Raw genomic sequence first — 57671 nt, 5'->3', positions numbered from 1 at the left:
TATTTCTAGAATATTTATTTTTCATTTTTATATTTTATTGAATTAGGGCTAATTCTGAAAAAAATCTACTTTAATTATATTTCCTTATACCAAATAAATTACTAAGAGCTATTAATTACAAAACAGTTAGAATAAGCGTACAATTTTGTCCAGCTATGGTTAATGCAAAACTTGATGTTCCTGCTGCTGATGGAGTTCCTGAAATAACATAGGTTACTGTACCAGCTCCAGTAGCAAGATTTCCATTTAGTAGTGTTGCAGTCAATCCTGTTATGCCTGTTGAAGTAACGGTTTGACCTGTAAAAGTCCCTCCATTTCCCCCAGTATATGAAAATTCGGCACTCACCGCAGAAGCTGCAGTGGAACTAGTAAGAGTTCCTGTTTTTATAACACCTGCACAATTTAAGGCCGAAATAGTTCCTGTTGTAGTATTTGGGGTAGCACAACAATTCCAGCAAGGAGTCCAAACTCCATTTTCACGACTTCGAAAACAATTCAAAGAAGTATCATAAACCAGCATTCCATCTACAGGTGTAGAGATAGTTGCCGAGCCAGCAACTCTTGTTAAAATTAGTGCTTTGTCGGCTGCTTTAAGTTCTAATAAAGAACCGGCAACTGGGGCAATAGTTCCTATTCCTACTTGGGAATAAATAGAAGTATTTACTATTAATATTAATGTACTTATTATTATTTTTTTCATTGTAAAATTCGATTACATTTTTATCAAAACTTTTTTTTTATAAATCCGATTATTTGTATAATAGGACAGATATAAATTTAGTTTTGACAATTAATAAGTTTAAAAGGACCAACATTCCTTAATATATTACCATTTGCATCTAAATTTGATCCAATTACATTAGGTATAGTAAAACCAATTGCTCTTGATATCCATGTTGTATTACTCAAGTTACCTACAGTATTATAAGTGTATAAATTACCATTAGTACCGTCCTTTACTAATATATTTTCCTGGAAGTCTCTCCATAATTTTAACACATTAAAACCCGAAGTGCCTAGAATTACTCTTGTTTGAACAAGCTGTATAACTGCATTTGAAGGATTATAGGAAATATTCACCATATCTCCTCCACTTAAAGGCACTCCATGAATTGCATAATATCCAGTTACAAAATCTTTAAATAAGTATGAACCTGTATTAAGCGGAACAGCAGTATTTCCTACAGCCGGGATTGTAGATTCGCCATTACCGAACCTATATAAGACTCCATTATCCCCTAGAACCAAAAAATTTGAAAGCATAAATGTCATAATTTTTTTAGGAGTTACGCCTGCAGGAAGGTTTATCATTTGTGGGGTTGTAATATTAGGACCATAGTAAACAAGAGCATTATCACCAAAAGTGTACACTTTATTATCTATGCCTATATAGGCAAAACAAACTGCGTTATTTCCCTGATATGCAGCAAAAGTTTCTTCCAAATTTGGATTGTATTTAGGCGCAGGAACTAATGCTGCACATGGTTTAGGTATTAAAAAATAGGGCGAGGTTGCAGTTGGAGTATGTGCAAAACTAATACCATTATAAACCGCTGTCGTTCTACCTCCCCAAGACCACCATTTTCCTGTGTGATCTACTGCATAAACAAATTCTCCAGTACAATAAATTTCTTTCCATTGATTTCCATCCGTATTAACTATTTCTCTTGGTGTACTCGCCTGAGTTCTGTTTGTAAAAGTTGTTAATACGCCAAAAGAGGGCCAAGTTGCACCATTTGCACCACCCCATGAATACATTTTACCTTCTTCGGTTATTCCAAACATTACATTTCCTGAAGAGCTACTACCTATTATTCGTTTCCATCTTGCATTGGGTAGGTGATAAAGAATATTTGCTGCTGGATATGCAGAATATATATCACCAGAGGAATAGGCATAGGTATTTGAAGCATCTCCAGAATACACATTTCCAAAACCGGTCATACTGTTTATATCTGATTGCCAACCTCCATATACATATCCATCACCGGAAATAAACATTGGATAACTAAAACTTCCTGAAGAATTATTTGAAAAACAAAAATCTCTAATATCAGCTAATGCAGCACAAGGGTTTCGCGAAGCACCATAATTTGGTGGAGTGCTAGCAGTTCCGCATGAACTTAAACATCCTGTCCAAGCTCCGTTTTGATATCCTTTAATACAATTAGATGAAATATCATAAACCATCATCCCGTTTAAAGGGGTGGTTACTGCGGCTGTAGTTGCTACTCTAGTTAACAATAAAGACTTATCTGTTGCTTTTAATTCAAGAATTGCTCCCGCAACAGGTGTATTGGTTCCAATACCAACTTGTGCTACTGACATAGCAGATAAACAAAGCACAATAATTGTAATTTTAATTTTTTTCATACTATTTAAAAAGGTTAAGACTTTAAATGAGGTTATGTTAGATGAAATATTTGGAAAACTTTAATAAGAAAATTATGCCTCTATTTCACGGGACAAAGTTATTTTAGGATATTAACAACAAGTAGCTGATAATTGACTTAAAAAACGACAAATTGACTTTAATTGTAGATAAAAATTAAAATTTTATAAAATATCCGATTAAAAGCTATTAATTATAGATAAATAGATTAGTAAATTGAAAAATCTTACAAAAAAAATATTTTTAGTAAGATTTTTTTAAGTATAATACATCCTTATTAATGAGTTATAAAAAAAATAATTTATAAATAAAATCTAACTAATTGAAAATCAATAAAAAACAAATTAGTTTATATGGTTTTTAAAAACTACCTTTGCACCCAATTTTAAAATACAATATGAATAAATTTGAACAATTAGGTCTGAATGAATCGTTACTGCTGGCGATTAAAGATCTAGGATTTGAGAATCCGTCAGAAGTGCAAGAAAAAGCGATTCCAGTCTTATTGGAAAAAAACACCGACTTAGTAGCTTTAGCACAAACCGGTACAGGAAAAACAGCAGCTTTTGGTTTTCCGCTAATTCAGAAATTAGATGCAGAGGACAGAAGCACACAAGCATTAATTTTATCCCCAACAAGGGAACTTTGCTTACAAATCACCAATGAAATTAAACAGTACTCAAAATATGTAAAAGGTTTACATACAGTAGCCGTTTATGGTGGTGCCAGCATTACAGAGCAAGCAAGAGAAATTAAACGAGGAGCACAAATTATTGTTGCAACTCCGGGAAGAATGCAAGACATGATAAATAGAGGTCTTGTAAATATTAAAAACATCAACTTTTGTATTCTAGATGAAGCAGATGAGATGTTAAACATGGGGTTTTATGAAGACATAGTTTCTATATTATCTGATACACCCGATGATAAAAGCACTTGGTTATTCTCGGCAACAATGCCAGCTGAAGTAGCTAGAATTGCTAAAAAATTCATGCATGATCCTGCAGAAGTTACTGTAGGAAGTAAGAATTCAGGTTCGGCTACGGTATCTCACGAATTTTATTGCGTGAATGCACGCGACCGTTATGAAGCATTAAAAAGATTAGCTGATGCTAATCCAGATATTTTTTCAGTAATTTTTTGTAGAACCAAAAGAGATACTCAAGCGGTTGCCGAAAAATTAATTGAAGATGGTTATAGCGCTGCAGCATTGCACGGAGATTTATCTCAAGCGCAACGTGACGGCGTAATGAAATCTTTTAGAGGTCGTCAAATTCAGATGCTTGTTGCAACCGATGTTGCGGCTCGTGGAATTGACGTTGATAATATTACTCACGTAGTAAACTACCAATTACCGGATGAAATTGAAACTTATAACCACCGTTCTGGAAGAACAGGTCGTGCAGGAAAACTGGGAACTTCAATAGTTATCATTACTAAAAGTGAGATTCGTAAAATTGCTTCAATTGAAAGAATCATCCAACAAAAATTTCAAGAAAAAACTATTCCTTCTGGAATGGAAATCTGCGAAATTCAATTGTTACACCTAGCAAATAAAATTAAGGATACAGAGGTTGATCATGAAATTGACAACTATCTTCCAGCGATTAATGAAGTTTTAGATGGATTAACTAAAGAGGAATTAATTAAAAAAATGGTTTCTGTAGAATTTAACCGTTTCATTAATTATTACAAAAAGAAACGAGATTTATCTGGTGAAAAAGGAAGTGATCGAAGCGAAAGAAGTTCTGAGCCAAGAGAAATTAGAGCTGGAGATCCAGTAAGATATTTTATTAATATTGGCGCAAGAGATGACTTTGATTGGATGCAATTGAAAGATTTCTTAAAAGAAACATTAGAATTAGGTCGTGATGATGTATTTAAAGTTGATGTTAAAGAAGGTTTTTCATTCTTTAATACCGATGGAGAACATACCGACAAAGTAATGTCTATCCTTAACGGATTTGATCTTAACGGAAGACGAATCAATGTAGAGATTTCTAAAAATGAAGGTGGCGGCGGAAGCGGAAGACGCGATCACAACGGAAGAAATTCTGGTGGTGAAAGACGCGGCGGATTTGGCGGAAGACGTGATGGAGATAGAAACAGCGGTTCAAGAAGCGGCAGCTTTGGCCCAAGAAGCGACAGAAAAGAAAGCGGATTTAGAAGTGAAAGAACATCAACTTCAAGAAGAGAGCCTGGTTCTGCTCAAAGAGAAGAAAGACCTTCAAGAAGATCTGAAGGCACATCTTCTAGACCTGCAGGTCGTTCATTTGACGAAGCAAAAACTAGAAGACCAAGAAGAAGTTAATCACTACTTTTTGCCTTTAATTATAAATCCCAAATTTCATTTCAACAAAATGAAATTTGGGATTCTTCAATTAGAATAATTTGTTTTTGTTAATTTTCTGATAATAATTATAGTAAAGAGAAAAATATTATACAGAGTTTTATACATTTAAACTTTCAAACTAATACATGAGATATTTCGTCGCTTTATTGTTTTTTTCTCTTTCAATTAATGCCTTTTCACAGCAAACAAATGCTACTAAAAAAGTCTACGGTACTATAATTAATAGTACGACTACTTTTCCGTTACCTAACGTAAATATTATCAACATCAATAAAGTAAAAGGAACTATTTCAAATGCAAGAGGAAATTTTGAAATAGATGCCGACGTAAATGACACCCTACACATTACCATGATTGGATTTCAATCATTACGAGTTAGAGTTACCAATGATTGGGTAAAAAATGGAAATGCGAAAATTGAATTAACCGAAAAGGCAATTGCGTTAGAAGAAGTTAAAGTTAGAAAATACAACTTAACAGGATACCTTGAAGTAGACACCAAGTTAATTCCAGATGAAGAAAACTTTCGATATAGTATTTCTGGTTTGCCACAAGGATACGAAGCGGGCGAATATTCGCCTAAAGCCTTTTCAAGAGTTATGAGCTCGATATTTAATCCTGCCGATATGCTCTATAATTTCTTCGGGAAAAAACCAAAAGAGCTGAAGAAACTTAAGGAAATGAAAAAGGACAATACAGTTAAAGAACTTCTTGAAACTAAATTTGATAGAGAGACCGTTGCTATTTTATTAGGAATTGATAAAAAGGATATTCCTGAAATTCTTCAACATTGTAATTATTCTGAGGCATTTATTCAAACAGCCAATGATTTACAAATATTGGATGCCATTAGCCAATGCTACGAACAATATAAAGTTCTAAAGAAATAAATATTTATTTCTAATTTTCTTTCATTTTTTAAATACTTCCAATTTGTATATTTGCAATGAAAAAAAATATACACTTCATGCAACATATTATTGATCGATTTATTAGCTATGCTATAATTGATACCGAATCGGATGCAAATTCAGCCACTACTCCTAGTACATTCAAGCAATTTGATTTAGCTAATTTATTAGTAAAAGAATTAAAAACTATCGGACTTACAGAGGTAACAATTGACGATAATGGCTATGTAATGGGAACTCTTGAAAGCAATGTAGATCATGAAGTCCCTACAATTGGATTTGTTTCACATTACGACACTTCACCAGATTTTACTGGAAAGGATGTAAAACCGCAAATCGTTCCTAATTATGATGGTAGTGATATTATATTAAATAAAGAACACAACATCGTCCTTTCCCCTAGCTATTTTAAAGATTTATTACTTTATAAAGGACAAACATTAATTACTACTAATGGATTAACGCTTCTTGGTGCCGATGATAAAGCAGGTCTTACTGAGATTGTTACTGCAATGGAATATTTAGTGCAACATCCAGAAATTAAACACGGAAAAATCAGAGTTGGGTTTACACCCGATGAAGAAATTGGTCGAGGTGCCGATATTTTTGATGTAGAGAAATTTGGAGCACAATGGGCTTACACTATGGATGGAAGTCAAATTGGCGAATTAGAATATGAAAATTTTAATGCGGCTGGGGCCAAAATTATCTTCAAAGGAAAAAGCGTTCATCCGGGTTACGCAAAAGGTAAAATGATTAATTCAATGCTAATTGCAAATGATTTTATTAATGAATTGCCTAAGAATGAAATTCCGCAAGAAACCATTGATTACGAAGGATTTTTTCATGTTACAGGCCTTTCTGGAAGCTTAGAAGAAACCAAATTAGAATTAATCATTAGAGATCATGACATGCAATTATTTGAAAAAAGAAAAGAACTAGTAAATCAAATAATTACTAAAATTAATGCAAAATATGCCGCTCAATTTGGCGAAGACATTTGTATTGCCGAAGTCAAAGACCAGTATTATAACATGCGTGAAAAGGTGGAACCAATGATGTTCATTGTAGATTTAGCCGAAAAAGCAATGCGCGAATTAGGAATTGTACCAATTATCAAACCAATTCGTGGAGGAACAGACGGATCAAGATTGTCTTATATGGGATTACCTTGCCCGAATATCTTTGCTGGCGGACATAATTTTCATGGTAAATATGAATATGTACCGGTAGAAAGTATGCAAAAAGCGGTAGATGTAATTGTGAAAATTGCCGAATTAACAGCAACAACAAATTTTTCAAAATAAAAATCCAAATTTCAATATTAAAATTGGAATTTGGATTTTATTAATAGAATGTAAAACTTATACTTTTTTATTTAAAGAGCTAGTCATTTCTAATGAAATAGCTGAACGCTCCATTTTTAATTTACCAGACATGGTTTCAACAACTACAGTAGTTTCTGCTAATTCAGAAATTTTCCCATGAAGACCACTTTTCGTGATAATCTTATCCCCTATTTTTAAACTACTTTCAAATTCTTTTTCTTTTTTAATTTTCTTTTGTTGTGGTAAAATCATAAAGAAATAAATAACCACGAACATTAAAATAAACGGTAAAAACTGACTTAATTGTCCCATAACTTTTTTTATTTTATAATTTACATTAAGCCTCTTCCGGCTTTATTGATTCTATTATTAGATTGGAAATCTTTTACTAAATTATCTAAAATTCCGTTGATAAATATACTACTTTTTGGAGTAGAATATTCTTTAGCTAACTCTAAATATTCATTAATAGTTACTTTTAATGGAATTGACGGGAATTTTAAAAATTCACAAATCGCCATTTTCAAAATGATAGTATCCAATTCAGCAATACGATCCATGTCCCAATTTGGTGTTTTATCCAGGAACTCTTTTGCTAAAGCAGATTCATTTAAAACGGTTTTTCTAAACAAATCTATTGCATAATCTTTATCCTCTTCGTCCTTATAAATAGAAGGAATAGATACGATATTTTTCTTTTCTGAAACTTGTTTAAGTTGTTTTAATATTAAGGTATTCACAACCGGAATATCATCTACCCAAGTCAATTTAAAATCTTCTAAGTAAGAATATAATTTTTCATTTGGAGCAATCAATTCAGAAAACATTTCGGCTACAAAAGTGGAATGATCTTCAAAAGTAACAGCATTTTTACCCATATACTCTTCATACAATTCACTTTGCTTAACTACTTGCAAAAGCATTAATATTGTATCGTCATTTATTTGCCAATTGTTAATTTTTCTTTTTTCAAGTGCGCTTTGTATAGCTTCATTTTCAGCCAAAGCGACTAAAATAGGATTGGTAACAAATTGTAAATTGGGATTTCTTTCTTCAGGAGTGGCCAAGTGTTTTTGCTTAGCAATTTCAATGTATTGAATTTCTTTATTTCGAATTTCAATCAAAGAAGACAACAAGATTAAATACAAATCTTCTATGTTTTCAATACTAGCTTGTAAAAATTTTTCTTGTTTTTCAAGTACATCAGATCCACTTTGATGCATAGCATAAATGGATTGCATTACTTTAATTCGGATATGTCTTCTGTTTAACACGGATAAGAACTTTTATTTGTATTTAATAAACAAAGCGAAAGATTTCTCTTTCGCTTTGCAAAAATAAAACTATTTTTAAATCAGTAGCTATAAATTAGCCTTTTCTTTTTTTCTTTGTGCAATTCTAGCTTCAGCTATTTCCATTGCAGCCTTTTGTGGTGTTAAATTATTAGTTTTTGCATAGTCAAAAATCTCTAAAGTAGTATTATAGATATTCTCTGTTCTACGCATCGCTTCTGCTTTATCATAATGAGCAATTTCTGAAAAAACATTTATAATTCCACCTGCATTAATCAAGAAATCAGGAGCATATAAAATCCCTCTTTGTTGTAATATTGGACCATGAATATTTTCATTTGCCAATTGATTGTTGGCAGCACCAGCAATAACTTTTGCTTTAATTTTATTTACTGTATCATCATTAATTGTAGCTCCAAGTGCACAAGGTGCATAAATATCCACATCGGCAGAATATAAATCGGCACCTGTATAAATAGTAGAACCATATTTTGCACTAACTTCTTGAAGTCTTGCTTCATTAATATCAGAAATTTGAACCAAGGCTCCTTCTTTTGTTAAGTATTCAACTAAAGTTTCCCCAACATGACCAATTCCTTGCACTAATATTTTTTTACCATCAAGATTATCTGAACCAAATTGATATTTTGCCGCAGCTTTCATTCCCATATACACACCATAAGCTGTAACAGGAGAAGGATTTCCAGAACCTCCACGAGATTCAGAAATTCCAGTAACATAAGGAGTTACATCTCTAACTATATCCATATCAGCAGTAACCATACCAACATCTTCTGCGGTAATATATCTACCTGACAATGAATTTACAAATTCTCCAAATTTGCGCATCAATTCAGGTGTTTTTTGAGTTTTAGCATCACCAATAATTACAGCTTTACCTCCACCTAAATCTAAACCAGTAATTGCTGATTTATAGGTCATTCCACGAGAAAGACGTAAAACATCATTTAATGCTTCCCACTCATTTGCATAATTCCACATTCTTGTACCACCTAATGCTGGACCTAAAACCGAATTATGTATACCAATTATTGCTTTTAATCCAGTATCTTTGTCGTTGCAAAAAACAATTTGTTCATGATTATCAAATGATAGTTGCCCAAATACAGGGTCCATTTTTTGAAGTTCTTTTGCAGTCGTAATTTCTGTAGTCATAAAAAATATTTGAGTTGCGACTTTATCAAAAAGTCCGAGCAAATTTAACTTATTATTCAAAATAATTCACTTATTTTAAATTAAATTAGCAAATTGTTAATAATTTTAGAACTTAATACTATTATTAAAATTGAATATTATAAATATAATTAACAATAAATATCAATTTATCGCATCATTTTAGAGTGAAATAATGAAAGAATTACAATATTTAAATAAATACTTTATTAAATACAAATACCGATTTCTACTTGGTATTTTTATTACTATTGTTGCCCAAATATTCTCACTTTTCACTCCAAAACTAATAAGTAGATCCTTTAAATTAATAGAAGAATACACACAAAATGCTGTTGCACTTGATGCAGTAAAAAGTCAACTACTACAAAATATAGCTCTTATTTTAGGTACCACAATCATTGCTGGAATTCTAACATTTGTAATGAGACAAACATTAATTGTTATGTCAAGACATGTTGAATTTGATTTAAAAAATGAAGTGTTTAAACACTATGAAGTTCTGGATCAAAATTTCTATAAAAGAAACCGCACCGGAGATTTAATGAATCGAATTAGTGAAGATGTAGCCAAAGTAAGAATGTATGTTGGGCCAGCCGTAATGTACACCATAAACACTTTAATTAGATTTACTGTAGTAATTATTTTCATGTATAATGTATCTCCGAAACTTACTTTATACACCCTACTCCCGCTTCCTTTTTTATCTTACATTATATATAAATTAAGCAACGAAATAAACATTAGAAGTACTACATTTCAACAATATCTTTCTAAAGTTTCAAGCTATACCCAAGAAGTATTTTCAGGTATTAGAGTAATAAAAGCGTATTCTCTAGAAAACCAAAACCAAGAAACTATTACCAATTTAGCCAACGAAAGCAAGGTCAAAAGCATGAGTTTGGCCAAAGTACAATCGTTATTTGGTCCGTTAATGGTAACTTTAATTGGAGTTAGTAACTTAGTTGTAATTTATTTTGGCGGATTAATGTACATTAATCACGATCCCGAAATACAAAATATAGGTATCATTGCCGAATTCATTTTATATGTAAACATGCTTACTTGGCCCGTTGCTTCAATTGGATGGGTTTCTTCATTAGTTCAAGAAGCAGAAGCTTCTCAAAAAAGAATAAATGAATTTTTAAAAACCCAACCCGAAATACAAAACAAGAATACAGAAAAATCAAATATCAAAGGATCTATTGCTTTTGATAAAGTAAGCTTCATCTATGAAGATACTAATATTCGTGCTTTAAACAACATTTCATTTTCAATTAACAAAGGTGAAACATTGGCAATATTGGGCAAAACAGGCTCAGGAAAATCGAGTATTATTTCCTTAATTACTAGAATGTACGACATTAATGAAGGCTCAATTACTATTGATGGAATTCCGATTGATCAAGTAAACTTATTTGATTTAAGAGAAAGCATAGGAATTGTTCCACAAGATGCATTTTTATTTTCAGACACCATAAAAAATAACATTAAATTCGGAAAGGAAAACGCAACCGATGAAGAGGTAATTACTGCTGCTAAAAAAGCAGCTGTTCATGAAAACATTATTCAATTTAATCAACAATATGAAACAGTTTTAGGCGAACGAGGAATCACACTTTCTGGTGGGCAAAAACAGCGTGTTTCAATTGCCAGAGCAATTATCAAAGATGCAGAAATTCTTTTATTAGACGATTGTCTTTCGGCCGTGGATACCGAAACCGAAGAATCAATTTTGCAAAATTTACTAGAAATATCAAATAACAAAACAACCATAATTGTTAGCCACAGAGTTTCTTCAGCAAAAAATGCAGATAAAATAATTATTTTAGAAAATGGGGAAATACACCAAGAAGGCACTCATAATCAATTAATAAACCAAGAAGGTTATTACAAAGAGTTATACTATAAACAACTTTCTGAAAAAGAAATTCTATAATTCTTGCACAATTCTTTTTTTTTTAGTTTTTTTGGATTTAGAAAACAACTAATTGACAGAACGATTATGAGAGAAAACGACATGTTAGAAAAAGACGAAATTTTTTCTAAAGTATTAAGAGCAGGTAGAAGAACTTATTTCTTTGATGTAAGAGCGACAAAAGCTGACGATTACTACATTACCATTACCGAAAGTAAAAAATTCACTGAAGAGGATGGTTCTTTTCATTTCAAAAAACACAAAATATATTTATACAAAGAAGATTTCACCGCTTTTAGAGAAATCTTAGATGAAATGACATCATTTGTATTAAACAATAAAGGGGAAGAAGTAATTTCAGAAAGACACCAAAAAGATTTCAAAAGAGAATATAATTCTGAATCAAGTGAAGAAACTACACAATCAGAAAAAAGTTTTACGGATATCGATTTTGATGATATCTAAAATAATAAAAACTAAAAAGTCCAAGTTATCTTGGACTTTTTTTTATATCTAATAGTTAAAAAGCTATTGTTTTTTAGTTGCAAATAAATTCTGAATTACCCATGCAGGACCAATAAGCAAAAACTGTAAATCATTTATAAAAGACGGTTTTTTACCTTCGATGTGATGTCCATAAAATTGACCTATCCAAGCTACTGCAAATACCCCAACTGAGACTAATAACAGATTAACAAATTGCCCAATATAAAAATTAGCAAACAAACACAAGAAGGCAAAAACTGCAATTTTTAAAGCCATTACTACCGATAATCGAATGTAAAAAAGTAATAAAAGCACAAGAACTATAGCTGCCCAATTCTCAATAAGCGGACTATTTAAACTCAAAGTATTCGAAATAATCGCACTAGGAATACACATCAACAATCCTAAAATAGAAAAGAAAATAGCCGGAACGCAGATATAATGTATTTTTTTGTTTACCGGATTTTGATGACTAACCGCATATTCATCAAACCATTGATCTAAGGTTCTCATCTCTTTACTCTTTAGATAAATAAGCTAAAATTTTATCCATTTCGGCATCAGATAATTGCGCTTTTTTCTGCATGTCATACAAAATAGGAATCCAAGCTTGTCTAGAAAAACTTTTTGGATCATAAAGTTTATGGCATTTGGCACAATTATTTTCATAAATACTTTTTCCATCAGGGGAATTTGCTGCCAAACTAACCGGTAAACTAGCTGTAGAAATAGCTGGCTCTTCAGGATCTCCCTTTACATTGCTTGCTTCTGTAACTTGAGGCGTTATTTTTGGAGAACAAGAATAAATTAATATTCCTATAATTGCCACAGAAATGATTCTTAATTTCATAGTTGTTTTTTTGTTTTTAAAAAGTAAATATAAAAAAATCCCGATAGAATTAACTATTGGGATTAATATTAATCTATAAACTGATTTTTATTTCACATCCATTAATTCAACATCAAAGATCAAAGTAGCATTTGGCGGAATAACTCCTCCTGCTCCTCTTTCACCGTATGCTAAATAAGAAGGAATGACAAAGCGTGCTTTATCACCAACTTGAAGTAATGCAATTCCTTCATCCCAACCTTCAATCACTTGACCTTGACCTAATCTAAATTCGATTGGTTTTTTTCTAGGGTAAGATGAATCAAATACTTTTCCGTTATCTAATGAACCTTCATAGTGAACTGAAACTGTTTTACCATTTTCTGCTTGTTTACCTGATCCTTTTTGAATCATTTTATATCTTAAACCGCTTGCTGTTTTATCAAAACCAGCGGCTAGTTTTTCCATTGATTCCTCTGCTTTCTTTTTAGCTTCTTCGATTTTTTTTAAACGAGCGCCTTCAAAAGTTCTAAACGCTTCAATTGCATTCCATTTTTCTGCTTCTGCTCCTACTCTAACTACTTCCATAGCTTCTATAAGATCACCTTGTGCAATTGCATCAACAATTTCTTGTCCATCTACTACATGTCCGAATACAGTATGTTTATTGTCTAACCAAGTTGTTGGCACATGGGTAATAAAAAACTGAGAACCGTTAGAAGCTGGCCCCGAATTAGCCATTGATAATACTCCAGGCTTATCATGCTTCAAACTTGGGTGAAATTCGTCTTCAAAGCTATATCCTGGTCCACCCGTTCCGATTCCTTGAGGACACCCCCCTTGAATCATAAAATCAGGAATTACTCTGTGAAATTTTAATCCGTCATAATAAGGTTTTCCCATAGGTCTTACAGAATTTTCAAGTTGTCCTTCAGCCAACCCTACAAAGTTTCCTACTGTTCCAGGAGTTAAATCGTGTGTTAGTTTTACTAAAATCGCACCTTTTGAAGTATTGAATTTAGCATATATTCCGTTTTCCATTGTCGTTTGTATTTATAATTGAGGTGCAAATTTATAATATTATTAAATATAAACTCTAAAATTGTACCTTTGAATTCATAGACAATTCAGTAACATGAAAGATCAATCTAACTACATTGCATTAAATAAAAACGCTTGGAACAATAAAACTGAGGTACATATTGCTTCTGATTTTTATGATATGAATGGCTTTCTTGAAGGAAAATCCACATTAAATTCTATTGAGCTTGAACTTTTAGGAGCTATTTCAAATAAAAAAATTCTGCATTTACAATGTCATTTTGGACAAGACACGATGACCTTCGCAAGGATGGGAGCTCAGGCAACGGGAATTGATTTTTCTGAAAAAGCAATTGAAAAAGCAACCGAGTTTAGTAAGCAATTAAACATAGATATCACTTTTATCTGTTGTGATATTTATGAAGCACCTAAGTATTTAAAGGATCAATTTGATATTGTTTTCACTAGTTACGGAACAATTGGATGGTTACCTGATTTGGATAAATGGGCAAAAGTAGTTTCTCAATTTTTAAAGCCCGGCGGCCAATTTATTATGGCCGATTTTCATCCTGTAGTTTGGATGTATGACAATGATTTTAAGGAAGTATTTTATAGTTACTTCAATATTGAACCAATAATAGAAGACGAATCGGGAACTTACGCCGATCGACATTCGGAAATTGAAGCCAAAACCATCACTTGGAATCATGCTATTTCAGAAACTTTAAACGCATTGATAACTAACGGAATAGAATTGAATTCTTTTAATGAATATGATTATTCTCCTTACAATTGCTTTAATAATACCGAGGAGTTTGAACCTAATAAATTCCGAATTAAAACATTCGAAAATAAAATTCCAATGGTTTATTCTATAAAAGGAACTAAAAAATAATCTCCTATCTTTGCCCAATGCGAATAGATATTATCACCCTTCTACCCGAATTAATGAAAAGTCCATTTGAGGCTTCTATCATGAAAAGAGCTATCGATAAAGGATTGGTAGAAGTACATTTTCATAATTTAAGAGATTATTCTACCAACAAACAAAAATCGGTTGACGATTATCCTTTTGGCGGAGGAGCCGGAATGGTAATGACAATCCAACCAATTGACGATTGCATTACCCATTTAAAAAGTCAGCGTAATTACGATGAGATTATATATATGTCGCCTGATGGCGAAACTTTAAATCAAAAGTTAGCAAATACCGCATCTTTGTATGAGAACATTATCATTCTTTGCGGTCATTATAAAGGAGTAGACCAACGCGTGCGCGATCATTTCATTACCAGAGAAATTTCAATTGGTGATTATGTATTAAGCGGAGGTGAAATTGGTGCCATTGTATTTTGTGATGCTATAATCAGATTAATTCCCGGTGTATTAAGTGATGAAACATCGGCTTTGACTGATAGTTTTCAAGACGGTTTACTTTCAGGACCTATATATACTCGCCCAGCCGATTATAAAGGATGGAAAGTTCCCGAAGTCTTAACAAGCGGACATTTTGCAAAAATCGACCAATGGCGCGAGGACATGGCCTACGAACATACCAAAAACCGTAGACCTGATTTATTAGAAGAGTAAATTTTAAGTTATTCCAAAATAATTTAAAATTTTTAAACTTTAAACTTTATACTTTCAACATTTTAATTATATTTGCACCCACATTTGACTAACCTCTGGCGAAAACCGTGAATGTTGCTCAGATTTCAAACCATAATTAGCATTAAAAATGGCAAATTTAGTAGATTTCGTTAATAACGAATTATCAACAAAAAAAGACTTCCCTGCGTTTGGAGCTGGTGATACAATCACAGTTTACTACGAAATTAAAGAGGGTGAAAAAACAAGAACTCAGTTTTTTAAAGGAGTTGTTATTCAAAGAAAAGGAGCAGGAATTACTGAAACTTTTACAATCCGTAAAATGTCTGGAGCAGTTGGCGTAGAGCGTATCTTCCCAGTAAACATGCCAGCTTTACAAAAAATTGAATTGAACCAAAGAGGTAAAGTTCGTAGAGCTCGTATCTACTACTTTAGAGAACTTACTGGTAAAAAAGCAAAAATTAAAGAAAGAAGAAGATAATTCTTACTTTCAATTCATAAAAAAAGCTCCAATTAATTGGGGCTTTTTTTATGCAAAAAATATACCTCAAAATTATTAATTCCATAATTATGATGCATAAAAATAGCAAATTCGTAATTCAATCGATTTCGATAGAAATCATATTCTATTTTATCTCATTTTCATATCTTTGCTATTATTGGAATTAATCAATTATAAAATAAATTACACAACGAGTCTTTCGTTAAGCATAAAACAAACTACAAAATGTCACAATCTAAAATTATTTACACCATTACCGATGAAGCCCCAATGTTGGCTACATTCTCATTATTACCTATTATTGAGTCATTTGCTGCTACAGCAAATATTGACGTCGAGAGTAGAGACATTTCCTTAGCAGGAAGAATCATAGCCAACTTTTCAGATTATTTAAAAGAAGACCAACGTCTTGGAGATGCACTAACTGAACTAGGACAATTAGCCAATACTCCTGAGGCTAACATCATAAAATTACCAAATATTTCTGCATCGGTTCCTCAACTTAAAGAAGCTATTAAAGAATTACAAGCAAAAGGATATGCCCTTCCGGATTTTCCAGAAGACGCACAATCAGAAGAAGAAAAAAATATTAAAGCTAAATATGCTAAGGTTTTAGGATCTGCAGTTAATCCCGTTTTACGCGAAGGAAACTCAGACCGAAGAGCACCAAAAGCGGTAAAAAATTATGCGAAAAAACACCCGCATTCTATGGGCGCTTGGTCTGCAGATTCAAAAACTCATGTAGCAAGCATGTCAGAAGGTGATTTTTACGGAAGTGAAACTTCAGTAACTGTTAAAGAAGTAACCGATGTAAAAATAGAATTCGTTGACAACAACGGAAATACTAACGTTTTAAAAGCAAGTACACCATTAAAAGCAGGTGAAATTATTGACAGCTCCGCTTTAAATTTGAATAAATTCAAACAATTCATCGCAAATGAAATTGAAGATGCTAAAGCTAAAGGCGTATTGTTTTCTATTCACATGAAAGCTACCATGATGAAAGTTTCAGATCCAATTATTTTTGGAGCTGCTGTGGATGTGTTTTACAAAGATGTATTTGCAAAATATGCCGATTTATTTAAAGAATTGGGCGTAGATACTAAAAATGGTTTAGGCGATGTTTATGCTAAAATTACAGGTCGTCCAGAACAATCAGAAGTTGAAGCGGCTATTGAAAAAGTATATGAGTCCAGTCCAGCATTGGCTATGGTAAATTCAGATAAAGGAATTACCAACTTACATGTTCCTTCTGATGTAATTATTGATGCTTCAATGCCCGCAATGATTAGAACTTCAGGACAAATGTGGAATAAAGAAGGAAAAGGACAAGACACAAAAACGGTCATTCCAGATCGCGCTTATGCAGGTATTTATGTAGCAACCATCGATTTTTGTAAAAAACACGGCGCTTTCGATCCAAAAACTATGGGAAGTGTTCCTAATGTTGGTTTGATGGCTCAAAAAGCTGAAGAATATGGTTCACATGATAAAACATTCCAATTAAGTGCAGCTGGTTCTGTAAAAGTTACTGACACTATCGGTACTGTTTTAATGGAACAAAAAGTTGAAGCGGGTGATATATTTAGAATGTGTCAAGTAAAAGACGCTCCTATTCAAGACTGGGTAAAATTGGCTGTTAATCGTGCTCGTTTATCAAATACTCCGGCCGTTTTTTGGTTGGATGAAAATCGTGCTCACGACAGACAACTTATCGAAAAAGTAAAAACCTATTTAAAAGACCACGATACTAATGGATTGGATATCCGAATCTTAAACCCAATTGAAGCTACTCATTTTACTTTAGAACGAATCATTAAAGGATTAGATACCATATCTGTAACGGGTAATGTGCTTCGCGATTATTTAACCGATTTATTTCCAATTTTAGAATTAGGAACATCTGCCAAAATGCTATCAATCGTTCCATTAATGAATGGTGGAGGATTGTTCGAAACTGGGGCAGGTGGATCAGCTCCAAAACACGTTGAACAATTTATTGAAGAAGGATATTTACGATGGGATTCATTGGGAGAATTCTTGGCATTGGGTGTTTCATTAGAGCATTTGGGTCAAGTATTTAACAATCAAAAAGCATTGGTTTTATCAGAAACTTTAGACACTGCTACCGAAAAATTCTTAGATACAGATAAATCTCCATCGAGAAAAGTAGGTCAAATTGATAATAGAGGATCACATTTCTATTTAACTTTATATTGGGCACAAGCTTTGGCCACTCAAAATAAAGATGCTGAATTAAAAGCAATATTTGAACCAATTTCAAAAGAATTGACTGAAAACGAAGCGAAAATTAATTCGGAGTTAATTGGCGCTCAAGGTACTCATCAAGAAATTGGGGGTTATTACAAACCAAACCAAGATTTGTTATTTAAAGCAATGCGTCCAAGCGGAACTTTTAATGCGATTTTAAGTAAATTGAAATAAAATTTCCATTCCGCTATTAATAAAAAAGACGACTATGTAGTCGTCTTTTTTATTGCTTATTTTTCATCTAATCGCTTCAAAATTTTCTCTTTGTATTCAATAGTGATTCGTGCTTTAAAACCAATTCCTAAATTCCAATATTGATTGGTAATAAACTCTTTATTGGCATCATAAAAAGCAAACTGCCCTGTATTTGGAGATAACTCACCGTAATTTAAGGCTTCGATTTCAATGATATTCATTCCTTTTTCTAAATCTAAAACAATCTCTTTAAACTTAGAATCTAAATAAACTTGAGAAACATACATTTTTCCATTCACCCATACTCGAACCAAATCGCCATCAATCGCTCCATAATCTCTTGAGTTCAAATTTACTTTTTTAGTATACACTACAAATTGCCCTAAATTCATATCCCTATTATACAATTCAGGACGAATACCATCTTCTTTAAGTTGCTCATTAAATTTCTCTGTGTAATCTTCGGCAGGAGATTTTAAAGCGTAGGACTTTGGATTTTGCTCTACTCCTACTTTCGGAATTTCTGGCAATCCTTTTAAGAATTTATCGTCTGGATTTTTTGGAAGTTGACTCTGGAGTTTTATTTCTGGAAATAATGATTTTGTTACTTTTTCAGGAACAATGGCTTTCTGAGTAAGATTCTTATCAGGTTTAGCAGATATATTCATTTTTCGCTTTGACGCTTCAAATTGTGCAGAAGCTGAAGAGGAAAAACAAATTAAAATAAATAGAAAAATACAATTTTTCATATCAAATATTAAATATGTAAATGTATTTAAAAAAAAATTACCTCCTATTAATTATTAACCAATCATTAACATTAGTTAGCAAGCTTTAATTGATTAAATTTGTAAAATTTGCAATTCAAAATAAAATACTATGCAATTACGAAATAAAGCGGTGCTTCTCCTACTTTTTCTTGTTGGAACCTTTGGATTTTCTCAAGAAAAAATAACTATAAGCGGGACCATTTCTGATAAAAAAAATAACGAAACTTTAATTGGTGTTAGCGTTGCAGTGAAAGAATTAAAAGCTTTTACGGCTACTAATGAATATGGCTTTTATTCTCTTACCCTGCCAAAAGGAGATTACGAATTAACAATTAGCTATGTAGGTTATGAAAGTATTATCGAGAAAATTTCATTGTCTAAAAAAATTCGTAAAGATTACCAAATAGCCGAAGTTGGACAAGTATTGAAGGAAGTCGTTTTTTCAGAAAAGAACAAAACCAACACCAGAAAACCTGAAATGAGCGTCAACAAATTGTCGATTGCAACCATTAAGCAAATGCCAGTTGTTTTGGGAGAAGTTGACATTATAAAGTCAATATTATTATTACCCGGTGTAACCAATGCAGGTGAAGGTCAATCGGGCTTTAATGTTCGTGGCGGAGGCGCTGATCAAAATTTAATTCTTTTAGATGAGGCTACAATTTTTAACTCTTCCCATTTATTTGGATTCTTTTCGGTTTTTAATCCGGATGCTATTAAAGATTTAAAATTATATAAAGGCGGTATTCCTGCACGTTTTGGAGGAAGAGCTTCATCAGTTTTGGATATTTATCAAAAAGATGGAAACAGCAATTCCTTTCATATGAATGGTGGAATCGGATTAATTTCTAGTAGATTACTTGCCGAAGGTCCAATTGTGAAAGACAAAGGCTCCTTCTTAATTGGAGGAAGAGCTTCTTATGCTCATCTATTTTTGAAATTATCAAACAATAAAAACTCAGCCTATTTTTACGATTTAAACACCAAATTAAATTATAAGTTTAACAAAAACAACAGCTTATTCTTGTCTGGTTATTTTGGAAGGGATGTCTTTTCTTTAAACCAAAGTTTTGTCAATACATATGGTAATTCTACTTTAAACTTACGCTGGAATCACTTGTACTCAGATAAATTATTTTCAAATTTATCCCTGATTTACAGTGATTATTACTACGGATTAAATTTAGATTTGATTGGATTTAATTGGGACTCTGGAATTCAAAACTATAATATGAAGTACGATTTCAAATATTATTTGAATGACAAAATCAAATTAAATTTTGGTGCCAATGCCATTTATTATGATTTTAATCCGGGAACTATTAGCCCATCAAGTTCTACTTCGAGTATCAATTTTAAGCAAATTGAAAAAAAATATGCTTTTGAGCCTGCAATCTATTTGGATGCAGAACAAAAAATTAGCGATAAAATAAATATAGAATACGGAGTGAGATACAGCATGTTTTCAAGATTAGGAAGCTCTACCAAAAATTTATACGCAAATGACCAAGCGGTGACTTTCGATTCGGATTTGAAAATTTATGAAAAAGCAACACCTATCGGAACTGAATTTTATGGCAGAAATAAATCCTTAGCCAACTTTGATAATTTGGAACCTCGTTTTTCTGTTGCCTATGAATTTTCTGAAAACAAATCGGTTAAAGCTAGTTACAACAGAATGGTTCAATATTTACAGTTAGTATCCAACACGGCATCTCCAACGCCATTAGATATTTGGACGCCAAGCGACAGTTACATCAAACCTCAAATTGCCGATCAAGTAGCAGTTGGTTATTTTACTAATTTTAAAAATGACGCCTATTCACTTGAGATAGAAAGCTATTACAAAAAAATCAAAAACCGAATGGATTATATTGATGGTGCCGATTTAATTGCAAACGAAGCCATCGAACAAGTAATCTTAAATGGTGAAATGCGTTCGTACGGACTAGAAATTATGCTTCGAAAAAATACTGGTAAATTTAGTGGTTGGATTGCTTACACGTTATCCCGTTCTGAACAAAGAACTCCTGGTAGAACTGCTGAAGAAACCGGAATCAATAATGGAAATTGGTACCGATCTGGATATGACAAAACCCATAATTTAGCGATTACAAGTTCATACAAATGGAGCAATAAATGGACTTTCGGGGCCAATTTTATTCTGCAATCAGGGCAACCGGTAACCTATCCTAACGGTCAATATACCTACCAAGGTGTTACCGTTCCAAGTTATGGATTACGAAATGAAAACAACTTACCGTTGTACCATCACTTAGATATTTCGGCTACACTAACTCCGAAACGCAATGAATCAAGAAAATGGAAACGCGAATGGGTATTTAGTATATACAACCTATATGCTCGAAAAAATGCAGCATCTATTAGTTTCCGTCAAAACCAAGATTCGGGACAAAATGAGGCAATCAAACTTTCTATTTTTGGAATCGTTCCTGCGGTTTCTTATAACTTTAAATTCTAATAAAATGAAAAATATCATCTACATTTTAGCCATCGTATTCTTTGCAAGTTGTGAAACCAAAGTGGATATTCCTTTAGACACTGCCAATCCTAAATTGGTAATTGATGCTAATATTTTATGGCAAAAGGGCACTTCAGGCAGCACACAAAAAATAAAACTTACCACCACTACCGATTTTTATAGTTCCACTATTCCGGTGGTTTCAGGTGCTACGGTTACGGTTACAAACAGCGCTAATACGGTTTTTGTATTTACTGAAACTCCAAATACTGGAGAATATGTTTGTACTAATTTCGAGCCTTGGATAAACGAAAATTACACATTAAACATTCAACATGCTGGTCAATTCTATACTGCAACTGAAAAACTTTTGGCAACTCCATCAATAAATTCTGTCGAGCAAAATACCGTTCAAGGTTTTGGAGGAAATGTGATACAGGTGAAATTCTTTTTTCAAGATAATGGCGCAGAGGTTAACAATTATCTAATTGGGGTTAAAAATCCCTCTGATATTGCTCCAAAATACCGAGCACAAAAGGATGAGTTTTTTAATGGAAATCAAATGTTTGGACTTTATTCTGATATAGTTTTAAAATCAGGCGATGAGCTCTTTTTTAGTTTGCAAGGAATTTCATTACGCTATCACAATTACATGAGTAAATTGATAAATATATCGGCAAGTGGCAGTGGCGGAAGTCCATTTTCAACCCCACCGGCAACACTTCGTGGAAATATTGTGAACCAAACTGACGAAAATGATTACCCCCTAGGTTATTTTCATTTGTCAGAAATTGATACAAGGAATTATATTGTAAACTAAAGATAGAAGTTGGAAGTTGGAAGATGGAAGTTGGAAGATGGAAATAAAAAACTATAAACCTTAAACTTTAAACCCAAGACCTAAGACCCTAAACCTTAAACCTAATATATGTCCTCTCACCACATAGTTCGCGACGACCAAGAGCCTGCATTAATCATTGCAAATGGGGCTTCGTGTAGTTTTGACTTATTGGGGCAACTGCTAGAATGGTCTCCTATTGTTGTGGTTTTAGATAATGCTATTGACCGTGTTTTGCAACTAGATATAAAAGTAGATGTACTTTTGGGTGATTTTGATGGTGATTTTGATCCTGAAATATACAAAGAAAAACAATATCCTTTGGAGATTGTACATACGCCAAACCAAGACAAAACCGACCTAGAAAAAGCACTTGATTACCTCATAGAAAAAGGACATAAAGCAGTAAATATTGTTTGGGCAACCGGAAAAAGAGCCGATCACACCCTTACAAATATTACCAACATCATTTCGTATCGAAATAAAATTAAAATTGTGATGCTTGACGACCATTCGAAAATATTTCTATTGCCAAATAAATTCGAAAAATGGTATACTGCCAACACGCCTATTTCGTTAATTCCTGTCGGAAAAGTAACCGGAATCACAAGTCAGAATTTGTTTTATCCTTTACAAAACGACGAGTTAAACTTAGGCTATAGATCAGGTAACAGCAACCATGTTTCACAAGATGGAATCGTTACTATAACCCATGAATCGGGTGATTTATTATTGATGGAATGCTTCGATTAAAAACAAATCTATTTTCAGGCAAACTTAGCTAACTTTGTAATTCGAAAAATTTTCCATGAAATTCCAAGTCGTATCCGATTACAAACCTACAGGCGATCAGCCACAAGCCATTGAAAAACTTTCAAAAGGGATTCTTAGTGGCGAAAAATACCAAACTTTACTCGGAGTAACCGGATCGGGAAAAACATTTACTGTTGCCAATGTGATTCAAAATGTAGAAAAACCAACTTTGGTTTTGGCTCACAATAAAACACTGGCGGCCCAATTGTATTCGGAGTTCAAGCAATTTTTTCCAAATAATTCGGTGCAGTATTTTGTATCTTATTACGATTATTACCAACCCGAAGCCTTTATTCCGGTAACGGGAACCTACATTGAGAAAGATTTATCGATTAACGAAGAACTTGAAAAACTGCGTTTAAGCACCACTTCAGCCTTGCTTTCGGGGCGCAGAGATATCATTGTAATTTCTTCGGTTTCGTGCCTTTACGGTATTGGAAATCCAGTGGAGTTTCAAAAGAACGTCATCAAAATTGACAAAAATCAAGTCATCTCTCGAACCAAATTATTACACCAATTGGTGCAAAGTTTGTATTCAAGAACCGAAGCTGATTTTGGTCCGGGAAATTTCCGAATTAAAGGCGACACGCTAGAAATATTTCCAAGTTATGGAGACGATCCGTTTCGTATTCACTTCTTTGGAGATGAGATTGAAGAAATTGAAGCCTTTGACGCACAAAGTTCGCAGGTAGTTGAAAAATATGAAAACCTAACGGTCTATCCCGCCAATATGTTTGTTACCTCGCAAGATGTGTTGCAAGCTGCCATTTGGGATATCCAACAAGATTTGGTAAAACAAGTAGATTATTTCAAAGAAATTGGCAAACACCTGGAAGCAAAACGACTGGAAGAACGCACCAATTTCGATTTAGAAATGATTCGTGAGTTGGGCTACTGCTCCGGAATTGAGAATTATTCCCGCTATTTAGACCGCCGACTTCCCGGTACGCGCCCTTTCTGTTTGTTGGATTATTTTCCAGATGATTTCTTAATGGTGGTTGATGAAAGTCACGTAACCATTTCGCAGGTGCATGCCATGTATGGTGGTGACCGAAGTCGTAAGGAAAATTTGGTAGAATATGGTTTCCGACTTCCCGCTGCTATGGACAACCGCCCGTTGAAGTTTGAGGAATTTGAAAGCCTGCAAAACCAAGTGATTTATGTATCGGCAACGCCTGCCGATTATGAATTACAAAAAACGGAAGGCGTTTATGTAGAGCAAGTAATTCGACCAACCGGATTGTTGGATCCCATTATTGAAGTGCGCCCAAGCCTGAATCAAATTGATGATTTAATAGAAGAAATTCAGCAGCGTTGTGAGTTAGACGAGCGCGTTTTGGTAACCACACTAACCAAGCGAATGGCCGAAGAATTAACAAAATACTTGACCAAAGTTTCCATTCGTTGTCGTTATATTCATAGCGATGTAGACACTTTGGAGCGTGTAGAAATCATGCAAGATTTGCGTAAAGGATTGTTTGATGTATTGATTGGCGTGAATTTACTTCGTGAGGGATTGGACTTACCCGAGGTTTCGCTGGTGGCAATTTTGGATGCCGATAAAGAAGGCTTTTTACGAAGCCATCGCTCGCTTACGCAAACAGTGGGTAGAGCCGCACGAAACATTAACGGGAAAGCCATTATGTATGGAGACAAGATTACGGCCTCAATGCAAAAAACCATTGCTGAAACCAACTACCGCCGCGAAAAGCAAATAAATTACAACACCCTAAATAACCTACAACCCAAAGCGCTAAATAAAAGTTTGGGTACTACTTTAGGAAACAACTCTGTTTCTACGCAATACTACGAAAACCAAGCCCTCAAAGCTGCCGAACCCGAAAGTTTGTACTTAACCAAACCCGAAATTGAAAAGAAAATTAGGGAAGCCCGAAAAGCCATGGAAAAAGCAGCCAAAGAACTCGACTTTATGCAAGCCGCTAAACTACGCGATGAGATTAAAGCGCTGCAAGAGAAGATTTAAAAAGTGCTTTTGATGATTTATAATATTTTTTTTTGTATATTAGGTTATTAAGCGAAGCTACTATTCGTCTATACCTCCCAAAAAGGTTAGATAGGCGAATAATTGTTTCGCATATATACTAGTTGGGCGATATTAAAACCGAGAACGCAAAAAATAATGAAGAAAATCAAGATATTATTGTTTCTAATTATAAATGTACATTTTGCTTTTTCGCAAACTGAATCAATTTCATATGAAAAGTTAAAAAATGATTTAACAATTTTTAGACAAATAAGAGAGCAAGCAAACTCAGGACTTTACAAATACAAAACTAAAATCCAAATTGACAGTATTTATAATTGGGCGGAGGCAGAAATTCAAAAACCACTCACAACAATTGGATTTTATAAAATAATTTGTCAATTAACCGATTTTGAAGGAAGTGTTCACAATAACACTCGACTTCCAAAAGAAGTAATTAAGACATTTGGAGAAACTAATGGGTACTTCCCATTTCCTGTCAAACTCATTAATGGAGATTTGCTTATCAACACTAGCAATTCTGAAATTCCACTTGCATCAAAAATTCACAAAATTAATGATATCGAAACTGCTCAAATAATTAAAAATATTGGTAAATATTACACGACTGATGGTGTAAATATTTCTGGCAAATCAATTGGAATAAATTCAGTATTTGCCAAGTATTTCAAATACGAGTATGGTATTTATGAAATTTTTAATATTGAATATTCAGAACCTAATTCAACAAAAAAAATAATTAAAAGTGTTAAAAGCATTTCAAATAAAGTACGTTACGAGCAATTTTTAAACCGCCATTCTAAAAATATGGATAGCTTAAACTATGCTGATTTTAAGAAAGAAAACAAATATAAATTTGAATTAAGAAATAAAGATGTAGCTGTTTTAACAATAAATTCATTCAATATTGGAGGAAATAAAAACGCAAGAGAACACAAAATTTATAAAAAAAATATAGAAAAATGGTTTAAAGAAATAAATGAATTGAAAGTTGGTAATTTAATTATTGATTTAAGGTATAATGGAGGCGGAACTGACCCAAATGATATTTTATTGTTCTCTTTTCTTGCTAATAAAAAATTCAAAGAAAATAAATTAGCGTTTATAAAGTCAATTAAAATACCTTTTCCTGAATACTTAATAATCGATGATGAAAATAATAAAATATCCGAAAGAGAAAAAAGAAGATTTGAAAAAGAGTTAAGTTCAGAATTTTCAAACTTTATAGACAACAAATATTACCAAAATCAAGATTACAATAAATTTATTGAACCAAACAAATATGCGTTTAAAGGAAAAATCTACCTTTTAATTAGTGAACGTGTTGCATCTGCTGGTTCGCTATTTGGAGCATTAGTTACAAGTAACACAAATGCTACCGTTATAGGTAATGAAACTATGGGTGGTTACTTTGGACATAATGGACACACACCTGTCGAATACCAATTACCAAACACAAAACTTATTACTCAATTTTCAATAGTCAATTTAGAACAAGATGTTGTAGAAAAAGAAAACCAAAAAAATGGAAGAGGAATTATACCAGATATTTATAAAACACAGACATTAGAAGAGTTTATAAAAAATGAGGACAATTTAATTGAATTTACAATGAAAACAATTTTGAAAAGAAATTAACATCGCCCAACAGCAGCTACACAAGATGCAAGGATTTAGTGGAATAGCCGTTTCGCATTGAACTTTTATCTTAAATAGAAAATATGCAGTCACGAAGCCTTGCACCTCGTGTAGCTGCGGAACGTTTAAAATCAAGCAAAAAAGGTGTTTATGGCTACTCGCCATTAGGAGTAGTAATAAGATTAATTATTCTGTTCTTTAAAAACTTCCAATAAATAATCGGGAGATAGCATTCGCGTAGATGATTTAGCCATGGCTTTAAGTACGCGTTTCATAGCAAATGGATCCAAACCCATCCCGATTCCGATTTCATGAATACGGATTTCCTCGCGTTCATGCAAAATGCCATCGCTGTGCATTAATAAAGCCAATCGGTAAAATTGTTGAATTTGTTCAAAGTCGTCTTTAATTACTTCGGTTTGGTTTTCTGTATGAAATAATTGCTGAAACTCCGTTGGATTTATTTCTAAATCTTCGGCTATTAACGATAGAAATTGGAATTCATTTTTGTGCAATTTTCCATCCACAACTGCAAATGCAATCATATCGGATAATAAACTTATTTTTTGTGCTTTGGTATTATTCAAAATGTTTATTTTTAGCTAAATTATTCATTTAAAATGAATCTAATAACTATTCAATTGAAATCTATATTTACCCTAGCTGCGCTGTTTTTGTTTTGTATTTCATTTGCTCAAGAAGCAAAGCCGAGTACAGCAAGTCAAAATGTAAGCTCTTTTACTCTTGAAGCACCGCAGCTGGATTGCAGTAAAAAGATTTGGGTATACCTGCCAGAAAATTATTCGAAGTCCACTAAAAAGTATCCGGTAATTTACATGCACGACGGGCAAAATTTAATGGATGCCAAAACATCTTATGCTGGCGAATGGAGTGTTGACGAAACCCTAGACAGCCTTCATGCGCAAGTTATCGTAATTGGGATTGAACACGGCGGTGTAAAACGCATGGAAGAATTAACACCATTCAAAAACGAAAAATACGGCGGAGGCAATGCCGATACGTATTTGAAATTCATTGTAGAAACGCTAAAGCCTTATGTAGATAATACCTTCCGAACTAAAACCAATGCAAAAAACACAGCCCTTTGGGGAAGTTCCCTTGGAGGATTGGTTTCTTTTTATGGAGCGCTAAAATATCCAGAGGTATTTGGAAAAGTAGGTTGCTTCTCCCCTTCATTTTGGTTTAACCGAAAAGAAATTTTCGAACTCATGAACACAACAAAATCCTATAAAACGAAAATTTATTTTCTTTGTGGCGATAACGAAGGCGACGCCGATATGGTGGAAGATTTAAACAAAATGGAATACCAAATCAATACCAAACGCTGCGAATGCCAAATGATGAATAAAAAAATCATTGTTAAAGGCGGAAAACACAATAAAAAATTATGGCGCGAAGGTTTCAAAAAAGCGTACCTTTGGCTTTTCTAATGGGTATAAGGTCATAGGTTTTAGGTGTTAGTATTTTACGAACCCAAAACCTAGAACCCAAAACCCAAAACCTAAAAAAAAATGAACAATAACGATATTTTCAAAAAGCTACGCGTTGCCTTGATGTTGCGTGACGACCAAATAGAAGAAATTTTAATGTTGGTTGACTTCCGAATGTCCAAAGGAGAATTGGGTAATTTTTTCAGAAGTGAAGACCATCCTAAATTTATGGAATGCGGCGACCAAGTGTTGCGTAATTTCCTAAACGGATTGGTAATTTACTTAAGAGGAACAAAAGAGAGTCCGAAAATCCCAGCGGAAGTAATTGCAAAGCACCGAATAGAGGCTAAACCAAAAGAATTTACAAAATCGGAAGGAGCTCCTAAAAAAGACTTCAAACCAAAAACCGATTTCAAGAAAAAACCAGGCTCAAATCCTAAATTTGCACCCAAAAAACAAACGAAGAAAATTGAAATTGTAGAAAAAGTGCAATACAAAAACGGTAAAAACACCAAAGGTTAAATAAAAAAAATCCCGAGCAAAACTCGGGATTTTCTATATAAATAATTTTCTTTTGATTAAGAAAGCGCTTTTTGAACTTGGTCAGCCGCTTCTTGAAATTGTACTGCAGATAAAATTGGCATTCCAGAATTGTCAATTAATTCTTTAGCAATTTCTGCATTGGTACCTTGTAAACGAACAATGATTGGCACTTTAATAGCGTCACCCATATTTTTGTAAGCATCAACAACTCCTTGAGCAACACGGTCACAACGAACAATTCCTCCAAAGATGTTAATCAAGATCGCTTTTACATTTGGATCTTTTAAGATAATTCTAAAAGCCAACTCCACACGCTTCGCATCTGCAGTTCCACCAACGTCTAAGAAATTTGCAGGCTCAAAACCAGCATATTTAATTAAATCCATTGTTGCCATTGCTAATCCAGCTCCGTTTACCATACATCCAACGGTTCCGTCAAGATCTACATAATTTAAACCTGCTTCTTTAGCTTCAACTTCAATTGGATTTTCTTCTCTAATGTCACGCATTTCCGCATATTTTGGTTGACGGTATAACGCGTTATCATCAATATTTACTTTTGCATCAACGGCAAGAATTTTATCATCTGAAGTTTTTAAAACCGGATTGATTTCAAACATAGAAGCATCCGATCCGATGTATGCATTGTATAATGAATCAACAAACTTCACCATTTCTTTAAATGCATTTCCAGAAAGACCTAAGTTAAAAGCAATTCTTCTTGCTTGAAAACCTTGCAATCCAACAGCTGGATCAATTTCTTCTGTAAAAATTAAATGTGGTGTATGTTCAGCAACTTCTTCAATATCCATTCCACCTTCAGTAGAATACATAATCATATTTCTTCCGTTGGCTCTGTTTAATAAAACCGACATATAGAATTCAGAAGTTTCACTTTCTCCAGGATAGTAAACATCTTCTGCAATTAATACCTTATGTACTTGCTTACCTTCTGGTGGAGTTTGCGGTGTGATTAATTGCATTCCGATAATTTGCTCAGAAATTTCAGTTACTTGATCTAAGTTTTTTGCCAACTTAACTCCGCCACCTTTTCCTCTTCCACCTGCGTGAATTTGTGCTTTAATTACATACCAGCTTGTGCCAGTTTCTTCAGTAAGTTGTTTAGCAGCAGCAACTGCTTCTACAGGATTATTAGCAACAATGCCGCGTTGTACGCTTACACCATATTTTGCTAATATCTCTTTCCCTTGATATTCGTGTATGTTCATAATTAAATTTTGTCTTTTTGTAAAGTGCCACAAATGTAATTAATTAGTCTCAATTGATAAAGTAAATGTATATCAATTTAGTAACTATTATATAAAATAATTTGCTTCAAATTCTATTAATAAAAAACTGATAATTACTATTTATCCAAAACCTCTAGCAATACTTTTCCTTCGGTTCCATTAGGAAAAGGAACTTTAATTTTCTGTGCTATAGTTGGAGCAATTTGTGTAATTACTTTATGGTCATGGGTTTCACCTTTTGGAATATTCCAACCATAGAAAATTAAAGGAACATGGGTATCGTAGGCGTATGGTGTTCCATGAGAAGTTCCTGTTGCACCATATTCTATGTAACCTGGCTTGTCTAATATTACTAAATTGCCGTTTTGGGTTGCATCGTAACCTTTATAAATCATGTTTAAATAAAAATCATTTCCATTAGAATTTTTGATATCCTCTTCATTATATACTTTTTTCACGTGTTCTTGTGACATTAAAAAATCAATAAAGGATTTTTCAACAATTGAATAATTTAGTGCTTTTTCTTTTATTTTATCTTTGTTTAAATACAAATTAAAATTAGAATAATTAGCAACAAAATCATCGTTGTAAGTATCTGTCGAGAATTTTTTTATGGCTTTAGAAATTTCTTTATATTCAATATTTTTTACATTTAATTTATTATTTTTTAAAAAATTGGCATTTTCAGCGCAAGCATGATCAGCGGTTAAAAAAAGTAAGTAATTGTCTTTTCCTATATTTTTATCCAAATAATTTAATAAATCAGATATTGTTTGATCTAATCTCAAATAGGTATCTTGCAATTCCATAGAACGTGGACCTAAAATATGCCCTACATAATCGGTTGAAGAGAAACTTATTGCTAAGAAATCGGTATCATCATCTTTACCTAAAGCTTCATTTTCAATTGCTTTCAATGCAAAATCTGCTAAAATATTATTACCAAAAGGAGTTGCTCTCAATATGCCTGCGTCATTTTTCTCAAATATTTTTTTTAAATCATAGGGAAAAACAGGTTTATCAACTCCATATAATTTCCCTTCATAGGGACTATCATCAGGATCACTCTCGTTGTAAGATGCTTCAGGTTTAAACAAATCCCATCCTTGATTAATATAATTTAAGTAGTTTTTTTGGTTGTTAAAATCGTTCACCCATTCTGGTAATTTATCTCCATAGAAAGTACTCGATATAAATGCTCCGGTTTTACTATACCAAAATGCCCAATTGGCAAAATGCCCAGCGGGTAAAATAGCACCTCTGTCTTTTAAACTCATACCGATTACTTTACCTTTAAAGTTAGTTCCCATTCGAAGTTCGTCGGTAATTGTAGTTGAAAGCAAATTTTTTGGAGACATTTCACCTTCAGTTTTTGATCCATTACCTAGAGTTTTAACAGTTTCATCATCGGTACAATAGCGTTCTTTACTTGTAGATCTATTATACCATTCGTTGCCAATAATTCCATTAACAGAAGGGGTTGCACCAGTGTAAATTGAAGCATGCCCAGGAGCTGTATATGTTGGCATATAATTAAAATGTGCATTGTGGTAAACATATCCTTTGTTCATTATGCGCTTGAAACCATTTTCGGTAAAATCATTTTGAAAACGGTATAAATATTCCATTCTCATTTGATCAACCACTATTCCAACTACCAATTTTGGTCGTTCTTGTGCATCGAGATTCATAACGAAAATGAAAATAAAAAAGTAAAGTAATTTTTTCATGTAATTTTTTTTTCAAAATTAAGAATTCCTTATGTTGGCAGTACTAAGTTATCGTTAAGAATTAGTTTGAAAATCCAATAGATTTAAGTTCTGTTTTAGCTACTTCAAATTCAGAGATAATATCTTTAATAATGACTTCAACCGGTTTTATATCATGTATTAGTCCAGCAATTTGACCAATTTCTAGTTCGCCTTCAACTAAATCACCTTCAAACATTCCTCGTTTTGCACGGCGTTTTCCTAATAAGTTTTCAAGATCTTCTTTTGATGGGCCTTTCAAATACAATTCTTGCACATCATTAAAGAATTTATTTTTGATTAATCGAACTGGAGCCAATTCTTTAAGCGTTAATTGGGTTTCCCCTTCTCCTGTTTCCAATACTGATTTCTTAAAATTATCGTGCGCCGAACTTTCAGTAGAAGCTACAAAACGGCTTCCCATTTGAACGCCATCGGCACCTAATACCATTGCAGCTAGCATTCCACGACCTGTGGCTATTCCGCCTGCAGCAATTAATGGAATTGATATATTTTCTTTTACCATCGGAATCAAAGTCAAAGTAGTAGTTTCTTCTCTTCCATTGTGGCCTCCCGCTTCAAATCCTTCGGCTACGACTGCATCAACTCCGGCTTCTTGTGCTTTCAAAGCAAATTTTGAACTGCTTACGACATGCACTACAGTAATTCCGTTATCCTTCAAAAATGAAGTCCATGTTTTTGGATTACCTGCAGATGTAAAAACAATTTTCACGCCTTCTTCCACAATAATATCCATAATTTCTTGAATATTAGGATACAACATAGGTACATTAACTCCAAATGGTTTGTCGGTTACTTTTTTACATTTCTGGATGTGCTCTCGCAAAACTTCGGGATACATAGAGCCAGCACCTATTAAACCTAATCCGCCGCTATTGCTTACGGCGCTAGCTAATTTATAACCACTGTTCCAAATCATTCCACCTTGAATAATTGGATATTTAATATTGAAAAGTTGCGTGATTCTGTTCATTATTCTTTGATTATTTTTCCGGATTGACTTACTATATCACTTTGTACTTTGTAATAATACACACCCGAATTTAGAGTTTCTAAACTTAATATTGAAACTGATTTAGAAATAGTTTTTTCCAACACAACCTGCCCTAATGAATTATAAAGCGTAATCTTAGCGTCATTTATATCAACAGGAAATGAAATAGTTACAAAACTAGAAGTTGGATTGGGATACAAAACAAAATTCTCTTTATTATTTTCAACCGTAACTAAATTTGCAATATTTAAAGCCAATTGAAAATCGGGAATTCCATATCCAAATAAATTATTGGGTGTTAAAAATCTATCTGCAGATTGCTTAACAAATTGTACGATTTGTGCGTTATTTGCCCAAGGAATTGCTTGCCAAAAACAGGCAATCATACCGGCCATAATTGGGCATGAAAAAGAAGTTCCGCTTGCAGTAATAATGCTACCCGCGGTACTTGACAATACCGAACTTTGTCCTTGCGCCATTACATCGGGCTTAACCCGTAAATCAAAACTTGGTCCAATAGAACTGAAAGATGCATACGATCGGTCTGCTTTTACAGCACCAATAGCCAATACATTATTTGCTTCAGCAGGAACTCCTATATGGGGATCTGCACTATTTGCAGAATTTCCGGCACTTGCAACCACCACTATTCCTTTGCTAAACGCAATATTTGCTCCTTTAGAAGCAAATGCTGTATTTCCGGTCATTTGTGAATAAGTATAACTGTAATTTGGATTGTCATAACCAAAATAACCTAAGGAGGAGGTAATAATATCCGCACCTAAACGATCGGCTTCTTCTGCAGCTTGTACCCAATAACTCTCTTCAACTGGATTTTCTGTGGCGACATCTTCAGTGATAAACAAATAATAACTTGCATCTGGAGCAGTTCCTACCAATTGATTATCAGTGAATCCACCCATGCAAGACAATGTCATGGTGCCATGATTGTGTAATACATATAAATTATTACTTTGACTAACATAGTTATAACCACCAAGAATTAAATTGTTGGTAAACAATCTTTGAAAAGGCTGAGCAGTATCTACTCCAAAAAAACCCGAATCTAAAACTGCTATAATTTTGCCAGCACCAGTATAATTTGTCTGGTGCAATAAATGGCCGTTCAGCATTTGGATTTGATTTAATGAAGTTCCATAATTAAAACTTTCCTGAACCTCCAAAGATTTATTTACAGGAGAAATAGCAGCTGAAGTAGCCATTTTATTGTTTAATGAATTATCAGCAAAGCGCACAAAATTCACAAAAGGCAAAGCAGCTAATGCTTGAATATCGGTAACGCTTCCGCGGATATGTAGGCAGTTCAGCCATTTGGATTTGGCCATTACGGTTATACCAGTTGCCGAAGATATTTGGTCAACATAAGTTACTTCGAGAGGTGCATCATTAATTACTAATGCTATTCCCTGTGCAGTTCTTCTGTCTAAAGATTTTTGAGAAAGTTCTGATAAAGGATTACTAAAAAATGCAGCTGCATTTGGCTTGTCATTAAAATAAACCCATGCATCTTCTTGAGAAAAAGACTCATAAGCAATAAACAAAGTAAGTATAAGTATCAGTTTCTTCATAGTTTTTTAATTAATAAGTCTAAATTAAGAAATTACTCCCGAACCAACTAATTCTTCGCCAACATTCCATGCTACAAATTGGCCTTGAGAAATTGCTGATTGCGGTTGATCAAACGAAACATAAAGTCCACTTTCAAATTGATGCAGTGTGGCCTTTTGCAATTCTTGTCTATATCGAATGCGGGCCATAACTTGCATTGACTGCCCATTTTCCAGTTTTAAATCGGGGCGTATCCAATGCACTTCTGAATTTTGAATTCGCAACGCTTTTTGAAACAAGCCCGGATGGGATTGCCCTTGACCAGTATATATTTCGTTGGTAATTACATTTGTTGAGATAATAAATAAGGCTTCTTTGGTTCCGCCCACATTCAAACCTTTTCGTTGTCCAATGGTAAAATAATGGGCCCCTTGGTGTTTTCCAACTACCTTTCCCATTGAGGGTAAATATGTAATTGGAGTAGATTCATATATCAATTCCTCTTCTAAATTAGTAAATGTTGGTTTTACTTGTTTGTAAATTTCACTAATTGCAGGAACTTCATAAATAGTACCTTCTTTGGGTTGTAATTGCTGTTGTAAAAACTCTGGGAGTCTTACCTTACCGATAAAACAAAGCCCTTGTGAATCTCTCTTTTCGGCGGTAATCAATTCCATTTTAGAAGCAATTTCACGCACTTGTGGCTTAGTTAATTCTCCAATTGGAAATAATGCTTTGGCTAATTGCTCTTGCGATAACTGACATAAAAAATACGATTGATCTTTGTTACCATCTTTTCCTGCAAGTAATTGATAAGTTGGGATTCCATTAACCCCAACTTCTCCTTTTCGACAATAATGTCCGGTGGCTACATAATCGGCACCCAAACTTAAAGCAATTTTCATGAAGACATCAAACTTGATTTCGCGATTGCACAAAACATCGGGATTGGGAGTTCTCCCTTTCTCGTATTCGTTAAACATGTAATCAACAATTTTCTCTTTGTATTGTTCACTTAAATCAACGGTTTGAAAAGGAATTCCTAGTTTTTCGGCAACTAAAAGTGCATCGTTGCTGTCTTCAAGCCACGGACATTCGTTGGAAATCGTAACTGAATCATCGTGCCAATTTTTCATGAAAAGGCCAATAACTTCATAACCCTGCTCCTTTAAAAGATAGGCTGCAACGCTAGAATCTACACCACCAGAAAGACCAACTACTACACGCTTCATGTTTTGAAATGCAATTAATTTAAGTTACAAATTTACATCAAATAATAAAAAAAAGTATATGCTTTAATTGTTAAAACATATACTTAAGTAAATTTTATTTATTTGCTATTTATTCTTCTTCTCGAGTAATTTCTCTTTTTACAAATTTTCGAGGTTTTTTAGTTGTCATATTTTCCTTGGTAATTTTACCATTTGTATTGAATTCCCAAATTCCCTCTTTTTTACCTTTTACAAACAAACCCTTTGCAACAATAACATTATCAGGACTTCTAAAAATAGTAAGCCCATCAAATTCACCATTTTTATAAATCGATTCTTCTAAAGCTATTCCACTTTCTGTATACTTTTTATAAGACCCCTCCTTTTTTCCGTTTTTATAATTGGCTTCTTCGGCAATTTTACCACTTGGATAAGTTACTTTTCGCAATCCATTTAATTTCCCATTTACATAATTCTCAGAAGTCATAATTACCGAAGAATCTTCATGGTAGTATTTCCATTCGCCAACATATAACTTGTTCACCAATTTACCCTCACTTACTTTATTCCCTTTTTGATTGTAAAAAATGGTGTAACAAGAATTGTCTTTTGAATTAAATTCTCGAGTTGCAATTACAGTTCCTGCTGCGGTATCGTCAAAGAATTTAAACGCATCAATCTCTTTACCATGATCAAATGTTCCTTCATAGCGAGGTCGCTTTGATTGTTCATAAATGCCTTTCCAAACACCGTGTTTTTTTCCGTTAGCATCTATTTGATTGATTTCTTGTGCGAACAATGAAACCGAAAAAAACAATAAGATAACTAAATATTTCATGGTCGTATTTTTATGTTATAATAACTTAAATTTTCTTTTTTTAGTATAAAGATAAAAGCCATCATTACTGACGGCTTTTAGATTATTTTTTCCCTTTTGCTTTTTGCTCTTCTGCCTGTTCCATTACTTCACGAAGCTTCTTTTGAAACTTACCTTCTTTAACAGGTTTTGTTTTATTTTCTTGAATTTGAGCATGGATTTTATCGCTATCAATGAAATACTTTTTGATAACTAACATGATTCCAATTGTGATTAAGTTAGACATAAAGTTATATAAACTTAATCCAGATCCATAACTATTGAAGAAAATCAACATCATAATTGGAGAAAGGTAAATCATCATTTTCATAATTTTGGTCATGTCAGGCATTCCCTCTTGTTGAGGTTGTGCCATTTGATTATCTCCCGAAGTCATCTTCATATAGAAGAAAATTGCAATTGCTGCTAATATTGGAAATAAACTTACATGGTCTCCATATAAAGGAATATTAAATGGTAATTTTAAAATTTGATCAAATGAAGACAAGTCATCTGCCCATAGGAAAGGTTTTTGTCTCAATTCAAAAGCCGAAGGGAAGAATCGGAACGAAGCCACTAAGAATGGCATTTGAATTAATGCTGGAATACATCCTGCCATTGGATTTACCCCTGCTTTTGAATACAATTTCATCGTTTCCTGTTGTTTTTTCACAGGATCTTTTATTTTTTCGCTAATTTCTGCTATTTCAGGTCGTAATACTTTCATTTTTGCTTGAGATAAAAACGATTTGAAAGTAATAGGTGACATTGCAATTTTAATCAAAATGGTAAAAATGATGATTGCCAATCCATAGGACATGAATCCTCCTAAGAATCCAAATAGCGGAATAAATATTAATCGGTTAATCCAACCAAAAATACCCCATCCTAAAGGAATCACTTTATCTAAATTCTTACCTTCATAAGACTTTAAGGTTTTGTAATCTGTTGGACCAAAATACCAATTCATTTTATAGTCTAGCTCTCCTTTACTATTATAAGCTAAAGGCACAATAGATTTAAATTCTTTGGTAAAAACAGTATCTACTTTTTCATCATTAACTAAAGAAGAGGAGTGAATTTTAGCCGTTTTAAAAGGCGTATTTGTTAGTAAAATAGTAGAGAAAAAATGTTGTTTATAAGCAATAAACGAGGTGTTTTCTGGTGTTTCTTCTTGATCACTTCCTTGTGAAACATAATCAATCTTACCTTCTTCATATTCAAAATATACTTCGGCATTTTGATTTTCGTAGTTTATACTTTTTTCGTTTCTGTAGGTTTTTAAATCCCACTCTAAATTAGTTTCTTTAGATGTATTTAAGGCAGTACTCAATCCTTGCGAACGAAGGTCGAAATCAACCATATAATCATTTGGTTTCAAAGTATAATTATACTCTAAGAAAGTAGTCGCCCCCGTTTTTAATTTCATCGATAACACTTTGTTTTCTCCAACTTGCTTAAAAGTTGGTTCAAAAAACAAGTCATTTGTATTTAAAACACGGTTGTCTTTGGTTTGTAATGCTAAATTAAAATTGGCATTATTGTTTTTAATCAACTCCACTAATTGGCCTGATCCTTTTGAAAATTTTTCGTATTTTTTTAGAATTGCCTCAGATACATAACCCCCTTTATTTGAAATAGTTAACTTAACTAAATCATTTTCTAAAACGGTGTAACCTTCTTTAGCAGTTGGAAGAGATGCCGAATAAGCAAAACTACCTAAGGCACCTTGTAATTTTTGTTTTTTTACAGTGTCATTAACAACAGTATCAACTACAACTGCTGCAACTTCTTTAGTAGCAACTTCCTTAGCTTTCTTTTGTTTGTCAACTTGTGCTTGTTTCGCTTTTTCAGCTTGTTCCTTTTGTTCTGCTTGCTGACTGTTGAACATCATCCACATCACAATAAGGAAAATTAAACCAAAGCCAATTATCGAATTCTTGTCAAATTTCTTTTCTTCCATTATTCTTTTATATTTTTTAATCAGTCGATAAATTGACCAATATGTTACCTATTTTTTATTTTTTACCATTGCAGCAACAAAGCTAACAAAAATAGGCTGCGGATTAGCAACGGTACTTTTGTACTCTGGGTGGTATTGTACTCCAATGAAAAATGGATGGTTTTTCACCTCAACAATTTCTACTAAGCCAGTATCTGGATTGATTCCAGAACTTATTAATCCTGCTTTTTCTAATTCGGATGAATACTTGTTATTGTATTCGTATCTGTGGCGGTGGCGCTCTTCAATTTGCGATTTACCGTAAATTTCTTTTGCTAAAGTCCCTTCTTTTAAATCACATTTCCATGATCCCAAACGCATCGTTCCCCCTTTATCTGTAATTGATTTTTGGTCTTCCATCAAATCAATAACTGGGTTGCTCGTATTTGAATTCATTTCAGTAGAATTGGCATCAGCTAAACCTAATACATTTCTAGAATATTCAATAACGGCCATTTGCATTCCAAGACAAATTCCGAAAAAAGGAAGATTATTTTCTCTTGCATAACGAACGGTTTCAATTTTACCTTCTATTCCTCTTTCTCCAAAACCTGGTGCAACCAGGATTCCGTCAATACCTTTTAATTTCTCAGCAACATTATCTTTATCTACAAATTCCGAATGAATACTGATCACATTCACCTTAGTTTCATTTGCAGCTCCTGCATGAATAAAAGCTTCTAATATAGATTTATATGAATCTTGCAATTCAACATATTTACCGACCAAACCAACATTGATAGTATGTTTCGGATTTTTCAATCGGTGCAAGAAATCATTCCATTGCGATAAATCAGGATTTGATTTTTCGGGTAAGTTTAATTTCTTCAAAGCTACTAAATCCAATCCTTCTTCAAGCATTAAATTAGGAACTTCATATATGGTTGAAGCATCAATAGATTGAATTACTGCTTCGCGTTTTACATTGCAAAATAAAGCCAATTTTTGACGCAATTCATCCGAAATTTCGTGCTCGGTTCTACAAACTAAAATATCGGCTTTAATTCCGCTTTCCATTAATGTTTTAACAGAATGCTGGGTTGGTTTCGTTTTTAATTCTCCGGCTGCAGCCAAATAAGGAACTAATGTAAGGTGAATTACAATTCCGTTATTATCACCTAATTCCCATACCAATTGACGCACCGATTCGATGTAAGGTAATGATTCGATATCTCCAACAGTTCCTCCAATTTCAGTAATTACAATATCAAAATCGCCTGATTTACCAAGCAATTGCATGCGTTCTTTAATCTCATTTGTGATATGAGGAACCACCTGAACCGTTTTCCCTAAAAATTCTCCACGACGCTCTTTTTCAATAACCGAAAGATAGACTCTACCAGTAGTTACATTATTAGCTTGCGAGGTTGGAACATTTAAAAAACGTTCGTAGTGCCCTAAATCAAGATCTGTTTCTGCACCATCATCGGTCACAAAACACTCTCCGTGCTCATAGGGATTTAAAGTTCCTGGGTCAACATTGATATACGGATCAAACTTTTGTATGGTAGTTCTATACCCGCGTGCTTGTAATAATTTTGCTAATGAAGCTGCTATAATTCCTTTTCCTAAAGAAGAAGTTACACCGCCTGTTACAAAAATGTACTTGGTTGGATTCATCGTTTTTTTTTTAGAACAACTACTAGTAGTTGTCCAAACTTGTTGTTGTGTTATTATGTAGTTGTTTTTTTGTAGTAAAAAACGAAGCAAAAGTAAGAAATTTATTGGATGTTTATAAAAATAATCCCATCTAAAATTCTAAAAATCGTACAATCTAGTTTATGGTTTTGGATATTTTTTTTTGATGTTCCGAACCAATTCTTCCAACCCATTTAATTTGAGTTCATAAATCAATTGCAATTGTTCGCCCAATTGACCTTTAGGAAAACCCTTATTGCTATACCAAACCACATAATACTCAGGCAAATCAATAAGGTAATACCCTTCGTATTTACCGAAAGGCATTTTAGTGTGCGCCAGTTTAATTAGAAGTTTTTGTTGGTTGTCCATTTATTTTATTACTAAAGGGCTTGGTGATAAATACACTAAAATTAACCTAATCAAACATGAAGTATTGCTCTTTTATAGTCTTCGACAGGCTCAGACTGACATAAATAAATCAAGCAGTATTTAATTATTTCCAATTAAAAACAATATCTTTCTTGATATCGGGATGCAAACTATAAAAAACTGGACAAGTCATTGCGGTTCGTTCTAAAATTGTTTTTGTTTTTTCATCAGTAGCAAGATTCATAGCGAAAGTTACCTGAATTTCAGAAATTCTTCTTGGTTCGGCAGCCATAATTTTAGTTACCTCAGCAGTTGAACCCGAAAAATCCACACCCATATCTTGGGCTTTAATTCCCATTACGGTAAACATACAAGAAGCTAATCCGTTGGCTACCGAATCTGTTGGAGAAAAGGCTTCTCCTTTTCCGTTATTGTCAGTTGGAGCATCGGTTATTATTTCAGAACCTGATTGTAAATGAATGGATGAAGTTCTTAAACCTCTCAAGTAAGTTACCTTTGATGTTGCCATTATTGCTCTTGTTTTATTGTTAAATCTTCGTCGTAATACAAGATATAAATTCCGTTATTAGCATAACCTCCCGACATTTTTTTCGCATAATCAAATTTACTTTCAATTTGCTCTGAAACAGTCGCATTGGCACTTTCTTCAAAAGTTTGTCCCTGTGACAAACGCAACATCGTATCAAAAGTCAAATCAAATCCTCGAATAGCATATTGATTTGGGAAAATTCTGTTTTTCTTTTTAAAGGCATTTGCAAATTGTTGGGATTCTAAAGTTTCATTTTCTCGAGATGCCGATGGATAGGCCATCTTCAATTTAGTTAAACGAGATAATGCAATTTCCTCAAAATCAAGCGTTTCATTGGGTTCTAAGATTACCAATTGAAGTGGATAATCTTTTAAAGCACTTTGCATGGTATTGGTAACTGTAAAAATAACGCCTGTTTTTTCTGATACCAAAACCACATAATTCATTCGGTTTTTTATAAAGTACTTTTTGATACTGTCTCCAACAAAGCCTCCTTTTTCATTAACCCCAACTAACTTAATTCCCTTTTGATATTCTTGAAGATATTGTTTGATGGCATTCTTTTTTGGATCAACCACCGCAATAATATTTCCATTTTTTGCTCGCATATAGTCAAACATGGCATTTTTCAATGCGTCATTTTGTGGCATCGATTGATATAAGTTGGCGTATGATTTTCCCTCTTCTTTGGATAATGGAGAGATAACTGGAATATTTTTGTTTTCCAAAACACTAGCGACTTTTTCAACATTTACTTGATAAAACGGACCAATAACAGCATCGGTATTTGTAAAATCAGCTCCAGAAACAATCGAAACTGCACTGGTGGTATTTTTTGTTTCTTCAGAATCGAAGATTTTCACATCAAAATTCATTCCTAACACTTTGGCAGAATCTATTGCCATCAAAGCACCCGAATAAAAATCGAGTGTCATGTTTAAGAATTTATCTTTTTTTAATCGCTCTGAAACTAACGTAACGGTGTCGTTTTGAATTTTAGAGGCATTGAAAGGCAAGAACAAAACCAATTTCTTTTTTTGCTGATTGGATATAGATTTAGTCAAATCCTTTATGGTATTCTTATTTTCTTTTGCAAACGAAAGATTTGCTGGTACTTTTAATACCATACCCTCTTTTAACCCATTAGATAAATCGGGGTTCAAACCAATTAATGAAGCTTCAGTTAGATTAAAAAGACGCGTCAAGCTATATAAAGTTTCCCCAGCTTTTACCGTATACTCTAATAAATCACTTTCTTTAACTTGCGCTTTTTCTGGGTTAATTATAGATTTTGGTGCGGCGGCTGATTTAATTTTTAAATTAAATCCAAGCGGAAGGCTCTCCTTAATTTCTGGATTTTGCAATTCTAATTCCTCCACCGAAATACCAAATCGTTTAGCTACATTATACTTTGTGTCACCAGTAACGACTGTATACTCAGTTACCTTATTTAAAGCGGGTGTTTTTGGAGTAGCAGCAGATGAAGTGGGTTGCGGTATACTCTTCGGAATCAATAAAATAGAATTCTCTTTAATTCCGTTTTGCGAATCGGGATTTAGCTTATAAATATCATAAGGGGTTACCTTGTATTTTTGCGCAATTGCAGGAACCGTTTCCCCTTTTACAACTTTATGTTTGGTGAAACCTTGTCCGAAATTTGAAAAGGAAAATAACAATACTAAAATGCAAATAACTCTTTTAATCATGTTTTTATAAATTAAATTCCAAAATCAAACACCTTACTGAATTCTGAATTATTCCCACTCAATGGTTGCTGGCGGCTTAGAGCTAATATCATAAACCACTCTATTTACCCCTTTTACTTTATTAATAATTTCGTTAGAAATTTTCATCAAGAAGTCATAAGGTAAATGTACCCAATCAGCAGTCATTCCATCCGTAGATTCTACTGCGCGAAGGGCAACGACTTTTTCATAAGTACGCTCATCACCCATTACGCCCACACTATTCACTGGAAGTAAAATTGCACCTGCTTGCCATACTTTATCGTATAAACCGTGCGACTTTAAACCTTCAATAAAAATGGCATCTACTTCTTGCAAGATACGCACTTTTTCGGGAGTGATGTCACCTAAAATTCGAATTGACAATCCAGGTCCTGGAAATGGATGGCGACCTAATAATTCGGGATCTATTCCTAAGGTTGCTCCTACTCGTCGCACCTCATCTTTAAATAACATTCGGAGTGGCTCTACAATTTTTAATTTCATAAAATCGGGTAAACCACCCACATTGTGGTGTGATTTTATAGTTGCTGAAGGTCCTTTTACCGAAACCGATTCAATTACATCGGGATAAATTGTTCCTTGAGCTAACCAAGTTACGTCTTCGATAATTTTTGATTCATCATCAAAAACTTCAATAAAAACGCGACCAATGATTTTTCTTTTTGTTTCTGGATCATCAACACCTGCCAATTCACTTAAAAAGCGATCGGAAGCATCCACTCCTTTCACATTCAAGCCCATGTCTTTGTATTGGTGCAATACATTTTCAAACTCATTCTTACGAAGCAATCCGTTGTTCACAAAAATGCAATATAAGTTTTTGCCAATGGCTTTATTTAATAAAACGGCAGCCACGGTTGAATCTACTCCACCTGAAAGACCAAGTACCACTTTATCGTCTTGAATTTTTTCTTTTAAATCTTTAACGCAATCTTCAACAAAGGCATTTGAAGTAAAATTTTGAGGCACTTCAGCAATTTTCACTAAGAAGTTTTCTAAAATTTGTTTTCCGTCTGTTGAATGGTATACCTCAGGATGAAATTGAATTGCATAAGTGGTTTCGCCTTCAATTCGGTAGGCTGCATTTTCTACGTCGTGTGTGCTTGCTAGTTTCACACCATTTGTTGGAAGGTGCTTAATTGTATCACTATGACTCATCCAAACTTGTGAATTTGGACTTACATTTTCAAAGAAAACTTCGCCTTCTTTTATGTATTCCAAATTGGCTCTTCCGTATTCTCTAATGTTGGAAGCGGCTACTTCACCACCAGAAAAATGAGCTAAATATTGCGCCCCATAACACACGGCAAGCAATGGAAATTTGCCACGAATGTGCGATAAATCTATTTTTAAAGCGTCTTCAGAACGAACCGAATACGGACTTCCACCAAGAATAATGGCTTTGTAAGAAGATAAATCTGTTGGATAATTATTGTAAGGAAAAATTTCGCAGAATATATTTAATTCGCGAACGCGTCGGGCAATCAACTGGGTGTATTGCGAACCGAAATCTAAAATAAGTACGTTGTGTTGCATGTGCAAAAGTACTAATCTTGGTTAAATTAAAAAATGTATTTCCGAAATAATTTATTATTAAATTAGCAAAAATTACAAATCAGATTATGATAACAAAAAAATATTTCTTCCTAGCACTTCTAGCATTAAACTGCACACTAGTTTTTTCTCAAGTATCGATTTGCAGTTGGAATATTATGAATTTTGGAAAATCTAAATCAGATTCTGAACTAGATTTTATTGCAAAAACAATCAATAAATATGATGTGATTGCAATTCAAGAAGTTGTGGCTGGAAAAGGCGGCGCTCAAGCCGTTGCGAGACTAGTTAACATATTAGAAAATAAAGGATTTCATTGGGATTATTCTATTAGTGACCCCACAACAAGTGCCAATCGTTCTAGCATTGAACGCTATGCTTTTATTTGGAAAACATCGAAAGTAAAAAAAATTGGTCGAAGTTGGCTTGATGCTAATTATGCAAATGAAATAGACCGTGAACCTTATTTGAGCACCTTTGACTATCAAGGAAAGCAATTCACCATAGTTACTTTTCATGCGGTTCCGAAGAAGAAAAATCCAGAAAGTGAAATAAAATATTTTAAATTATTTCCGGGGTTATACCCAAATTTGAATTTGATTTTTATGGGTGATTTTAATTGTCCGCAATCCAACGAGGTTTTTATTCCTTTAAAGAAAATAGGATATAAAAGCAGTTTAGTTAATCAAAAAACAAGCTTACGCCAAAAGTGTATTCAAAACGATTGTTTGGCTTCCGAATACGATAATATGTTTTTCAATCCAAAAAAAATGAATGCAACTCAATCGGGGATTATTACTTTCTATAGTAGTTTTAATTCAATTAAAGAGGCCCGTAAAATTTCTGATCATGTGCCTATTTGGGGAATTTTTAATTTGAAATAAAATCCAACTTTAATTTTCAACGTATATTTATTACATTTGAAATCAAATAATTCTACATGTTAAAAACAATTATTTACATAGGCCTAGGTGGCGCTGTTGGAAGTGTATTACGCTACTTAACTTCATTATTAGTTAATAAATATTGGAGTCATGCCTTTCCATTAGCGACCTTTTTAACCAATGTATTGGGATGTTTTATCATTGGAATATTTATTGGCTATCTTGAAAAAAACAATTTAGCCAATGGGAATTTAAAGTGGTTCTTAGTAACCGGATTTTGCGGTGGTTATACCACATTTTCAACTTTTGGATTTGAAAACAACTCGCTATTACAATCCAACCAATCCCTTTTAGCATTTAGTTATATAGCACTAAGTGTTTTACTTGGAATTTTTGCGGTTTGGTTCGGTCTTTTTGTTTCCAAATAACATTTTTTTAACACAAAAAAATGTAATTTCGCATCCTATGAACGAAAAAGACATTCAAGCACTTTCCGAATTATTGGCAACGCCCAAAAAAATTGCCATCATCCCCCACCGAAGTCCGGATGGAGATGCAATGGGTTCCACCCTTGGTTTGTATCATTTTTTACTGAAATTGAACCACCAACCGGTTGTGATTGCACCCAATGATTTTCCGGAATTTTTAGCTTGGCTTCCGGCTTCCGATACTGTTTTAGTTTATGAGAATGAAAGAGAAAAAGTAACTCAAATTCTGCAGGAGCAAGAAATAGTCTTTACCTTAGATTATAATGCCTTGCACCGCACCGGCGAAATGGAACAGGTATTAAACAAACTTACTGTTCCAATGGTGATGATTGACCACCACCAATTGCCCGATTCGTATGCGACGTTTACTTATTCGGATACTGCATTTGGTTCTACTTGCGAAATGATTTACAACTTCATTGGTTTTTTAAATCAAAAGCATTTAATAGATAAAACTATAGCTACCTGTTTATATACAGGAATATTAACCGATTCGGGGGGATTTCGTTTTCCAAAAACTACCGGAACTACACACCGAATTGCAGCTGAATTCATTGAATTAGGTGTTGATAATTCGGAAATTCCAATGTTATTGTTCGATAATAATTCTTACGATCGCTTACAACTTTTAGGTAGAGCCTTGCAAAACATGAAAGTTATTCCGGAATTAAAAACCGCCTACATTAAACTTTCGCAAAAAGAATTAGACGAATTTAATTATGTAAAAGGTGATACCGAAGGAATTGTTAATTATGGTTTAACCATTAAAGGAATTGTATTTGCAGCTATTTTCATTGAACACAGAGACGAAAATATTGTAAAAATATCGTTTAGATCGCAAGGTAGTTTTGATGTAAATCAATTTGCACGAAATCATTTTAACGGAGGAGGACATATTAATGCTGCAGGAGGAAAATCCCACGATTCACTAGAAAAAACAATTGAAAAATTTGAATCCATATTATCAAAAACAATCATCTAGAATGAGAAAAACAACATTTATTTCAGCACTTTTTTTAGCATTTATACTGCTTATTAGCTGCAAGCAACAACAGGCAAGAATGCCTATTTCACATTCATCAGGAGAGTTTTTAAAGGCATCTGTTGAACGTAATAAAAAACTAATTAAAGGGGAAGAGAGTAAAATTGATGCGATTATTAAAAGTAATCCGGAGATCAAATACATTGCTTCACAAAAAGGATATTGGTATTACTATGAAACAAAAAGCGACAGAGATACCATTCATCCAAAAAAAGGAGATGTGGCCTGCTTTGATTATGAAATTAAAGATTTGGATGGTAATGTTATTTATTCGCAATTGGAATTAAAACCACAGAATTATGTTGTGGACAAACAAAATATTCTAATGGGATTACGCCACGGAATTAAATTAATGAAAAAATCAGAAAAAGTTACTTTTTTATTCCCTTCACACATGGCCTATGGTTATCATGGTGATGACCGTAGAATTGGAACAAACGAACCAATTATTTGTACGGTTACTTTAAATGACATAAAAAACGAAAATAAAACAACTCAAGAATAATGAAAAGAATAGCATGTTTATTAGGTTTTATACTAACAGTTCTATTAGTAGGATGCAAGGATGACAAACACACTAATTTACCAGACGGAATATACGCAGAAATTGAAACTGCTAAAGGAACAATTTTAGTTGAATTAGAATACAAAAAAGCGCCTGTTACAGTGGCTAACTTTATTTCACTTGCTGAAGGAAACAATCCATTTGTTGCTGAAGAATATAAAGGGAAACCATTATATGACGGATTAAAATTTCATCGAGTAATTTCAAAAACCAATGGTGATGCCGAAGATTTTATGATTCAAGGTGGTGACCCATTAGGAAATGGTACTGGTGATGCTGGATGCAAATTTAAAGATGAAATCACCGATTTAAAATTTGATAAGGGTGGTTTATTGGCGATGGCAAATTCAGGTCCTGGCACTAACGGAAGTCAGTTTTTTATCACAATTAAAGATACTCCATGGTTAGATGGGAAGCATACTATTTTTGGTCGTGTGATTGAAGATGGAATGAAAACAGCAAATACTATCGTTCAAGACGATGTAATCAATTCGGTTAAAATCATCTGTAAAGGAGAAGCTGCAAAGAAATTTAATGCCGTTAAAGTTTTTAGTGATTATTATAAAGCCGAATTGGAGAATCAAAAAAAGCAGGAAGCTATTTATGCCGCTACTTATAAAAAAGTAGTGACTGAAAAACTTACTTTCTTTGCCAGAATTAAAGCTACAGCAACCAAAACAAGTACAGGGTTACAATTTGCTGTATTCCAAAAAGGATCTGGAAAAAAACCTGCTAACGGAGCTACTGTAAATGTGAACTATTCGGGATATTTAGAAAACGGAGTATTATTTGATACGAGTGATTCTAAAATTGCAGAATCATTTGGGAAATTAGACCCACAAAGAGCAGCTCAAAATGGATACATGCCACTTCCTTATCAATATGGTTCAAAAGGGGGAATGATTCCTGGATTTGAAGAAGGATTATGTAAATTAAATATTGGTGATAAAGCATTAATTTTCATCCCATCTAATTTAGGTTATGGTGAAAATGGAGCAGGAAATGTAATCCCACCAAACGCAAACCTAATTTTTGAAGTAGAATTAACCGAATAACTATAACTTAATATAAATCAATTTAAATAATTACCCATGAGAATGAAATTTAATATTGCTTTGTTATTTCTTTTAGGATTAACAATTACGAATGCACAAACCAAAAAAACTACCACGAAAGCAACCACAAAAACAACAGTTGCTCCAGCAAAACCTCAACTTACCACTTCTGGTCCAGCTGCACCTGCAATCAATACTAATGAAGGGATTTTCGCAGAACTAGAAACTGTTAAAGGTAAAATATTAATTAAATTAGAATATCAAAAAACGCCTATTACTGTAGCTAACTTTATTGCTTTATCAGAAGGAACAAACACGCAAGTAGCTGATAAATATAAAGGAAGAAAGTTTTACGATGGATTAAAATTTCATAGAGTTATTAAAGACTTCATGATTCAAGGTGGAGATCCCGACGGGAATGGTCAAGGTGGTCCAGGATATGCTTTTAAAGATGAATTTACGGATGCTACATTTGACAAAGCGGGTATTTTAGCAATGGCTAATTCTGGTCCAAAAACAAATGGATCTCAGTTTTTCATTACGCATAAAGACACACCTTGGTTAAATGGAAAACACACTATCTTTGGATATGTGGTTACAGGCCAAGATATTGTTAATGCAATCGCTCAAGATGATGTAATCAATAAAATAACCATTTCACGAAAAGGTGCTGAAGCAAATAAATTCAATGCCTCTAAAGTTTTTGCAGATTATTTTGCAGGGAAAGCGGAAGAAGAACGAATTCAAGCTGAAAAAGATGCAGCAGCTAGAGCAGTTGCAAATGAAAAAATTTCTAAAGAATTTGCAAATGGAAAAACTACTGCTAGCGGTTTAAAATATATTGTGCTACAAGAAGGTACTGGAGCAATGCCGGTTGCAACAAGTAATGTAAAAGTACATTATACCGGATCTTTCCTTGACGGTAAAGTATTTGACAGTAGCGTACAAAGAGGTCAACCAATTGATTTTGGATTAAACCAAGTAATTCCTGGTTGGACAGAAGGTGTTCAATTAATGAAAGAAGGAGCTAAATATAAATTTTTCATTCCTTATACTTTAGCTTATGGTGATCGTGGTGCTGGTGGAGTGATTCCTCCTAAAACCGATTTAATTTTTGAAGTAGAATTGATCAAAATAAACAACTAAAAAAAGCCCTCTACTGAGGGCTTTTTTTATTTAAACTTCCATTCAAATTCGTCTTTATCATTTATGATGGCTCCTATTTCAACACGAATTATTTTACCGTATTCCGATTGTAAAACCAACCAGTTGCTTTCATTAAAATGATTTTCGGTGGAATCAAAATCTTCTTGTTCCCATGACTTAAATGGTAATTCATTTTTAACTTCTGCTACTTCCCTACCCATTATTTTCTTGCCCAATAAAGTTACCTCTGGATATGAAGTAATAATGTAACCCAACCTCATGGATTCGTCTTCGTAAAAAGTTATTCGAAGTTTTTGGCTGTTATATAAATAAATAATGTTTTGATCGTCGTCTTTAAACTGCTTGTCTGGTTCTCCATATATAGCAATTACATCTTTTTGCTTCATGCCAAAAAGTAGTTGATCTACACCATTTTTAGGATTTACTATCATAATTTAAATTTTAAACAAAGTTCGTAATTTTATTATTACATTTATAAAACTAGAACTATTAATTCTAACTTAGCACTTAATATATATTTAACCATCAAATAAAACTATTTTGAATTTCACTACAACCGAATTAATTGGCTATTTAGCCTCCTTAGTATTAATGATTTCATTTTTAATGAAGAACATTATAAAACTTAGAATTATAAACTCAATTGGCGCCATTTTATTTATTGGATACGGAATTATGCTTGCAATTTCTTGGCCCATAATAATTACAAATGCCTTTATTTTATGTGTAAACACCTATTATTTAATGAAACATTACAACCAATCTTAATTTATATTGATTAAAAATTTAATTTGTTTTAAAAAAGTAATTATTTTTTTTCTTAATATTGAATTATAAATAAATTACACCGAATACTAATTAACACTAACAGTGCTTTTCGACTAATGAAAAAAAGTAAAAGAGTAGAGCTAGACAACGAACAAATAGAACGAGTTATTAGCATGGCCCAAGAGGAAAGAAAGCCTTTTGAAGTATTAAAAGCAGAATTTGGAATTACCGAAAATGAAGTAACCGAATTAATGCGAAAAAGATTATCCAAAGACAACTTTGAGCTTTGGAAAAAGAAAGTTACCGCAAGCAAACCAAAACCGAAACCAATAGTTGACGATGATTTTGACGATCTAGACGGTAAATATTATATGAAAAACAAATTTGATTAAAAAAAATTTAACTCTTGTTCAACAAGAGTTTTTTAGTTTTCTACCGACTTTTGCTTCATGCAAGAAAAACAATTCACCGAAATTCAAATAGATCGAATAATTGAAATGGCTTGGGAAGACCGAACCCCATTTGAAGCAATTACATTTCAGTTTGGCATTTCCGAACAGGAAACTATTGAAATTATGCGACGCGAAATGAAAGCGTCAAGTTTCAGAATGTGGCGCGAACGTGTACAAGGCAGAGCAACTAAGCATGCTAAATTACGAGTGAATGGCATTGACCGTTTTAAATGCAAACTTCAAAGACAAATTACCCATAATAAAATCTCCAAGCGATAAGAAATTATCGCTTTTTTTTAACACTATCTATTACTACAAAACCTTAATTTTGTTTCAAATATATAGTTATGAAAAAAATATTATGGATTTTATTACTTGTCAATTGCATTGCTTTTTCTCAAGAAGATAATATAACCAAACAAGAAGTAGAAGTAAATTCACTTATTAAAGGAACTCTTTTCTCACCTTACAAAGAAACCCCACAAACAAAATTAGTTATTCTTATTGCAGGCTCTGGCCCTACTAACCGAAGCGGGAACAGCACCGTTGGCGGAATGAATAATTCCTTAAAATTTCTAGCTGAAGGATTGGCCAAAAACGGCATTGCAGTTTACAGTTATGATAAAAGAATTTTTGCACAAATGATTGCAAAGACATTAGACGAGAAAAACTTGTCTTTTGAAGATTTTATCAAAGATGCGAAAGATGTGGTAACCTATTTTAAATCTCAAAAAAAATATTCTAAAATAATTATTGCAGGCCATAGCGAAGGCTCCCTTATTGGTATGCTTGCAGCATTTAACAATGTTGATGGGTATGTTTCTATAGCTGGAGCAGGAAGAGGTATTGATGAAGTTTTACTTGAACAATTGGGCAAGCAATCGCCAAAAATGAAAGAAGTTGCTCAAGAAGGATTGACCTCGCTTAAAGCAGGAAAAACATTTGAAAATAAAAACCCAATGTTAGCTTCTATCTTTAGAGAAAGCGTGCAGCCGTATATGATTTCGTGGATAAAATACAATCCTCAAACAGAGATTAATAAACTGGACATTCCAATTTTAATTCTAAATGGAACTAAAGACATTCAGGTTCCTCCTAGCGATGCCCAATTATTGCATGGAGCCAACCCAAAATCAGAAATAAAAATTATTGAAAACATGAATCATATTTTTAAGGAAATTTTGGTTGATGAAGATAATGCAAAATCCTACAACAGTCCAAATATTCCAGTAATGCCCGAGCTAATTTCCAGCATTACACTGTTTATTAATTCAATTTAAATTGTAACAAATACTCTTTTATAAATACTAATATTTGAAAATCAAAAAATATGAAAAAAATAATTTTAGGTGTAGCTATTGCCACTTTATTCATTAGTTACCAAGCAACAGCACAATCGAAAAAAAATCAAAAAGTTGAAGTTACAATTGACCTTAATGTAGTAAAAGAGGACAAAGTGCAAGTAACCGTTTTGGCTCCAACAATTACAGAAAAAGAAATCGTTTACAACCTTCCTAAAATTATTCCGGGAACGTATTCTGTTGATGATTATGGCAAATTCATTGACGATTTAAAAGCTTTAGATTCTAAAGGAAATGAGTTAGAAGTAAACAAACTAGATGAAGATTCTTGGCAAATTAAAAACGCTAATAAATTAAGTAAAGTTACTTATTGGGTAAACGACACCTTTGATATTGAAGGAAATGGTGGATTTGGAAAAGGCGTGTTTTCTCCTGCTGGAACTAACATCATTGAAGGGAAAAACTTCCTTATCAACAATCATGGTTTTGTAGGTTATTTTACCAATAAAAAAGATTTAAATTATACTTTAACCATCACACATCCAGAAACTCTTTTCGGAGCTACATCGCTTGTAGATTCAGATAGTAGCACAACTTCTGATGTGTTTTCTGTAGCTAGATATAATGATCTAGTCGACAATCCAATCATGTATTCGGCTCCAAACTACACTACTTTTAATGTTGAAGGAATGGAAATATTATTTAGTGTGTATTCACCTACTGGAACTCATACCGCTAAAGATTTATCTGCAGATTTAGAAAAATGTATGCGTGCTCAAAAGAAATTTTTAGGGCCAATTAACACCAACAAAAGATATACCGTTCTTCTTTATTTATCAGACATGAACGGAAAAGATGCAAAAGGATTTGGTGCGTTGGAACACAACAGTTCTACTTCGGTTGTATTTCCTGAAATGATGCCAAATGCTGCACTGGGCAAACAAATTATTGATGTTGTTTCTCATGAGTTCTTTCATATTGTAACGCCACTTGGAGTACACTCTAATGAAATTCATTATTTTGATTTTAACGATCCAAAAATGTCTCAACATTTATGGATGTATGAGGGAGTAACCGAATATTTTGCTAATCTTTTTCAAGTAAATCAAGGTCTTATTACCGAAGAAGCTTTCTACAAAAGAATGATTGGAAAAATTAAAGGTTCAAAAAGACAAAACGACACCATGCCCTTTACTGTAATGAGTGAAAATGTATTAGTGTCACCCTACAAAGACCAATACTTAAATGTATATGAAAAAGGTGCTTTAATAGGCATGTGTATAGACATTATCATTCGTGAAAAAAGCAATGGAGAACGAGGGATTTTAGATTTAATGCAAAAACTAACCAACGAATTTGGTCCATTAAGACCATTTAATGATAAAGACTTATTTGCAAAAATAACAGACTTGACCTACCCAGAAGTTGGTGCATTTTTAAACACATATGTAGCTGGACCTAATCCAATTAACTACGATGACTATTTTGCCAAAATGGGAATTGCAAAAACTAAAATAAAAAAAGCTGTAAATCCATTTATAAATAAAAAATCGGCAGGGATAACAGGTGGAAGCAACAAAGAAATAAAAGTTAAAACCAACAATGATTTGAGTCCATTTTTAACTTCATTAGGATTAAAAGGCGACGATATTATTTCTGCTATCAATGGAACCGAGTACAACTTAGATCAAATTTCAGAATTAATGACAGCAGCTCAAAAATGGAATGATGGTGATGCCATTTCAATGAAAATTAAAAGAGACGGAAAAGAAATGACACTTTCTGGTAAAGTAACATTAGCTTATGAAGAGTCAGAAGGTTATTATAATGTTGACACTTCTAAAGTAGCACTTAAAGAAGCTTGGTTAAAAAAATAATCAAAACTAATTTCCATTTAAATCCTCGTTTTATATAATAAATCGAGGATTTTTTTATTATTTTGCCGAAAATAAATAAACCATGCAAAAAACAATTATTGCCTTATTAGCACTTGTAGTTTTTTCTTCGTGTGAGGAGAAAAAAACCGATAAAAATCTTCACATAACAGGAAACATAAAAGGGTTCAAAAAAGGAACGCTTTACATTCAAAGAATTAAAGACACGACACTTGTAGCTATTGACACTATAAAAATTGATGGCGATTCTCACTTTACAAGTGATTTAAAAATTGATTCTCCCGAAATGTTGTACCTTTTTATTGATCGCGGAGTTACCAATTCGGTTGATACGAACATGCCATTCTTTGTAGAACCAGGAAATATCAATATTGAAACCTCTTTAGATTTTTTTACTGCCGATGCTAAAATTTCTGGATCTAAAAATCAAGAACTTTATGATGAATACAAAAAAGTAGTTTCGCGTTATGTAGATCAAAATTTAGATTTAATCCAAAAAAGATTTGAAGCCTATAAAAACAATAACACGGCTCAATTGGCTAAAATCAAACAAGAACAAGACGACATCTTGAGAAGAAAATATCTTTACACAACCAATTTTGCTGTAAACCACGCCGATTATGATGTGGCGCCTTATGTAGCTGTTGCTGAAATTTATGATATCAATTTAAAGTTTTTAGATACCATCGAAAAATCGATGACACCAAAAATTGCCAAATCACTTTATGGTAAGAAATTGAAAAAACTAATTAAAGTGAGAAAAGAGTTAGAGAATAAGTAAAAAAAAATCCCGTTTGATTGAACGGGATTTTTTTTATTAATGACAAGCAGGATCAATATGTTTTCTAACACGATTTGGATTTGTAGCAGTACCACTACAATCCGGAATCATATTATATAAATACAATCCGCCTGATGGATTTTTTATCTCAACTCGAGTCATAACACGGTCGCCATCATCATCAATATCAAACATATTTGGGAAACCGTCACTATCAGTATCAAAAAAAGCTACATCGGTAACTACTGCACCGGTAATATCTTTTTTCAATAAATTTCCACCTGGATTTTCTTTCCATCTGATTAACGCACTTACAGTTGGGTCTAATTTTCTTTCATCTTTAGATAATACACCATCTGCATCATGATCACGGTAACGTAGTTCATGTAATTTAAAACTAAAAATCAACGGTGAATAAGAAGGAATAGTTCCTGCAGAATTATTATAATAAGCTAAACCTGAAGGTAAAAACATTATTCCAGCACCATAGTTATTAAATGTTGTTGGATTACCACCTGTACCAGGAGTATAAGTTCCGGTTTTAAAGTTTGGAATAATATGAGACCATCCTGTAATTACCTCTTGTAATCTAAACCAAGTTGGAGTAACAGCTTGATCAAAAGGAGCGCTTTTTAATAATTTAATTCCTTTGTAAGCAATATGAATTGAATCCACTTGAGTTGGTCGCTTTTCTGTACCTTCTCTAAATTTGATAAAATAAACTTTATAATCAATACCATCTTCAACAACTGTAGTGTCTTTTAATTGAAAAGCAGTGTCAGTTCTTATTGATGAATGTCCGCTTGTAGGCAACAAAGTATCAAAGGTAACATTATAATCAGCATCAAACGTTAAGTAATGCGTGTTGATATAAGAATCAATAGCAGCAAGATCTGTAGCATATTGCGTTGCATAGTCTCGTGGTGTTTCTGGTTCTTCTGTTGAAGTACTTGTACAAGCTGCTATTCCTACACAAATTGCAAAAAAAGAAAGTATTTTAAAAATATTATTCATTATTCATCAAATTTTAAGTGCGCAAGATACAATATTGATTTATTTTTGTAAAGGTTTTAACGTTGATTTTAGATAAATTTATGAGAGTAGATAAATATTTGTGGTGTGTGCGGTATTACAAAACCAGAAATATGGTTACCGAAGCTTGCAAGAAGAACCACATTACTGTAAATGGTCAAGTGGCAAAAGCTTCTAGAGAAGTTTTCCCTACTGATAAAATCACCTTTCGAAAAGACCAAATTGTACATATCATAACAGTGTTGGATATTCCAGACAATCGAGTGGGCGCCAAACTGGTAGACATCTACCGCAAAGACGAAACTCCAGCCGAAGCCTTTGCACATTTGGAATTATTAAAATTATCCAAAGAGCATTATAGAAAAACTGGAACCGGAAGACCTACCAAAAAAGACCGTAGGGATCTAGACGATATAGAATTTAATACCGATATAGAATAGGTTATTAATATTTTAAAAAACATTAATCTGAAAAGGAACTCTTTTTTATCTTTACCAAAAATTAATTTTTATGACAGCAAATAAAATTTTATCCCAATCTGAAATTGATCACAAAATCAAGCGTATTGCTTACCAAATTTATGAAACTTTCGTAGAAGAAGAAAGCATTGTTATTGCAGGTATTGCATCTAATGGATATATTTTTGCTGAAAAAATAGCTCGCGTTTTAAAAACTATTTCACCACTAGAAGTGATTCTATGTGAAGTAAAAATGAACAAACAAAATCCAAATTCAGAAATTAGCACTTCTATTTCTAAAGAAGCCTATCAAAACAAGGGAATTGTTTTAGTAGATGATGTATTAAATTCGGGTTCTAACCTAATGTATGGTGTTAAACATTTTTTGGATGTGCCTTTAAAAAAATTTAAAACTGCTGTTTTAGTCGATCGAAATCATAAAAAATATCCAATAAAAGTCGATTTTAAAGGAATATCTTTATCTACTTCTTCATTAGAACATGTAACCGTTGTATTTGAAGAAACCGATAGTTACGCTTTATTAAACTAATAAATCGGCTATTTCAGAAGTAATTTGTGCTACACTTTTATCATCTACAACTACAGTATAGGTTGCTTGATTGTAATAATAATTCCTATCAAAAAGATGCTTGGCAATAAATTCTGGCAAATAATCCAAATTCAAATTAGCTAATAAAGGTCGAGAAGCTCTATTTTTCTTCAATCTATTTGCCAAAGTAGCAATAGACGCTTTTAAGTATACCGAAACTACTCCTTCTGCCTGCAACAACTCATGGTTATTATAGTAACAAGGAGTTCCACCGCCGGTGCTGATAATTAAATCATTGGAAGTATCCTGAATTAATCCTAAAAAAAGTTCTCTCTCTAACTTTCTGAAATACAATTCGCCATATTTATCAAAGATAGCCGGCACCGAAAGGTTGCATTTTTTTTCAATACGCGCGTCCAATTCTACGAAAGTCACTCCCATTTTATCGGCTAATTGACTTGCAATTACCGACTTTCCACTACCCATATAACCAACCAAAACAACTTTTTTCATAGATAAAACCTTATATAATAAGGTATTAAGAGTAATTAATAAAAAAAGGTAAATTTAAAACAAAATTGCTTTGAAAAATAAATAATATCGTCATATATTTGCACCCGCGTTCAAGGAAAATAAAAAAGACTCGATAGCTCAGTTGGTAGAGCACATCACTTTTAATGATGGGGTCCTGGGTTCGAGCCCCAGTCGGGTCACTAAAATGACTTCAGTCTTTAAAAAACTAGAACGCAATGACTCGATAGCTCAGTTGGTAGAGCACATCACTTTTAATGATGGGGTCCTGGGTTCGAGCCCCAGTCGGGTCACAAAAAAAGTCGAGCTACAAGCTTGACTTTTTTTAT

56 protein-coding genes and 2 tRNA genes (1 of these 58 running past the window's edge) are annotated in these 57671 nt (G+C 33.3%); 32 read left to right on the top strand and 26 right to left on the bottom strand.

Annotated elements, in window-relative coordinates:
- From ABWO08_RS07740 to ABWO08_RS07730, 3 genes are all read right to left on the bottom strand, one after another.
- Positions 1-25 carry the 5' end (the start) of a beta strand repeat-containing protein gene (locus tag ABWO08_RS07740; protein ID WP_353084892.1) on the bottom strand. The gene continues 3041 nt to the left of window position 1, outside the view, so 25 of the gene's 3066 nt are visible here — the first part of the coding sequence; it begins with the start codon at positions 23-25; the stop codon falls past the left edge of the window.
- Positions 26-115: 90 nt separating this feature from the next.
- Complete coding sequence (locus ABWO08_RS07735) at positions 116-700, bottom strand: phage tail-like protein (RefSeq protein ID WP_353084891.1); 585 nt, start codon at positions 698-700, stop codon at positions 116-118.
- Between the two features lie 77 nt (positions 701-777).
- The gene (locus ABWO08_RS07730) at positions 778-2373 is read right to left on the bottom strand and encodes a phage tail-like protein (protein ID WP_353084889.1); all 1596 of its coding nucleotides are present in this window, start codon (positions 2371-2373) and stop codon (positions 778-780) included.
- Positions 2374-2789: 416 nt separating this feature from the next.
- On the opposite strand from ABWO08_RS07730, the gene ABWO08_RS07725 reads away from it, so the two are divergent.
- The 3 genes from ABWO08_RS07725 to pepT all read left to right on the top strand — a co-directional run bounded on the left by ABWO08_RS07725 (position 2790) and on the right by pepT (position 6963).
- The gene (locus ABWO08_RS07725; RefSeq protein ID WP_353084887.1) at positions 2790-4703 is read left to right on the top strand and encodes a DEAD/DEAH box helicase; all 1914 of its coding nucleotides are present in this window, start codon (positions 2790-2792) and stop codon (positions 4701-4703) included.
- 167 nt (positions 4704-4870) lie between these two features.
- Entirely contained in the window at positions 4871-5635 is a 765-nt protein-coding gene (locus ABWO08_RS07720; protein WP_353084885.1) for a carboxypeptidase-like regulatory domain-containing protein, read from the top strand.
- Between the two features lie 77 nt (positions 5636-5712).
- On the top strand, positions 5713-6963 hold the full coding sequence (pepT, locus tag ABWO08_RS07715) for a peptidase T (RefSeq protein WP_353084894.1): 1251 nt from the start codon (positions 5713-5715) through the stop codon (positions 6961-6963).
- Positions 6964-7020: 57 nt separating this feature from the next.
- Here pepT and yajC read toward each other — a convergent pair whose 3' ends face one another.
- The 3 genes from yajC to ABWO08_RS07700 all read right to left on the bottom strand — a co-directional run bounded on the left by yajC (position 7021) and on the right by ABWO08_RS07700 (position 9452).
- Positions 7021-7296, bottom strand: coding sequence for a preprotein translocase subunit YajC (gene yajC, locus ABWO08_RS07710; RefSeq protein ID WP_353084883.1), 276 nt, complete (start codon positions 7294-7296; stop codon positions 7021-7023).
- A 20-nt stretch (positions 7297-7316) separates the two neighbouring features.
- Positions 7317-8258, bottom strand: coding sequence for a transcription antitermination factor NusB (gene nusB / locus ABWO08_RS07705; protein ID WP_353084881.1), 942 nt, complete (start codon positions 8256-8258; stop codon positions 7317-7319).
- A gap of 87 nt (positions 8259-8345) precedes the next feature.
- The gene (locus ABWO08_RS07700; RefSeq protein WP_353084879.1) at positions 8346-9452 is read right to left on the bottom strand and encodes a Glu/Leu/Phe/Val family dehydrogenase; all 1107 of its coding nucleotides are present in this window, start codon (positions 9450-9452) and stop codon (positions 8346-8348) included.
- 193 nt (positions 9453-9645) lie between these two features.
- Between ABWO08_RS07700 and ABWO08_RS07695 the strand changes: the two genes are divergently transcribed.
- Both ABWO08_RS07695 and ABWO08_RS07690 read left to right on the top strand, forming a co-directional pair.
- The gene (locus tag ABWO08_RS07695) at positions 9646-11409 is read left to right on the top strand and encodes an ABC transporter ATP-binding protein (RefSeq protein ID WP_353084877.1); all 1764 of its coding nucleotides are present in this window, start codon (positions 9646-9648) and stop codon (positions 11407-11409) included.
- A 66-nt stretch (positions 11410-11475) separates the two neighbouring features.
- On the top strand, positions 11476-11853 hold the full coding sequence (locus tag ABWO08_RS07690) for a PUR family DNA/RNA-binding protein (protein ID WP_353084875.1): 378 nt from the start codon (positions 11476-11478) through the stop codon (positions 11851-11853).
- A 63-nt stretch (positions 11854-11916) separates the two neighbouring features.
- On the opposite strand, the gene ABWO08_RS07685 is transcribed toward ABWO08_RS07690, so the two are convergent.
- From ABWO08_RS07685 to ABWO08_RS07675, 3 genes are all read right to left on the bottom strand, one after another.
- A complete protein-coding gene (locus ABWO08_RS07685) occupies positions 11917-12387 on the bottom strand; it encodes an Mpo1 family 2-hydroxy fatty acid dioxygenase (protein ID WP_353084873.1) in 471 nt (156 codons plus the stop codon).
- Positions 12388-12391: 4 nt separating this feature from the next.
- Positions 12392-12724 (bottom strand): c-type cytochrome, encoded by a 333-nt coding sequence (locus ABWO08_RS07680; protein ID WP_353084871.1) that lies wholly within the window; start codon positions 12722-12724, stop codon positions 12392-12394.
- A gap of 87 nt (positions 12725-12811) precedes the next feature.
- Positions 12812-13744, bottom strand: a complete 933-nt coding sequence (locus tag ABWO08_RS07675; RefSeq protein WP_353084869.1) for a peptidylprolyl isomerase — start codon at positions 13742-13744, stop codon at positions 12812-12814.
- A 94-nt stretch (positions 13745-13838) separates the two neighbouring features.
- On the opposite strand from ABWO08_RS07675, the gene ABWO08_RS07670 reads away from it, so the two are divergent.
- From ABWO08_RS07670 to ABWO08_RS07655, 4 genes are all read left to right on the top strand, one after another.
- Positions 13839-14639, top strand: coding sequence for a class I SAM-dependent methyltransferase (locus ABWO08_RS07670; RefSeq protein WP_353084867.1), 801 nt, complete (start codon positions 13839-13841; stop codon positions 14637-14639).
- Positions 14640-14656: 17 nt separating this feature from the next.
- Positions 14657-15334, top strand: a complete 678-nt coding sequence (gene trmD / locus ABWO08_RS07665; protein WP_353084865.1) for a tRNA (guanosine(37)-N1)-methyltransferase TrmD — start codon at positions 14657-14659, stop codon at positions 15332-15334.
- A 148-nt stretch (positions 15335-15482) separates the two neighbouring features.
- Positions 15483-15833, top strand: a complete 351-nt coding sequence (gene rplS / locus ABWO08_RS07660; protein ID WP_298307332.1) for a 50S ribosomal protein L19 — start codon at positions 15483-15485, stop codon at positions 15831-15833.
- 246 nt (positions 15834-16079) lie between these two features.
- On the top strand, positions 16080-18299 hold the full coding sequence (locus tag ABWO08_RS07655; RefSeq protein ID WP_353084864.1) for an NADP-dependent isocitrate dehydrogenase: 2220 nt from the start codon (positions 16080-16082) through the stop codon (positions 18297-18299).
- Between the two features lie 56 nt (positions 18300-18355).
- Here ABWO08_RS07655 and ABWO08_RS07650 read toward each other — a convergent pair whose 3' ends face one another.
- Positions 18356-18988 carry a hypothetical protein gene (locus tag ABWO08_RS07650; RefSeq protein ID WP_353084862.1) on the bottom strand — a complete coding sequence of 211 codons (633 nt, stop codon included), beginning with the start codon at positions 18986-18988 and terminating at the stop codon, positions 18356-18358.
- 211 nt (positions 18989-19199) lie between these two features.
- Between ABWO08_RS07650 and ABWO08_RS07645 the strand changes: the two genes are divergently transcribed.
- From ABWO08_RS07645 to ABWO08_RS07625, 5 genes are all read left to right on the top strand, one after another.
- A complete protein-coding gene (locus ABWO08_RS07645) occupies positions 19200-21572 on the top strand; it encodes a TonB-dependent receptor (protein WP_353084860.1) in 2373 nt (790 codons plus the stop codon).
- A gap of 4 nt (positions 21573-21576) precedes the next feature.
- Positions 21577-22392, top strand: coding sequence for a DUF4249 domain-containing protein (locus ABWO08_RS07640; RefSeq protein ID WP_353084858.1), 816 nt, complete (start codon positions 21577-21579; stop codon positions 22390-22392).
- Between the two features lie 108 nt (positions 22393-22500).
- Positions 22501-23163, top strand: a complete 663-nt coding sequence (locus tag ABWO08_RS07635; RefSeq protein WP_353084856.1) for a thiamine diphosphokinase — start codon at positions 22501-22503, stop codon at positions 23161-23163.
- Between the two features lie 55 nt (positions 23164-23218).
- The gene (gene uvrB, locus ABWO08_RS07630; RefSeq protein ID WP_353084854.1) at positions 23219-25207 is read left to right on the top strand and encodes an excinuclease ABC subunit UvrB; all 1989 of its coding nucleotides are present in this window, start codon (positions 23219-23221) and stop codon (positions 25205-25207) included.
- Between the two features lie 156 nt (positions 25208-25363).
- A complete protein-coding gene (locus ABWO08_RS07625; RefSeq protein WP_353084852.1) occupies positions 25364-26866 on the top strand; it encodes a S41 family peptidase in 1503 nt (500 codons plus the stop codon).
- A 182-nt stretch (positions 26867-27048) separates the two neighbouring features.
- Here ABWO08_RS07625 and ABWO08_RS07620 read toward each other — a convergent pair whose 3' ends face one another.
- On the bottom strand, positions 27049-27453 hold the full coding sequence (locus tag ABWO08_RS07620) for a TerB family tellurite resistance protein (RefSeq protein ID WP_353084850.1): 405 nt from the start codon (positions 27451-27453) through the stop codon (positions 27049-27051).
- Positions 27454-27486: 33 nt separating this feature from the next.
- On the opposite strand from ABWO08_RS07620, the gene ABWO08_RS07615 reads away from it, so the two are divergent.
- Together ABWO08_RS07615 and ABWO08_RS07610 are read left to right on the top strand one after the other, a co-directional pair.
- Entirely contained in the window at positions 27487-28317 is an 831-nt protein-coding gene (locus ABWO08_RS07615; RefSeq protein ID WP_353084848.1) for an alpha/beta hydrolase, read from the top strand.
- An 81-nt stretch (positions 28318-28398) separates the two neighbouring features.
- Positions 28399-28839 (top strand): DUF1456 family protein, encoded by a 441-nt coding sequence (locus ABWO08_RS07610; RefSeq protein WP_353084846.1) that lies wholly within the window; start codon positions 28399-28401, stop codon positions 28837-28839.
- Positions 28840-28895: 56 nt separating this feature from the next.
- On the opposite strand, the gene sucC is transcribed toward ABWO08_RS07610, so the two are convergent.
- From sucC to guaA, 12 genes are all read right to left on the bottom strand, one after another.
- On the bottom strand, positions 28896-30089 hold the full coding sequence (gene sucC, locus ABWO08_RS07605) for an ADP-forming succinate--CoA ligase subunit beta (RefSeq protein WP_353084844.1): 1194 nt from the start codon (positions 30087-30089) through the stop codon (positions 28896-28898).
- 137 nt (positions 30090-30226) lie between these two features.
- The gene (pafA, locus tag ABWO08_RS07600) at positions 30227-31840 is read right to left on the bottom strand and encodes an alkaline phosphatase PafA (RefSeq protein WP_353084842.1); all 1614 of its coding nucleotides are present in this window, start codon (positions 31838-31840) and stop codon (positions 30227-30229) included.
- A 61-nt stretch (positions 31841-31901) separates the two neighbouring features.
- Entirely contained in the window at positions 31902-32852 is a 951-nt protein-coding gene (locus ABWO08_RS07595) for an NAD(P)H-dependent flavin oxidoreductase (protein ID WP_353084840.1), read from the bottom strand.
- The gene (locus tag ABWO08_RS07590) at positions 32852-34462 is read right to left on the bottom strand and encodes a S8 family serine peptidase (RefSeq protein WP_353084838.1); all 1611 of its coding nucleotides are present in this window, start codon (positions 34460-34462) and stop codon (positions 32852-32854) included. Before ABWO08_RS07590 ends, ABWO08_RS07595 begins: the two co-directional genes overlap by 1 nt.
- 24 nt (positions 34463-34486) lie before the next feature.
- Positions 34487-35674, bottom strand: a complete 1188-nt coding sequence (gene mnmA, locus ABWO08_RS07585; RefSeq protein WP_353084837.1) for a tRNA 2-thiouridine(34) synthase MnmA — start codon at positions 35672-35674, stop codon at positions 34487-34489.
- A gap of 109 nt (positions 35675-35783) precedes the next feature.
- Positions 35784-36491, bottom strand: a complete 708-nt coding sequence (locus tag ABWO08_RS07580) for a toxin-antitoxin system YwqK family antitoxin (protein ID WP_353084835.1) — start codon at positions 36489-36491, stop codon at positions 35784-35786.
- Positions 36492-36573: 82 nt separating this feature from the next.
- Positions 36574-38472, bottom strand: coding sequence for a membrane protein insertase YidC (gene yidC, locus ABWO08_RS07575; protein WP_353084833.1), 1899 nt, complete (start codon positions 38470-38472; stop codon positions 36574-36576).
- A gap of 48 nt (positions 38473-38520) precedes the next feature.
- Positions 38521-40131: a CTP synthase gene (gene pyrG / locus ABWO08_RS07570; RefSeq protein ID WP_353084831.1), complete on the bottom strand. Its 1611-nt coding sequence runs from the start codon at positions 40129-40131 to the stop codon at positions 38521-38523.
- 159 nt (positions 40132-40290) lie between these two features.
- Positions 40291-40521: a DUF3820 family protein gene (locus ABWO08_RS07565; RefSeq protein ID WP_353084829.1), complete on the bottom strand. Its 231-nt coding sequence runs from the start codon at positions 40519-40521 to the stop codon at positions 40291-40293.
- Positions 40522-40645: 124 nt separating this feature from the next.
- The gene (locus tag ABWO08_RS07560) at positions 40646-41050 is read right to left on the bottom strand and encodes an OsmC family protein (RefSeq protein WP_353084828.1); all 405 of its coding nucleotides are present in this window, start codon (positions 41048-41050) and stop codon (positions 40646-40648) included.
- Complete coding sequence (locus ABWO08_RS07555; RefSeq protein WP_353084826.1) at positions 41050-42777, bottom strand: LysM peptidoglycan-binding domain-containing protein; 1728 nt, start codon at positions 42775-42777, stop codon at positions 41050-41052. Before ABWO08_RS07555 ends, ABWO08_RS07560 begins: the two co-directional genes overlap by 1 nt.
- A gap of 48 nt (positions 42778-42825) precedes the next feature.
- Positions 42826-44355, bottom strand: a complete 1530-nt coding sequence (guaA, locus tag ABWO08_RS07550; RefSeq protein ID WP_353084824.1) for a glutamine-hydrolyzing GMP synthase — start codon at positions 44353-44355, stop codon at positions 42826-42828.
- Positions 44356-44441: 86 nt separating this feature from the next.
- Between guaA and ABWO08_RS07545 the strand changes: the two genes are divergently transcribed.
- Genes ABWO08_RS07545 through ABWO08_RS07520 form a run of 6 tightly spaced genes read left to right on the top strand, consistent with a single transcriptional unit; the run spans position 44442 to position 49553 of the window.
- Positions 44442-45257, top strand: coding sequence for an endonuclease/exonuclease/phosphatase family protein (locus ABWO08_RS07545; RefSeq protein WP_353084823.1), 816 nt, complete (start codon positions 44442-44444; stop codon positions 45255-45257).
- A 56-nt stretch (positions 45258-45313) separates the two neighbouring features.
- Positions 45314-45685 carry a fluoride efflux transporter CrcB gene (gene crcB, locus ABWO08_RS07540; protein ID WP_353084821.1) on the top strand — a complete coding sequence of 124 codons (372 nt, stop codon included), beginning with the start codon at positions 45314-45316 and terminating at the stop codon, positions 45683-45685.
- A gap of 37 nt (positions 45686-45722) precedes the next feature.
- Positions 45723-46727, top strand: coding sequence for a DHH family phosphoesterase (locus ABWO08_RS07535; protein WP_353084819.1), 1005 nt, complete (start codon positions 45723-45725; stop codon positions 46725-46727).
- 1 nt (position 46728) lies between these two features.
- Positions 46729-47292, top strand: coding sequence for a gliding motility-associated peptidyl-prolyl isomerase GldI (gldI, locus tag ABWO08_RS07530; protein ID WP_353084817.1), 564 nt, complete (start codon positions 46729-46731; stop codon positions 47290-47292).
- Entirely contained in the window at positions 47292-48407 is a 1116-nt protein-coding gene (locus ABWO08_RS07525; protein WP_353084815.1) for a peptidylprolyl isomerase, read from the top strand. Before gldI ends, ABWO08_RS07525 begins: the two co-directional genes overlap by 1 nt.
- A 42-nt stretch (positions 48408-48449) precedes the next feature.
- Positions 48450-49553 carry a peptidylprolyl isomerase gene (locus tag ABWO08_RS07520; RefSeq protein WP_353084814.1) on the top strand — a complete coding sequence of 368 codons (1104 nt, stop codon included), beginning with the start codon at positions 48450-48452 and terminating at the stop codon, positions 49551-49553.
- A 26-nt stretch (positions 49554-49579) separates the two neighbouring features.
- On the opposite strand, the gene ABWO08_RS07515 is transcribed toward ABWO08_RS07520, so the two are convergent.
- On the bottom strand, positions 49580-50005 hold the full coding sequence (locus ABWO08_RS07515) for a hypothetical protein (protein WP_353084813.1): 426 nt from the start codon (positions 50003-50005) through the stop codon (positions 49580-49582).
- A gap of 109 nt (positions 50006-50114) precedes the next feature.
- Between ABWO08_RS07515 and ABWO08_RS07510 the strand changes: the two genes are divergently transcribed.
- The 6 genes from ABWO08_RS07510 (at position 50115) to ABWO08_RS07485 (ending at position 54771) form a co-directional block, all read left to right on the top strand.
- Positions 50115-50342, top strand: a complete 228-nt coding sequence (locus ABWO08_RS07510; RefSeq protein WP_353084812.1) for a uroporphyrinogen decarboxylase — start codon at positions 50115-50117, stop codon at positions 50340-50342.
- A 116-nt stretch (positions 50343-50458) separates the two neighbouring features.
- Positions 50459-50734 (top strand): TIGR03643 family protein, encoded by a 276-nt coding sequence (locus tag ABWO08_RS07505; protein WP_353084810.1) that lies wholly within the window; start codon positions 50459-50461, stop codon positions 50732-50734.
- Between the two features lie 57 nt (positions 50735-50791).
- The gene (locus ABWO08_RS07500) at positions 50792-51073 is read left to right on the top strand and encodes a TIGR03643 family protein (protein ID WP_353084809.1); all 282 of its coding nucleotides are present in this window, start codon (positions 50792-50794) and stop codon (positions 51071-51073) included.
- Positions 51074-51141: 68 nt separating this feature from the next.
- Positions 51142-52074 (top strand): alpha/beta hydrolase, encoded by a 933-nt coding sequence (locus tag ABWO08_RS07495; RefSeq protein ID WP_353084807.1) that lies wholly within the window; start codon positions 51142-51144, stop codon positions 52072-52074.
- Positions 52075-52124: 50 nt separating this feature from the next.
- Positions 52125-53972 (top strand): M61 family metallopeptidase, encoded by a 1848-nt coding sequence (locus tag ABWO08_RS07490; protein ID WP_353084805.1) that lies wholly within the window; start codon positions 52125-52127, stop codon positions 53970-53972.
- Positions 53973-54054: 82 nt separating this feature from the next.
- Positions 54055-54771, top strand: a complete 717-nt coding sequence (locus ABWO08_RS07485; RefSeq protein ID WP_353084803.1) for a DUF4369 domain-containing protein — start codon at positions 54055-54057, stop codon at positions 54769-54771.
- A 36-nt stretch (positions 54772-54807) separates the two neighbouring features.
- Here the strand turns inward: ABWO08_RS07485 and ABWO08_RS07480 are convergent, their stop codons facing one another.
- Complete coding sequence (locus tag ABWO08_RS07480; protein WP_353084801.1) at positions 54808-55785, bottom strand: FKBP-type peptidyl-prolyl cis-trans isomerase; 978 nt, start codon at positions 55783-55785, stop codon at positions 54808-54810.
- A gap of 80 nt (positions 55786-55865) precedes the next feature.
- Between ABWO08_RS07480 and ABWO08_RS07475 the strand changes: the two genes are divergently transcribed.
- The gene (locus ABWO08_RS07475; RefSeq protein WP_353084800.1) at positions 55866-56243 is read left to right on the top strand and encodes an RNA-binding S4 domain-containing protein; all 378 of its coding nucleotides are present in this window, start codon (positions 55866-55868) and stop codon (positions 56241-56243) included.
- A 70-nt stretch (positions 56244-56313) separates the two neighbouring features.
- Positions 56314-56811 carry a phosphoribosyltransferase family protein gene (locus ABWO08_RS07470; protein ID WP_353084798.1) on the top strand — a complete coding sequence of 166 codons (498 nt, stop codon included), beginning with the start codon at positions 56314-56316 and terminating at the stop codon, positions 56809-56811.
- Here the strand turns inward: ABWO08_RS07470 and ABWO08_RS07465 are convergent.
- The gene (locus ABWO08_RS07465) at positions 56803-57324 is read right to left on the bottom strand and encodes a shikimate kinase (RefSeq protein ID WP_353084797.1); all 522 of its coding nucleotides are present in this window, start codon (positions 57322-57324) and stop codon (positions 56803-56805) included. The two genes, ABWO08_RS07470 and ABWO08_RS07465, sit on opposite strands and share 9 nt — an antisense overlap.
- A gap of 127 nt (positions 57325-57451) precedes the next feature.
- Between ABWO08_RS07465 and ABWO08_RS07460 the strand changes: the two genes are divergently transcribed.
- Together ABWO08_RS07460 and ABWO08_RS07455 are read left to right on the top strand one after the other, a co-directional pair.
- Positions 57452-57524: transfer RNA gene (locus tag ABWO08_RS07460), tRNA-Lys, on the top strand.
- A 38-nt stretch (positions 57525-57562) separates the two neighbouring features.
- Positions 57563-57635: transfer RNA gene (locus ABWO08_RS07455), tRNA-Lys, on the top strand.
- Positions 57636-57671 lie beyond the last annotated feature (36 nt).

The organism is Flavobacterium sp., assembly GCF_040383245.1.
GTDB lineage: Bacteria > Bacteroidota > Bacteroidia > Flavobacteriales > Flavobacteriaceae > Flavobacterium.
This window is presented reverse-complemented; position numbering and strand designations above follow the sequence as displayed.

What these genes read in the sequence shown, in the direction of transcription:
- ABWO08_RS07625 (WP_353084852.1), top strand. Translation starts at nt 25,364, where the DNA reads ATGAAGAAAATCAAGATATTATTGTTTCTAATTATAAATGTACATTTT.
- ABWO08_RS07560 (WP_353084828.1), bottom strand. Translation starts at nt 41,050, where the DNA reads ATGGCAACATCAAAGGTAACTTACTTGAGAGGTTTAAGAACTTCATCC.
- ABWO08_RS07730 (WP_353084889.1), bottom strand. Translation starts at nt 2,373, where the DNA reads ATGAAAAAAATTAAAATTACAATTATTGTGCTTTGTTTATCTGCTATG.
- uvrB (WP_353084854.1), top strand. Translation starts at nt 23,219, where the DNA reads ATGAAATTCCAAGTCGTATCCGATTACAAACCTACAGGCGATCAGCCA.
- pepT (WP_353084894.1), top strand. Translation starts at nt 5,713, where the DNA reads ATGCAACATATTATTGATCGATTTATTAGCTATGCTATAATTGATACC.
- crcB (WP_353084821.1), top strand. Translation starts at nt 45,314, where the DNA reads ATGTTAAAAACAATTATTTACATAGGCCTAGGTGGCGCTGTTGGAAGT.
- trmD (WP_353084865.1), top strand. Translation starts at nt 14,657, where the DNA reads ATGCGAATAGATATTATCACCCTTCTACCCGAATTAATGAAAAGTCCA.
- ABWO08_RS07465 (WP_353084797.1), bottom strand. Translation starts at nt 57,324, where the DNA reads ATGAAAAAAGTTGTTTTGGTTGGTTATATGGGTAGTGGAAAGTCGGTA.
- pafA (WP_353084842.1), bottom strand. Translation starts at nt 31,840, where the DNA reads ATGAAAAAATTACTTTACTTTTTTATTTTCATTTTCGTTATGAATCTC.
- ABWO08_RS07475 (WP_353084800.1), top strand. Translation starts at nt 55,866, where the DNA reads ATGAGAGTAGATAAATATTTGTGGTGTGTGCGGTATTACAAAACCAGA.
- yidC (WP_353084833.1), bottom strand. Translation starts at nt 38,472, where the DNA reads ATGGAAGAAAAGAAATTTGACAAGAATTCGATAATTGGCTTTGGTTTA.
- ABWO08_RS07675 (WP_353084869.1), bottom strand. Translation starts at nt 13,744, where the DNA reads ATGGAAAACGGAATATATGCTAAATTCAATACTTCAAAAGGTGCGATT.
- ABWO08_RS07670 (WP_353084867.1), top strand. Translation starts at nt 13,839, where the DNA reads ATGAAAGATCAATCTAACTACATTGCATTAAATAAAAACGCTTGGAAC.
- guaA (WP_353084824.1), bottom strand. Translation starts at nt 44,355, where the DNA reads ATGCAACACAACGTACTTATTTTAGATTTCGGTTCGCAATACACCCAG.
- ABWO08_RS07610 (WP_353084846.1), top strand. Translation starts at nt 28,399, where the DNA reads ATGAACAATAACGATATTTTCAAAAAGCTACGCGTTGCCTTGATGTTG.
- ABWO08_RS07735 (WP_353084891.1), bottom strand. Translation starts at nt 700, where the DNA reads ATGAAAAAAATAATAATAAGTACATTAATATTAATAGTAAATACTTCT.
- ABWO08_RS07595 (WP_353084840.1), bottom strand. Translation starts at nt 32,852, where the DNA reads ATGAACAGAATCACGCAACTTTTCAATATTAAATATCCAATTATTCAA.
- ABWO08_RS07555 (WP_353084826.1), bottom strand. Translation starts at nt 42,777, where the DNA reads ATGATTAAAAGAGTTATTTGCATTTTAGTATTGTTATTTTCCTTTTCA.
- yajC (WP_353084883.1), bottom strand. Translation starts at nt 7,296, where the DNA reads ATGGGACAATTAAGTCAGTTTTTACCGTTTATTTTAATGTTCGTGGTT.
- ABWO08_RS07545 (WP_353084823.1), top strand. Translation starts at nt 44,442, where the DNA reads ATGATAACAAAAAAATATTTCTTCCTAGCACTTCTAGCATTAAACTGC.
- ABWO08_RS07500 (WP_353084809.1), top strand. Translation starts at nt 50,792, where the DNA reads ATGCAAGAAAAACAATTCACCGAAATTCAAATAGATCGAATAATTGAA.
- ABWO08_RS07565 (WP_353084829.1), bottom strand. Translation starts at nt 40,521, where the DNA reads ATGGACAACCAACAAAAACTTCTAATTAAACTGGCGCACACTAAAATG.
- ABWO08_RS07495 (WP_353084807.1), top strand. Translation starts at nt 51,142, where the DNA reads ATGAAAAAAATATTATGGATTTTATTACTTGTCAATTGCATTGCTTTT.
- ABWO08_RS07520 (WP_353084814.1), top strand. Translation starts at nt 48,450, where the DNA reads ATGAAATTTAATATTGCTTTGTTATTTCTTTTAGGATTAACAATTACG.
- ABWO08_RS07480 (WP_353084801.1), bottom strand. Translation starts at nt 55,785, where the DNA reads ATGAATAATATTTTTAAAATACTTTCTTTTTTTGCAATTTGTGTAGGA.
- ABWO08_RS07640 (WP_353084858.1), top strand. Translation starts at nt 21,577, where the DNA reads ATGAAAAATATCATCTACATTTTAGCCATCGTATTCTTTGCAAGTTGT.
- ABWO08_RS07590 (WP_353084838.1), bottom strand. Translation starts at nt 34,462, where the DNA reads ATGAAGAAACTGATACTTATACTTACTTTGTTTATTGCTTATGAGTCT.
- ABWO08_RS07615 (WP_353084848.1), top strand. Translation starts at nt 27,487, where the DNA reads ATGAATCTAATAACTATTCAATTGAAATCTATATTTACCCTAGCTGCG.
- ABWO08_RS07485 (WP_353084803.1), top strand. Translation starts at nt 54,055, where the DNA reads ATGCAAAAAACAATTATTGCCTTATTAGCACTTGTAGTTTTTTCTTCG.
- ABWO08_RS07720 (WP_353084885.1), top strand. Translation starts at nt 4,871, where the DNA reads ATGAGATATTTCGTCGCTTTATTGTTTTTTTCTCTTTCAATTAATGCC.
- ABWO08_RS07505 (WP_353084810.1), top strand. Translation starts at nt 50,459, where the DNA reads ATGAAAAAAAGTAAAAGAGTAGAGCTAGACAACGAACAAATAGAACGA.
- ABWO08_RS07490 (WP_353084805.1), top strand. Translation starts at nt 52,125, where the DNA reads ATGAAAAAAATAATTTTAGGTGTAGCTATTGCCACTTTATTCATTAGT.
- ABWO08_RS07535 (WP_353084819.1), top strand. Translation starts at nt 45,723, where the DNA reads ATGAACGAAAAAGACATTCAAGCACTTTCCGAATTATTGGCAACGCCC.
- ABWO08_RS07685 (WP_353084873.1), bottom strand. Translation starts at nt 12,387, where the DNA reads ATGAGAACCTTAGATCAATGGTTTGATGAATATGCGGTTAGTCATCAA.
- rplS (WP_298307332.1), top strand. Translation starts at nt 15,483, where the DNA reads ATGGCAAATTTAGTAGATTTCGTTAATAACGAATTATCAACAAAAAAA.
- ABWO08_RS07650 (WP_353084862.1), bottom strand. Translation starts at nt 18,988, where the DNA reads ATGAATATATCTGCTAAACCTGATAAGAATCTTACTCAGAAAGCCATT.
- ABWO08_RS07645 (WP_353084860.1), top strand. Translation starts at nt 19,200, where the DNA reads ATGCAATTACGAAATAAAGCGGTGCTTCTCCTACTTTTTCTTGTTGGA.
- ABWO08_RS07690 (WP_353084875.1), top strand. Translation starts at nt 11,476, where the DNA reads ATGAGAGAAAACGACATGTTAGAAAAAGACGAAATTTTTTCTAAAGTA.
- ABWO08_RS07725 (WP_353084887.1), top strand. Translation starts at nt 2,790, where the DNA reads ATGAATAAATTTGAACAATTAGGTCTGAATGAATCGTTACTGCTGGCG.
- ABWO08_RS07580 (WP_353084835.1), bottom strand. Translation starts at nt 36,491, where the DNA reads ATGAAATATTTAGTTATCTTATTGTTTTTTTCGGTTTCATTGTTCGCA.
- ABWO08_RS07655 (WP_353084864.1), top strand. Translation starts at nt 16,080, where the DNA reads ATGTCACAATCTAAAATTATTTACACCATTACCGATGAAGCCCCAATG.
- ABWO08_RS07525 (WP_353084815.1), top strand. Translation starts at nt 47,292, where the DNA reads ATGAAAAGAATAGCATGTTTATTAGGTTTTATACTAACAGTTCTATTA.
- ABWO08_RS07680 (WP_353084871.1), bottom strand. Translation starts at nt 12,724, where the DNA reads ATGAAATTAAGAATCATTTCTGTGGCAATTATAGGAATATTAATTTAT.
- ABWO08_RS07700 (WP_353084879.1), bottom strand. Translation starts at nt 9,452, where the DNA reads ATGACTACAGAAATTACGACTGCAAAAGAACTTCAAAAAATGGACCCT.
- ABWO08_RS07635 (WP_353084856.1), top strand. Translation starts at nt 22,501, where the DNA reads ATGTCCTCTCACCACATAGTTCGCGACGACCAAGAGCCTGCATTAATC.
- mnmA (WP_353084837.1), bottom strand. Translation starts at nt 35,674, where the DNA reads ATGAAGCGTGTAGTAGTTGGTCTTTCTGGTGGTGTAGATTCTAGCGTT.
- pyrG (WP_353084831.1), bottom strand. Translation starts at nt 40,131, where the DNA reads ATGAATCCAACCAAGTACATTTTTGTAACAGGCGGTGTAACTTCTTCT.
- sucC (WP_353084844.1), bottom strand. Translation starts at nt 30,089, where the DNA reads ATGAACATACACGAATATCAAGGGAAAGAGATATTAGCAAAATATGGT.
- ABWO08_RS07470 (WP_353084798.1), top strand. Translation starts at nt 56,314, where the DNA reads ATGACAGCAAATAAAATTTTATCCCAATCTGAAATTGATCACAAAATC.
- gldI (WP_353084817.1), top strand. Translation starts at nt 46,729, where the DNA reads ATGAGAAAAACAACATTTATTTCAGCACTTTTTTTAGCATTTATACTG.
- ABWO08_RS07515 (WP_353084813.1), bottom strand. Translation starts at nt 50,005, where the DNA reads ATGATAGTAAATCCTAAAAATGGTGTAGATCAACTACTTTTTGGCATG.
- ABWO08_RS07695 (WP_353084877.1), top strand. Translation starts at nt 9,646, where the DNA reads ATGAAAGAATTACAATATTTAAATAAATACTTTATTAAATACAAATAC.